The 55,264-nt window shown below is 41.3% G+C and carries 36 protein-coding genes and 1 tRNA gene (1 of these 37 only partly in view); 12 read left to right on the top strand and 25 right to left on the bottom strand.

Annotated features, from left to right (window positions below; translation table 11 throughout):
* Positions 1 to 350: 350 nt before the first annotated feature.
* Together NQ546_RS17320 and NQ546_RS17315 are read right to left on the bottom strand one after the other, a co-directional pair.
* Positions 351 to 1,244, bottom strand: a complete 894-nt coding sequence (locus tag NQ546_RS17320) for an MlaD family protein (RefSeq protein WP_004288467.1) — start codon at positions 1,242 to 1,244, stop codon at positions 351 to 353.
* Between the two features lie 13 nt (positions 1,245 to 1,257).
* Entirely contained in the window at positions 1,258 to 2,478 is a 1,221-nt protein-coding gene (locus NQ546_RS17315; RefSeq protein ID WP_004288468.1) for an N-acetylmuramoyl-L-alanine amidase family protein, read from the bottom strand.
* A 337-nt stretch (positions 2,479 to 2,815) separates the two neighbouring features.
* On the opposite strand from NQ546_RS17315, the gene NQ546_RS17310 reads away from it, so the two are divergent.
* Positions 2,816 to 3,772, top strand: a complete 957-nt coding sequence (locus tag NQ546_RS17310) for a hypothetical protein (protein WP_004288469.1) — start codon at positions 2,816 to 2,818, stop codon at positions 3,770 to 3,772.
* Between the two features lie 467 nt (positions 3,773 to 4,239).
* Here the strand turns inward: NQ546_RS17310 and arsB are convergent, their stop codons facing one another.
* The 10 genes from arsB to NQ546_RS17260 all read right to left on the bottom strand — a co-directional run bounded on the left by arsB (position 4,240) and on the right by NQ546_RS17260 (position 11,501).
* Positions 4,240 to 5,289 carry an ACR3 family arsenite efflux transporter gene (arsB, locus tag NQ546_RS17305; RefSeq protein WP_004288470.1) on the bottom strand — a complete coding sequence of 350 codons (1,050 nt, stop codon included), beginning with the start codon at positions 5,287 to 5,289 and terminating at the stop codon, positions 4,240 to 4,242.
* A gap of 12 nt (positions 5,290 to 5,301) precedes the next feature.
* A complete protein-coding gene (locus NQ546_RS17300; protein ID WP_011107123.1) occupies positions 5,302 to 5,730 on the bottom strand; it encodes an arsenate reductase ArsC in 429 nt (142 codons plus the stop codon).
* 4 nt (positions 5,731 to 5,734) lie between these two features.
* A complete protein-coding gene (gene arsA / locus NQ546_RS17295) occupies positions 5,735 to 7,447 on the bottom strand; it encodes an arsenical pump-driving ATPase (RefSeq protein ID WP_004288472.1) in 1,713 nt (570 codons plus the stop codon).
* A 27-nt stretch (positions 7,448 to 7,474) separates the two neighbouring features.
* Positions 7,475 to 7,801 (bottom strand): arsenite efflux transporter metallochaperone ArsD, encoded by a 327-nt coding sequence (gene arsD, locus NQ546_RS17290; RefSeq protein ID WP_004288473.1) that lies wholly within the window; start codon positions 7,799 to 7,801, stop codon positions 7,475 to 7,477.
* A gap of 29 nt (positions 7,802 to 7,830) precedes the next feature.
* The gene (locus tag NQ546_RS17285) at positions 7,831 to 8,538 is read right to left on the bottom strand and encodes an aromatic aminobenezylarsenical efflux permease ArsG family transporter (protein WP_115615982.1); all 708 of its coding nucleotides are present in this window, start codon (positions 8,536 to 8,538) and stop codon (positions 7,831 to 7,833) included.
* A gap of 1 nt (position 8,539) precedes the next feature.
* Positions 8,540 to 8,983, bottom strand: a complete 444-nt coding sequence (locus tag NQ546_RS17280; RefSeq protein WP_004292399.1) for a nitrophenyl compound nitroreductase subunit ArsF family protein — start codon at positions 8,981 to 8,983, stop codon at positions 8,540 to 8,542.
* A 10-nt stretch (positions 8,984 to 8,993) separates the two neighbouring features.
* Positions 8,994 to 9,227 carry a thioredoxin family protein gene (locus NQ546_RS17275; RefSeq protein ID WP_004292400.1) on the bottom strand — a complete coding sequence of 78 codons (234 nt, stop codon included), beginning with the start codon at positions 9,225 to 9,227 and terminating at the stop codon, positions 8,994 to 8,996.
* A gap of 77 nt (positions 9,228 to 9,304) precedes the next feature.
* Complete coding sequence (locus tag NQ546_RS17270; RefSeq protein ID WP_039953590.1) at positions 9,305 to 9,631, bottom strand: ArsR/SmtB family transcription factor; 327 nt, start codon at positions 9,629 to 9,631, stop codon at positions 9,305 to 9,307.
* 446 nt (positions 9,632 to 10,077) lie between these two features.
* Positions 10,078 to 11,025 (bottom strand): glycosyltransferase family 2 protein, encoded by a 948-nt coding sequence (locus NQ546_RS17265; RefSeq protein WP_004288476.1) that lies wholly within the window; start codon positions 11,023 to 11,025, stop codon positions 10,078 to 10,080.
* Between the two features lie 98 nt (positions 11,026 to 11,123).
* The gene (locus tag NQ546_RS17260; RefSeq protein WP_004288477.1) at positions 11,124 to 11,501 is read right to left on the bottom strand and encodes a GtrA family protein; all 378 of its coding nucleotides are present in this window, start codon (positions 11,499 to 11,501) and stop codon (positions 11,124 to 11,126) included.
* 93 nt (positions 11,502 to 11,594) lie between these two features.
* Here NQ546_RS17260 and NQ546_RS17255 point away from each other — a divergent pair, with 93 nt between their 5' ends.
* The 3 genes from NQ546_RS17255 to NQ546_RS17245 all read left to right on the top strand — a co-directional run bounded on the left by NQ546_RS17255 (position 11,595) and on the right by NQ546_RS17245 (position 16,660).
* The gene (locus tag NQ546_RS17255; protein WP_004288478.1) at positions 11,595 to 13,310 is read left to right on the top strand and encodes an ArnT family glycosyltransferase; all 1,716 of its coding nucleotides are present in this window, start codon (positions 11,595 to 11,597) and stop codon (positions 13,308 to 13,310) included.
* A 1-nt stretch (position 13,311) separates the two neighbouring features.
* Positions 13,312 to 13,848, top strand: a complete 537-nt coding sequence (locus tag NQ546_RS17250; RefSeq protein ID WP_004288479.1) for an HD domain-containing protein — start codon at positions 13,312 to 13,314, stop codon at positions 13,846 to 13,848.
* 79 nt (positions 13,849 to 13,927) lie between these two features.
* Complete coding sequence (locus NQ546_RS17245) at positions 13,928 to 16,660, top strand: putative LPS assembly protein LptD (RefSeq protein WP_004288480.1); 2,733 nt, start codon at positions 13,928 to 13,930, stop codon at positions 16,658 to 16,660.
* Positions 16,661 to 16,669: 9 nt separating this feature from the next.
* On the opposite strand, the gene ung is transcribed toward NQ546_RS17245, so the two are convergent.
* Both ung and asnA read right to left on the bottom strand, forming a co-directional pair.
* The gene (gene ung / locus NQ546_RS17240; RefSeq protein WP_004288481.1) at positions 16,670 to 17,332 is read right to left on the bottom strand and encodes a uracil-DNA glycosylase; all 663 of its coding nucleotides are present in this window, start codon (positions 17,330 to 17,332) and stop codon (positions 16,670 to 16,672) included.
* Between the two features lie 130 nt (positions 17,333 to 17,462).
* A complete protein-coding gene (gene asnA / locus NQ546_RS17235; RefSeq protein ID WP_004288482.1) occupies positions 17,463 to 18,500 on the bottom strand; it encodes an aspartate--ammonia ligase in 1,038 nt (345 codons plus the stop codon).
* A 215-nt stretch (positions 18,501 to 18,715) separates the two neighbouring features.
* Here asnA and NQ546_RS17230 point away from each other — a divergent pair.
* Positions 18,716 to 18,788: transfer RNA gene (locus NQ546_RS17230), tRNA-Arg, on the top strand.
* Between the two features lie 360 nt (positions 18,789 to 19,148).
* Here NQ546_RS17230 and NQ546_RS17225 read toward each other — a convergent pair.
* The 5 genes from NQ546_RS17225 to NQ546_RS17200 all read right to left on the bottom strand — a co-directional run bounded on the left by NQ546_RS17225 (position 19,149) and on the right by NQ546_RS17200 (position 29,134).
* Positions 19,149 to 20,489 (bottom strand): 3-keto-disaccharide hydrolase, encoded by a 1,341-nt coding sequence (locus tag NQ546_RS17225; protein ID WP_004288483.1) that lies wholly within the window; start codon positions 20,487 to 20,489, stop codon positions 19,149 to 19,151.
* Between the two features lie 27 nt (positions 20,490 to 20,516).
* Positions 20,517 to 21,938, bottom strand: a complete 1,422-nt coding sequence (locus NQ546_RS17220) for a Gfo/Idh/MocA family oxidoreductase (protein ID WP_004288484.1) — start codon at positions 21,936 to 21,938, stop codon at positions 20,517 to 20,519.
* A gap of 275 nt (positions 21,939 to 22,213) precedes the next feature.
* Positions 22,214 to 23,506 carry a Gfo/Idh/MocA family protein gene (locus tag NQ546_RS17210; RefSeq protein WP_004288486.1) on the bottom strand — a complete coding sequence of 431 codons (1,293 nt, stop codon included), beginning with the start codon at positions 23,504 to 23,506 and terminating at the stop codon, positions 22,214 to 22,216.
* A 377-nt stretch (positions 23,507 to 23,883) separates the two neighbouring features.
* Positions 23,884 to 25,956: a RagB/SusD family nutrient uptake outer membrane protein gene (locus tag NQ546_RS17205; protein ID WP_004288487.1), complete on the bottom strand. Its 2,073-nt coding sequence runs from the start codon at positions 25,954 to 25,956 to the stop codon at positions 23,884 to 23,886.
* A gap of 16 nt (positions 25,957 to 25,972) precedes the next feature.
* Complete coding sequence (locus NQ546_RS17200) at positions 25,973 to 29,134, bottom strand: SusC/RagA family TonB-linked outer membrane protein (protein ID WP_004288488.1); 3,162 nt, start codon at positions 29,132 to 29,134, stop codon at positions 25,973 to 25,975.
* Positions 29,135 to 29,704: 570 nt separating this feature from the next.
* Between NQ546_RS17200 and NQ546_RS17195 the strand changes: the two genes are divergently transcribed.
* The 3 genes from NQ546_RS17195 (at position 29,705) to NQ546_RS17185 (ending at position 39,179) form a co-directional block, all read left to right on the top strand.
* Positions 29,705 to 33,679, top strand: a complete 3,975-nt coding sequence (locus NQ546_RS17195; RefSeq protein ID WP_004288489.1) for a hybrid sensor histidine kinase/response regulator transcription factor — start codon at positions 29,705 to 29,707, stop codon at positions 33,677 to 33,679.
* Positions 33,680 to 34,020: 341 nt separating this feature from the next.
* On the top strand, positions 34,021 to 35,637 hold the full coding sequence (locus NQ546_RS17190) for an alpha-L-fucosidase (protein WP_004288490.1): 1,617 nt from the start codon (positions 34,021 to 34,023) through the stop codon (positions 35,635 to 35,637).
* A 512-nt stretch (positions 35,638 to 36,149) separates the two neighbouring features.
* Positions 36,150 to 39,179, top strand: a complete 3,030-nt coding sequence (locus tag NQ546_RS17185; RefSeq protein ID WP_004288493.1) for a glycosyl hydrolase 115 family protein — start codon at positions 36,150 to 36,152, stop codon at positions 39,177 to 39,179.
* Positions 39,180 to 39,639: 460 nt separating this feature from the next.
* Here the strand turns inward: NQ546_RS17185 and NQ546_RS17180 are convergent, their stop codons facing one another.
* Entirely contained in the window at positions 39,640 to 40,371 is a 732-nt protein-coding gene (locus NQ546_RS17180) for an HAD-IA family hydrolase (RefSeq protein ID WP_039952905.1), read from the bottom strand.
* Positions 40,372 to 40,530: 159 nt separating this feature from the next.
* Between NQ546_RS17180 and NQ546_RS17175 the strand changes: the two genes are divergently transcribed.
* On the top strand, positions 40,531 to 42,114 hold the full coding sequence (locus NQ546_RS17175) for a PAS domain-containing sensor histidine kinase (RefSeq protein ID WP_004288495.1): 1,584 nt from the start codon (positions 40,531 to 40,533) through the stop codon (positions 42,112 to 42,114).
* Between the two features lie 17 nt (positions 42,115 to 42,131).
* Here the strand turns inward: NQ546_RS17175 and NQ546_RS17170 are convergent, their stop codons facing one another.
* The 4 genes from NQ546_RS17170 to lysS form a co-directional block, all read right to left on the bottom strand.
* On the bottom strand, positions 42,132 to 45,065 hold the full coding sequence (locus tag NQ546_RS17170) for a hybrid sensor histidine kinase/response regulator (RefSeq protein ID WP_239463463.1): 2,934 nt from the start codon (positions 45,063 to 45,065) through the stop codon (positions 42,132 to 42,134).
* Between the two features lie 365 nt (positions 45,066 to 45,430).
* Positions 45,431 to 46,768 carry a glucose-6-phosphate isomerase gene (locus tag NQ546_RS17165; protein WP_004288498.1) on the bottom strand — a complete coding sequence of 446 codons (1,338 nt, stop codon included), beginning with the start codon at positions 46,766 to 46,768 and terminating at the stop codon, positions 45,431 to 45,433.
* Between the two features lie 57 nt (positions 46,769 to 46,825).
* Positions 46,826 to 47,821 (bottom strand): NAD(P)H-dependent glycerol-3-phosphate dehydrogenase, encoded by a 996-nt coding sequence (locus NQ546_RS17160; protein WP_004288499.1) that lies wholly within the window; start codon positions 47,819 to 47,821, stop codon positions 46,826 to 46,828.
* Between the two features lie 3 nt (positions 47,822 to 47,824).
* Positions 47,825 to 49,549 (bottom strand): lysine--tRNA ligase, encoded by a 1,725-nt coding sequence (gene lysS / locus NQ546_RS17155; protein ID WP_004288500.1) that lies wholly within the window; start codon positions 49,547 to 49,549, stop codon positions 47,825 to 47,827.
* A 165-nt stretch (positions 49,550 to 49,714) separates the two neighbouring features.
* Between lysS and NQ546_RS17150 the strand changes: the two genes are divergently transcribed.
* Positions 49,715 to 51,073, top strand: coding sequence for an MATE family efflux transporter (locus tag NQ546_RS17150; protein WP_004288501.1), 1,359 nt, complete (start codon positions 49,715 to 49,717; stop codon positions 51,071 to 51,073).
* Between the two features lie 20 nt (positions 51,074 to 51,093).
* Here NQ546_RS17150 and NQ546_RS17145 read toward each other — a convergent pair whose 3' ends face one another.
* Positions 51,094 to 53,061, bottom strand: coding sequence for a sulfatase family protein (locus tag NQ546_RS17145; RefSeq protein ID WP_004288502.1), 1,968 nt, complete (start codon positions 53,059 to 53,061; stop codon positions 51,094 to 51,096).
* 240 nt (positions 53,062 to 53,301) lie between these two features.
* Here NQ546_RS17145 and NQ546_RS17140 point away from each other — a divergent pair, with 240 nt between their 5' ends.
* Both NQ546_RS17140 and NQ546_RS17135 read left to right on the top strand, forming a co-directional pair.
* Positions 53,302 to 55,203 (top strand): prenyltransferase/squalene oxidase repeat-containing protein, encoded by a 1,902-nt coding sequence (locus NQ546_RS17140; RefSeq protein ID WP_039952907.1) that lies wholly within the window; start codon positions 53,302 to 53,304, stop codon positions 55,201 to 55,203.
* Between the two features lie 50 nt (positions 55,204 to 55,253).
* Positions 55,254 to 55,264: the 5' end (the start) of a hybrid sensor histidine kinase/response regulator transcription factor gene (locus NQ546_RS17135; RefSeq protein ID WP_004288506.1), read on the top strand. The gene runs 4,036 nt beyond the window's last position; 11 of the gene's 4,047 nt are visible here — the first part of the coding sequence; it begins with the start codon at positions 55,254 to 55,256; the stop codon falls past the right edge of the window.

Here is a 55,264-nt window from a genome sequence, read left to right as displayed (position 1 = left end):
AACGGTTACTGATACATTTATTAATTAAGCAAAACTTCTACGTTTGCAAAATTGGTAATCTTATTTGAGAAAAACAAATCTCTTTTTTCTTGTGTTTCTCAATAAAACAATAATCTCTTTACTTTCAGCTACTTATCGGAATATGTGAAAATTCCCCCTTTATATATACTATTGTTTTTGTATAACAGCTTGTAATATAGTAAGATAATGCTGTTTTCGTGGGCTGCTCCTCTCCAAAAGCGGAGTAGATATAAACCCCTTTTTTACTTTGTACATAGACTTATCAAGGGTTTTTCCTTTTTGGATAAATAAGCTTTGCTATTTAGACAAAATCTATATAAGCGTAATTCCTACTTATCTTTCTTACCGAATAAAGAGAAATGAACGTAGCGTTTGGGGTGTGATTTTAAATCTTCTAATAGGCTCGCTGCATTTGCTGTTGTGGCATTCAGGTTATTGTAGAGTGACGGATCGTTCAGCAATAATCCGACAGTATTATCCTTTCGGTTTAATTTATCTGTAATCATTTTTACATTAGCCAATGTGGAGTCTATGCTTTGCATGGCTGTTGCATAATCTATTTCTTTCAAGTTATTTGAAATAAGTACGAAGTTATCCCCAATAGTATTCAGCTTGCCTGTAAGTTGGGGAATGTCCTTGTTCATTAATGTTTGCAGCTGTCCACTGGTCACTGCTAAGTTGGCTGTCAGAGTCTGTACATTATGCAGAGTGGTGGGGATGGCCGGATCTGCCAATACCGTATTTAAAGATCCGAGTATAGAGTCCAGCTTAGGCAGCATCTTTTCCAGTTGCGGCATCATGGCGGCAACTTTTTCCATCATTCCGTTGTTGAGCGTACCGGGAATTGTATCTCCTATCTGGTATTTCTCGCGGGGATTGTTGGCAAGGAGCAGGTTCATTTTGACGCCGCCCAGCATTTCTGCTGCCAGTTCCGCCGTACTGCCTTTGGGAATACGCAAGTCGGTGTTGACATCTATTTCGGCAATTACCTTTCCGGGCTGGCTGTAATCATAGTACAGGTCGCGTACGATGCCTACACGAAAACCGTCGGCAAAGACAGGACTAGACTTGGTAAGTCCGTTGACATTCTGAAATTTGACATAGAAATAACTGGAAGGCTTAAACATATTGATACCTTTCAGGTAATTGATACCATATACTAATATACAGAGAGCAGCTATTCCTGCAATTCCTATTCTGACTTCTTTGGTAATATACTTCATGATGTTATTCTATTTATTTCTTTTTATTTTTAAATTCGTTGATGGCAGCGTTCACATTCACCTTTTTGCCGTTTTTGAAAGCTATGATGAAAGCGTCCTTGAATTGTGCCGTAATTGAGCGTTTGGTGCGTAATACCTTATTGTAATCGGAGGATGCACCATACGTATATTTGTACAGGCCGCCTTCTTTATAATAATCCACGTTCTTCAATCCTTTCAATCGCTTGTCATTTTTTGCCAATGGGCGGGAAGATGTGAGTATTTGTATCTTGAACACCGGGGCGTTGTCTTCTGTTTGCGCAACAGCGTTTTTTTCTGTGCGCCGGGGTGTGGAGTTGCTGTCTTGTCTGACTGTCTTTTCTGTTGCATTCGGCGTTGTGCCGGCAGGAGTCGTATCTTTCTCCTCCGGCAGGTCTTCCGGTAGAATGGTCTGGCTACTTCCGTTCAGACGGATTTCCTGCTCTCGCTTATAGGTAAGGAAAGCGCGAAAAATGCCGTTGGCAAGAGTTGTGGTTCCTGCATCTGTATTCAGGTAACGTTCTTCTTCAGGGGTGGAGATGAAACCCAGTTCAACCAGAATGCTGGGCATGGCGCTGGCTTTCAGTACTAAAAAACCAGCTTGGTGCACGCCTCGGTCCACCCGGCGGCAAGTATTACGGAAATGCTTTTGTACGAGTGAGGCCAGGTGTACGCTTTGCGACATATACTTATCCTGCATGAATTCGAAAATAATATACGATTCGGCAGAATTAGGATTGAACCCCGCATAGCGTGTCTTATAATCGCTTTCGTAGAGAATCACCGAGTTTTCCCGTTTGGCGACTTCGAGGTTGGCATCCGATTTGGCAAGACCTAATGTCCATGTAGAAGCGCCTTTAGCAGTGCGGTTCTTAGCCAATGCATTTGTGTGAATCGAAATGAACAAGTCTGCTTTGGCGTTGTTGGCTATCTCTGCACGACGGTCCAAGGGGATAAAAACATCTCGCGTACGGGTATATACGACTTTTACGTCTGGACAGTTCTTTTGAATTTGTTTGCCGAGTTTGAGTGCAACGTTTAAGTTGATATTCTTTTCTTTGGAGATTTTGCCGACAGCGCCAGGGTCGTGCCCGCCATGTCCGGCATCAATAACGACAACAAAATCTTTTGCTTCGGCACTGCTGCTGCAAAAGGGTGAAATGAGCAGTCCCAAGCAAATATTTATATATAATATGTATCGTCTGTATAGTTTCATATTAAAAATATCGTCGCAAAGATAGCGCAAAGGTCTATTATCGCTCTGCAAAAGTAATGTAATTTTATAGAAAACTCACACTTTGCTTTCAAGTTTTATCTGTAACAGCTTCTTTTTAGGGAGATTTAGTCTTAGTGTTTGCAAAATTTATAGATTTTCTATGTTTGCTTTTAGTTTGCGGTTAGTGGCGAATAGTTCGTTAGACAAATGCCTAACGAACTAAAATTGCTGTATCTCCCGCTTATTCAAATCTTTCTCCTTATTTATTTTCCGCGACGGACATACTTGTTAATAATATCCGTAACTTTGTACGCAAAATTAATAGGTAGACATAGGTATGCTTCTTCGTTTCATAAAGAATTGGACATTGCCTTTAGCAATGCTTGCAGGCACTGCAGGATACTTCTTCTTTGCAAGAGTTCCTTTGTTGGCACCGGTTAAACCCTGTTTGAACGGGCTGATAGCCCTGCTCACTCCAACGTTGATTTTTGCACAATTATTACTTACCTTTTGCAAGGTGGAGGTGCATGAGCTGAAACCGAAGGCATGGCATGGGTGGTTGTTGCTGTTTCAGACAGTTTCGTGCCTGGCTGTTGCCGCCTTGTTGGTATGCTGCCCTATGGAGGAGATGTATCGGGAAGTTTTTGAGGGGGCTATGGTATGCCTTATCTGCCCTACGGCCACTGCCGCTGCGGTTATTACCGGTAAGTTGGGTGGGAGTGCATCAAGCCTTACTACCTATACATTGTTGTCTAATCTTTTGGCAGCGGTGGCTGTTCCGTTGGTGTTTCCTTGGGTTGAACCGCATGCCAATATAACTTTTTTTGCAGCTTTCCTGAAAATATTGAGTAAGGTGTTCCCATTGTTGCTTCTGCCTTTTTTTATTGCATGGTTTCTGCGGGTGTTTGTCAAAAAGGTGCATCGGTATTTGCTTGAATTCCACGATGCCGCTTTCTATTTGTGGGCAGTGGCGCTTGCCATTGTGTCTGGGCAGACTGTGCGTTCTTTGGCGAATAGCGACGCTCCGGTTTTTGTGGAAGTCTTGATTGCTTTGGCCGGTTTGATAACCTGCTGTGTTCAATTCTATCTGGGAAAAAAAATTGGCGGACACTACAATGATCGTATCAGTGGCGGGCAGGCGTTGGGGCAGAAAAACACAGTTCTTGCCATTTGGATGTCTTATACGTATTTGAATCCGCTGTCTTCTGTGGGGCCGGGATCGTATGTACTGTGGCAAAACATTATTAATAGCTGGCAGTTGTGGAAAAAGAGAAAGAAAGAGTTGAAAAATTAAATATAAATAACTGAAATATAGTGATTTGTCTTTTGTTTATCGTGTTCCCTTTGTTTTGCTTGCTTTCCTGTGTTTGCCTATAAATTCCTTTATTTTGTTACCAGTTTGTTACTTAAATGCTATTGGGTAACAAAAAAACATCTATATTTGCCATCGGTAACAAAATAAAAAGATAAGTATGGTGAAGAAGAAACAAGAGGTCAATGTATCAACGGGAAAAATGTTTTTGACTGGTTTAAGGAACAATTCAATAAACTTTATCAAAACCTAAAACCATCAATTCGGCAATCCACCAAAAAAGTAAAAGGAATGAATTTATAAAAACAAAGTGGCAAGAGAGTGTTTAACTTTTGCTTGTTAGACGCTCTCTTAGATGGTTAATTAAAAATTGTATTAAGTTAGTTCCCTTTTAAACAGAATATTACCTAATGGTTTCAGCCACAGTAATCTATTAATTGAATAGAATTTCACGATAACTTTTCAGGAAACCAACTTTTTGTATTATTAGCTATTCTTACCAACATAAGCATTACCGGGACTTCCACTAATACGCCCACTACGGTAGCCAGTGCAGCACCGGACTGTAAGCCGAAAAGAGAAATAGCCACTGCCACCGCCAACTCAAAGAAATTGCTTGCTCCAATCATTCCGGCAGGTGCAGCAACATTGTGGGGCAATTTCCACCACTTCGCCCAACCGTAGGCAACAAAGAATATCAGAACTGTTTGCAGCACAAGCGGAACGGCAATCAGGACGATATGCAGCGGATTGTTCAGTATCGTTTCCCCCTGAAACGAAAACAGGATGATAAGCGTTAATAGCAATCCGCCAACTGTATAGTTATCGAACTTGCGGACAAAGACGGTATTGAAATAGTCTATTCCTTTGCGCCGGATAACCATTATACGGGTTACTATTCCGGCAGAAAGAGGAATGACAACAAATAATACAACCGAGAGTATCAATGTGTCCCACGGGATAGAAACGCCACCGACACCCAATAAAAACGCAACGATAGGAGCGAAAGCAACCAATATGATTAAATCATTGACTGCCACTTGCACCAATGTGTAAGCTGCATCCCCTTTGGTTAAATGACTCCATACAAACACCATCGCCGTACAGGGTGCAGCACCTAACAGAACTGCCCCGGCTAAATATTCTTCGGCTAATCCGGCAGGGATTAATGACTTGAAAATAACGTAGAAGAATAGATAAGCTATTCCAAACATGGTGAAAGGCTTTATCACCCAATTCGTCACACAAGTAATGACAATCCCTTTCGGACGTTTGCCAACATTCTTGACACTCTGAAAATCTACTTTCAACATCATGGGATATATCATTAACCAAATCAGAATAGCCACAGGTATAGATACGTTGGCATATTCAAATTTGCTTAATGTTTGCGGTATTGCCGGAAGATATTGTCCGATGGCTATCCCGATAACGATACACAAGGCTACCCAAATAGTCAGGTATCTTTCAAAAAATCCAATTCCTTGTTTCTTTTCCATAATGACTGCCTTTTATTTTAATTGCGGTTTTAATTCTTGCAGGTAAAAATCATAGAAACGCATTCTTATTTCATCCCGTACCCGAAGAAATTCACTATTTATAAACTCCGGTGTCCCGGTCGCTTCTGATGGGTCATCAAATCCAATGTGTAATCTGTTTTTTACCTTGCCTGTAAACATAGGGCAGCTTTCATTTGCGCCACCACATACCGTTATCACATAGTCCCATTCGTGCCCTAAATACAGGCTTACGTTTTTAGGGGTATGGTTGGTAAGGTCTATTCCTGTTTCAGACATAACTTTTACCGCCATCGGATTAACCTTTTCAGCAGGTTTTGTTCCTGCTGAAAAGACATCCATGTTTTTATCGAATGACTGTAAGAAACCGTGTGCCATTTGGCTACGGCAACTGTTACCAGTGCAAAGGATTAAAATCTTCATATTCTTATAAATTTTTCCATTCAATCAGGGCAGTATTGCCCTTTGACAATTCTTCTACTTTATTAATCCAAGTCAATTCACTTTGCGCTTTTGCTTGCAAAAATGAATTTTTCGTATTTGTCAATGACAAACAGGCATTTACCACCCACCATTTGTTGTTAATCCCGGCACGCTGCAAATCCTTTTGTAGGCGTTCCGCTTCAAATACAGGTGTGGCTTCGGGTAAAGTGACAATTACCACTTCCGTTTCCTTTGGATTGCGCAAACGAGGTAATAAATTGGCTACTGCCCCGGTTACTTCTCCTTGTGTACGTTCCACTTCTTTGTGATAGCTTTGGGTTGCATCCAAAAGCAACAAAGTGTGTCCGGTTGGTGCAGTATCAATCACTACAATTTCATTTTCCGCTTTATCCACAATTTCGGCAAAAGCCTTGAATACGGCGATTTCTTGCGTACATGGTGAACGTAAATCTTCCTCTATATATTCCATATCTTCGGCAGTCATAGTTTCGGCTGCTTTGCTACGAACTTCGTTCTTGTATTTTTCTAATACTTCCGCTTCGTCTATATGGCTTACTGTAATACCTGATTTGATGGCAAAATCATAGTTCAGGTGATTTGCCGGGTCAGTGGTGGTAAGATGAACTTTTGCGCCGAGCTTTGTTAATCTTAGGGCTATTTCAGTAGCTAAAGTTGTTTTCCCTACACCACCTTTTCCCATTGTAAACACTACACGCTTGCCGGAGGTATAGAGGTCATTTACCAATTCGTCTATACTTTTAGCATCGGTGATGGGCTGATAACAGGAATTATCCGTAAGGCTGTCACTATACAGCATACGGCGGATATTAGCAACATTCGATAAGTTGTAAGAACGTAAAGGAACGCTATACATGGGATATTCAGATATTGCAACAGGCATACTTTGTAACGCCTTTTGCTGCCTGTCATGCAGCTGTTGTGATACATTGTCCGCTTCATCTAATTGTTGCAAAATGCCATTTATCACCAATAGCTGATTTTTAATTCCCAACAATTGTAATTCATGCGAAGAACGGGCAGCTTCTTTCAATGGGGCTATTTCAGGACGACTAACTAACACTAACCGTGTTGCGTTTGTATCGGACAATGTTTCAACCGCTTGTTTGTAGATACCCTTTCGTTCTTCCAAGCCTGATAATTGTCCTAAACAAGATGCGCCATGTGTACTTTCGCTAATAAATGTACTCCATGCCGATGGAAGTTGCAACATTCGCAATGTGTGTCCGGTAGGTGCTGTATCGAAAATAATGTGGTCGTATTCCTTTGCTTTATCAGCATCGGTGATAAAGTCTGAAAACTCATTAAAGGCAGCGATTTCTACCGTACAAGAGCCTGAAAGTTGTTCTTCCATATTCTGAATAACGCTTTCAGGTAATTGCCCCCTGAAAGGTGCAATCACACTTTCCCTGTACTCTGCTGCTGCTTGTTCAGGGTCAAGGTTTACGACCGTCAGCTCCGGTACTTCTGAAATAGCTGTACCATGTCCGTTTAAGGTCTGATTGAAAACATCTTGCAGATTAGAAGCCGGGTCTGTACTGATAAGAAGAATTTTCTCCCCTTTATCAGCTAATCCCACTGCCGTAGCGCAAGCGATAGATGTTTTTCCTACTCCACCTTTTCCGGTGAAAAATAAGTATTTAGTTAGTTCTATATCGGATAAATTAAATGCTTTCATTATTCTGTATATTAATTTGTTCAACGATTATTTAATGGGAATCAAGTCTAAATTAATCCCCGTCCATTCACTCATTTGTTTGGTTGTGGGATAATCTTTAGAGACTGCAATTTCACCATCCACCAAAGTAATAGGCAGTGCTTCTGCACCATTCTTTTGAAGATATTGGTTTACAGTCTTGTTACTTACATAAACTTGCGGTTCGTCCCGCAAATTATGACGGGTAACAACAACACCCTGTCTTTTCAATGTTTCGATAACAACGGCTATCCTCATTAATTCAGGATTAATATTTGTTCCACACAAACCCGTAGGGCAACACATTGCCGGGTCAAAAATTTCTATCGTTTTCATACTGTCTTTTATTTTAATTAATACATTGTTTATAGATAAAGAATGACCGCATAATAAATTCCTATCGCAATAAAGAGGATAGCAACAATTTTGCGAAACCATTTTTCAAAGATTTGTACTCTGTTATAAAACTTGCCTAATCCGGCAACACTATACGCCAATATCCAAGCAACGAGGATTACAGGTAGCCCCGTAGCAATAGCATAAATTACAGGTAAAAGATACCCGCCTGTTTCTGCTGCTGACAAAGGCATAAGCATACCGAAATAGAAAACTCCACTTGTAGGACAAAAGGCGAGTGCAAATAAAATTCCTAATAGCAAAGCTCCCCAACTACCTTTAGTTTTTTTCTTTAAACTCTCTCCGCCGATATTGATTTTCGGTATATTCAGTTTTATAATATCAAGCATGAATATTCCGATAATAATTAAAATCGGAGCGATTAACATTTCACCGTATTTACTGACTGCCTTTTGAACCATAAACATACTTGCCCCTTCACGAAGAATAGGAATAAGAATAAATCCAAGTGCTGTATAAGTTACTATTCTGCCGAATGTATAAAGCAATCCGTTTATGAATATACGGTGATGGTTTTCTATATCCTTACTGATAAAGCCTATTGCTGTTATATTGGTAGCCAAAGGGCAGGGGCTAACTGCCGTTAAAATCCCTAAGATAAAGGCTGTAATAGCAGGAATAGAACTATTGTCTAATAGTGATTGAAGAAAGTCCATCTTACAATGTTTTTAGTAATTCGTCAATCTTGTTTTTTATTCCCTCTTTAAATTTATCCGGTTCATTTCTTGCATTGGAGAAACTAAACTCCGTCATGTTATTTACATTCTCTTTACTGTCTTTCCAGCCATTCACAAACAAAGACGACCATGTAACTTCGTATTTATCTGCAATTTGTTCATTTTCCTTTTTGGATATATCTATCACCTTAAAGATGATTTTACCGTCCGCCTGTTCTTTGGAATAAAGGCTATCTAAAAGAGCTACCGTATTGGCTTCTATTGCCCGGCAGGTTATGCAACGTTGCGCACCGTGAAAATATAGAACTTCAACACGGTTAGTTTGATTTTCTTTTGCTATACTGGTTTCTGTTTTATTCTTTGAACCATTACCACAGGAAATTAAAACGATTGTTGCAATCAGTAGATAAAATAACTTCTTCATAGTAAATAATTTATTTAGTTATCAATTCTTTCACTTCTGATAAGGATAATCTTTTTCCAGCAGATATGACTTTGCCATCAATAACCAAAGCCGGGAGACTTAAAATATTATACTCCATGATTTTTAATAAATCTTCTTCCTTAATTAGAGTTGCATCGCAGCCCAGTTCTGAAATAGCTTGTTTTGTGGTTTCGTACAATGCTTTACAGCTTGAACACCCAGTTCCTAATACTTTGATTTCCATTTTCTATTCAATTATAAAGTTAATATGCTAATCGTAATTCGTAGAACTACGAACATGTTTCTCAAAAAAAGGTGCTGTTATCCATAGCACGATGTACCTGTACATTTACAATCGCCCAAAAATGCAGCAAATAATTTACGGGCAAGTTCCCAATTCTCTCGGTTGATACAATACCGAACTTTCGGTGTTTCTATTTCCCCCTGAATTAACCCTGCATCTTTCAGTTCTTTTAAATGCTGCGAAACGGTTGCTTTAGCAATGGGTAGTACTTCGTGAATATCTCCGAAGAAACAACTTTCTTGTTTAGCTAAGAAACTAAGAATTGCCATCCGCGCCGGGTGACCCATAGCTTTAGCAAAACGAGCCATCTGTTCCTGTTCCTCTGTGTACTGCTTAGTTTTCACTTTTATATCTCCTTTCTTGTTTGTTGTTCGCAAAACTACGAACTATATTTTACATGGCAAAATAAATTAAGTTTTTTTTCGGTTAGCTGGAAATCGAGTTTAAGTTTATCTCTTTGTTTATATATCCAAAACGGACTAAACTCATTTGCATCGACAGCAAGATAAGTGCCGGCGAAAAGAAAAAGATTGTTTCTCTTTTCGCCAGTTTTGTTTTTGTGGTTGGCTGTCTTTGTTACCTTTGTCCATGAAGCCCACCACTAAGCGAATTTCTTCGTTTTTTTTGTTACTATTTTGTTACCCACTATTAGTAATTGGTGGGCTTATTTGTTGATAATCAAATTTATACACCGAATAATATATAATATGTGGCAAAATATAATCAATAGTTATCAGTTGTGGAAGAAAAGAAAAAGGGAATCTTGATTTCTTTCGTAAAGAGTTAGTTGTTATTCATCATATCCCAGTTTTTTTTCATTGTAGTCTGATGCGATATAAGCAGGGCGTCCTTTGGTTTCTTTGAAGATGCGTCCTATATACTCCCCGATGACTCCCAATGAAAAGAGTTGGATGCCGCCCAGAAACAAGATAACCACTATCAAAGTGGGGAAACCGGCTGCTTGGTCGCCGTATATGACGGTCTTTATCAGGAAATAGATGGCGTAAATGAAGCTGGAAATGGAACAAATGATACCACATACGGTGGCAATACGCAAGGGGGCGGTGGAGGAAGAGGTAATTCCTTCAATCGCTAGATTGAGCAATTGGAAGAAATTCCAGGAGGAGTGCCCGGCAAGGCGGTCACCGCGGTCGAACTCTATGCTTTTCTTTTGGTAGCCTATCCAGCAGAACAGCCCTTTTGTATATCGCTCTTGCTCGCGTAACTGTCTTAATGTCAGTATGCAACGACGGTCAAGCAGGCGAAAGTCGCCTACATTCGGCAAGATGTCTATCCGGCTCATGTTTTGAAGGAGCTTATAAAAAGCAAGCGATAACCGACGGCGCATCCAACTTTCTTCGCCGCGATTGCGACGCTTGGCGTAAATGTCGTCGTAACCTTCTTCCCAGTATTGCAACATCTGATCTACCAATTCGGGAGGATCCTGCAAGTCGGCATCCATTACCACGCAACAGTCTCCGGTGGCATAGTCGAAGCCTGCCAGCATAGCGATTTCCTTGCCGAAGTTACGTGAGAGGTTTACAAAGTTCACCCTGCTGTCCGTTTGCCTGAGCCGGCGGATCACTTCGAGCGTTCTGTCGCTGCTACCGTCGTTTATAAATAAAATTTCCCATTCATAGGCACTGTTGCGATTGATAAGTTCTATCAGGCGTTGATATAGAGTGGGAAGCATGGCCTCCTCGTTGTAGACGGGAATCAGTAAGGTTACTTTTTTCATTTCACAAATGTGTATGTATAATAAATGCTTCGCAAATATATTATTTTTAAAGAAGTATTGAACAAAATTGCTTTAAAAACATGATCAATTGAAAAATATCAGCCTTTGTGCTTAAAAACAAAGCGTACTAATAAAAAGTTTACCGGAATGGCTATGGCGAACACCGGAGCAGGGGCAGTGGTCTTGGAAAGGCCAAGCCAAAGAAATGTATTCAGTAATCCAATGTGCAAAAGGTAGTTGAACAAATGAGCCCCGCCGAAACCGAACGCTTTTCCCCATGACGGTTTTTTACCGAACGTAAAGTAGGCGGTAAGATAGAAATTGGCGATGAAGCTGAAGGCATAGCCAAGGGTGTAGGCTATATTGACATTGATGAACTTCTGCAGCAAAAAATAGATTCCATAGTGCAAGGCGGTTGCAAAAACGCCTACCAGGACAAAACGTATAAATTCAGGGAGTCTTCTTAATTGCTTCATTTTGGTTTTACGCTATCATTGAGTCGGCAAAGTTAGGTATTGTTATAGAATAATTCGTATTTTTGCAGCGTGAAAATATAAAAACGGAAATATATGTCAGATAAAAAGATAGCGTTCTGGTTCATTGCACTGTTGAGTGTACTCGTGTTGGTCCCTTTTTTAGGAGAAACCATATTCTATTCAAAAGGGGAGCCGCGTGAAGCGATAGTGGCGTACACCATGTTGGAGAGTGGCAACTGGATACTTCCGATGAATTACGGAGTAGAAATAGCCTATAAACCGCCTTTCCTTTATTGGACAATAGCTGTTATATCGTCAATTTTAGGAGGAGTATCGGAGTTTTCGGCACGTATGCCGTCGGCGCTTGCTTTTCTTGCCATGCAATTGGTATTCTTCAGCTTCGTTGCCAAACGGAAAAATGTGAAGACGGCATTCCTGACTTCTATTTTGCTTCTATCTTCTTTTGAGGTACATCGTGCAGCAGTGGCTTGCCGGCTGGATATGTTGCAAGTTTCCCTTATCGTAATCTCGTTGTGTCTGCTTTTCCGCTGGGATGAAAAGAATTGCAAGGGGGGTCCTTGGCTGGCTGTTTTGCTGATGGCGTGCGCTACATTGACAAAAGGGCCGGTTGGATCTATTTTCCCTTGTCTGTGTATCGGTATCTATCAGCTATTGCGCGGACGTTCGTTCGGAAAGGCTTTCTTTTCATTATTGGGCATCGGATTATTATCTCTTATACCTTTGGGTATTTGGTTCTGGGCTGCTTATCAGCAGGGAGGGGAGCCGTTTGTCAATTTGATGTTGGAAGAGAATACCGGTCGCTTTTTCCGGAAAATGTCATATGAGTCACACGAAAATCCTTTATGGTACAACTTTCTCACTCTGATTTGGGGGTGGATTCCTTGGACTTTGGTGCTGCTTGTTTCCTTGTTTGGACTGAAATGGAAAGAAATGCATGTGCTGCCGGAGGGAGATTCGGTTGGTGAACGCTTAAAAAAAGTGTGGGATAAATTCCGCTCTCAATCACCGTTGCAGCTTTTTATATGGGTGGTGATTCTGACTATCTTCATCTTTTATTGTATCCCTAAGAGCAAGCGTAGCGTGTATTTGTTGCCTATCTACCCGTTCATGGGGGTGCTGCTTGCCGAATACTTATTGGCGTTGGTGCAGCGTGGTGCAAAAGTATTTAAAATTTCTGCATGGATTTTTGCTGCATTGGCTGTGTTGCTCACCGTTACTTTCTTCACTGTACGTTTAGGCTTGGTTCCTGAAAGCATTTGGGGAACAGGCCGACATGCTGCCGAAAACATTGCATTTATGAATGCTTTGCAGACGGTGCCGCTTTCGTTTTCGAAATGGCTGATTGTTTTCTTGCCGTTGATGTCTGCCGCCTGCCTGCTCTATACACTCTTGAAGTGTGCGGATGCACGACCGTTGTTATATGGTGTGGCGGGATGTATGTTATGTATTTTTGTGGCATTGGATGGAGTTTATCAGCCCACCGTTTTGGCTGTGAAGTCGGATAAGCATCTGGCGGTCCGCCTGAATGATCTTGAGCCGGAAGAACCGGTATATTCATATGGAGACTGGGTGAAGTTTTATAGCATAAACTATTATTTGGGTGATCGTGTGCGTATCTTTGACATGTTGCACCCTGCAGAAGGGTATGTATTGGTGATAGACGAACTGCAGGAGAAGTTCTTGCAGAATAACCAGAATGCATACCGGCTTGATGAGGTTTATCGTACTCCACTGCGTAGCTGCGATATGCGTAAAAAGGTGATAGTTTATAAATTCAGCAGAAAATAAGATGCCTTCTATAAAATTGATTGATAAATATTATCCGGAAGAGAACGAGCTGAAGCATATTTTGCTGACTCATAGCCGTTCTGTGGCCGACAAAGCTTTGTGGATTGCCGATAATCATCCTGAATTATCTTTGGACAGAGACTTTCTGTATGAAGCAGCTATGTTGCATGATATAGGTATATTCCTGACGAATGCTGAGGGAATTTATTGCTTTGGAGATAAACCTTATATTTGCCATGGCTATTTAGGAGCGGATTTGGTGCGCTCGGAAGGCTATTCTCGTCATGCACTGGTTTGTGAGAGGCATACCGGAGCCGGTCTTTCGTTGGAAGATATCGTTAAGCAGGACCTGCCCGTTCCCCACCGGGATATGCTTCCGGTGAGCATGGAGGAACAAGTAATTTGCTTTGCCGATAAGTTTTACTCTAAGACGCATTTGGAGCAGGAAAAAAGCGTAGAGAAAGCACGAAAAAGTTTACAACGCTATGGCGAAGCCGGTTTACAACGCTTTGATCATTGGTGTGAACTGTTTTTGTAGCAATCTAAATTTCTTTAAAAAGGGAGATTATCCGTATAAATTACGTACTTTTGCCCTTTCAAGCGTAAACTATTAGTTAATGACGCCATTGAAAGCAAATACATTCATATCATTCATACTACTATTTGTCTTACTCCTTCTTTCCGGTGAGGCTGCTTCGCAACGTCGTCGGAGAGGTGTTGTGCCGCCCGAAAGACTGCAAACGGACTCTTTGCGGAGAGATTCTTTGCAAGTAGATACATTGGCTGTTACCGAGAAGAAGAAACAGCCTTTGGACGCACCGGTCACCTATGAGGCAAATGACTCTATCGTGTTTGCCCAAGGCGGGTATGCGCATTTGTACGGACAGGGAAAAGTAAATTATCAACAGATAGAGCTGGCTGCTGATGTTATCACCATGAATATGGACAGCAGTACTGTATATGCTCATGGAGTGGAAGATTCTTTAGGCGTGAAGACGGGAACTCCGGTTTTCAAAGATGGCGAAACTCCGTATGAGACCAATACGATCCGTTATAACTTCAAGAGCAAAAAGGGGGTGATCAGTAATGTGGTCAGTCAGCAAGGAGAAGGATATGTTACCGGAAACAATGCAAAGAAGGGGGCTAATGACGAACTGTATATGAAAAGCGGGCGGTACACAACCTGCGACCACCATGAGCACCCTCACTTCTATATGCAGATGACTTATGCGAAAGTACGTCCTAAAAAGAATGTTGTAACGGGACCTGCCTATCTGGTGGTGGAGGATGTTCCTTTGCCGCTTGCTGTGCCGTTCTTCTTTTTCCCGTTTTCGAGCAGTTATTCATCCGGTTTCCTTATGCCTACATACATGGATGACTCCAGTCGTGGTTTCGGTCTGACGGACGGCGGATATTATTTTGCTATCAGTGATAAGATGGACTTAAAGTTGAGGGCCGACATTTTTACGAAAGGCTCATGGGCATTGAATGCTGAATCCAATTATATTAAACGGTATAAATACTCCGGTTTGTTCCAGGCGAGTTATCAGGTGACCAAGACCGGTGATAAGGGGCTGCCGGACTACTCTGTCGCCAAAGATTTCAAGATTGTCTGGTCTCACAGGCAGGATGCGAAGGCCAATCCGAATCAAACATTTTCTGCCAGTGTGAATTTTGCGACCAGCAGTTACGAGCGTACTAATATTGGAAACATGTACAACTCGAATGCTATGTCGCAGAATACGAAAACTTCAAGTATCAGTTATTCCCGTTATTTTTTTGATAGAAAGCTGACGGTAGCGGCAACTACTAATATCGCTCAGACTATGAGGGACTCTTCGGTTAATGTTACTTTGCCTGATTTGAATATTTCTTTATCTACGATCTATCCCTTCAAGCGTAAAAAAGCGGCAGGCGAGGAGAGATGGTATGAGAAGATTTCAGTACGGTATACGGGCCGTTTGACTAATAGCATCCAGACAAAAGATAATCTGCTGTTTAAATCCAACCTGATAAAGGACTGGAAGAATGGTATGAAGCATGAAATACCGGTCAGCGCTACCTTTACTTTGTTCAAGTATTTTAATGTAACTCCCTCCGTCAGCTATACAGAACGTTGGTACACGCGTAAGGTGATGAAAGACTGGGACCCGAACTATGGTACGAACGGTAGGGAAGTGGCTACTGATACGATTTACGGTTTTCATCGTGTGTATAATTATAATGCTAGTCTGGGTATCAATACGAAGATATACGGTATGTATAATCCGATTTTCTTTCCTAAAAAGAAGATACAGATCCGTCATGTCATAACTCCATCGGTAAGCATAAGCGCCGCTCCGGATTTTGGTTCTTCACGTTACGGCTATTATGATTCTTACATTAAGAATTATGCGGACGGCAGACGCGATACGGTCATTTATTCTCCGTATTCGGGACAAGCATTTGATGTTCCGGGAAGAGGTAAGCAAGGAAACATAACCTTCAGCATCTCCAATAATCTGGAGATGAAATATTATAGCAGTAAGAAGGATACGGTAAAGAAGGTTAGTCTGATTGATGAACTGGGGGCCAATATCAGTTATAATATGGCTGCTGCAACGCGCCCCTGGAGTGATCTTGGATTGAATCTTCGTCTGAAACTGAGTAAGAACTATACATTCAGCATGAGTTCTTCGTTCAAGACATACGGTTATAAATTCGATGAGAATGGTAACGTTGTTGATAATGACCGTACGGAATGGTCTTACGGGCGTTTCGGTATATTCCAAGGTTATGGCTCTTCTTTCAGTTATACGTTTAATAATGATACGTGGAAAAAATGGAAAGAGAAGTTAAGCGGTACTAGAGACTCCGATAAGAAGAAAGAAGAGGAAGCTGCTTCGGATGAGGAGGGTGCGGAAACTGATACTGATGGAAACGGTATTCCTAAAAAGAAAGTGGAAAAGGCGGCCGTTGATGCCGACGGGTATCAAGTATTCAAGATGCCATGGTCTCTGAACTTCAATTACAGCTTTAATATCTCTGAAGATCGTAGTAAGCCTATCAACCGTAAGAAAATGCGCTATCCCTATCGTTATACTCACAACTTGAGTGCTTCCGGTAATATAAAACTGTCTAATAAATGGGCGGTAAGTTTTAATTCCGGTTATGATTTTGAAGCTAAGAAGATTGTGCAGACCACCTTTAATATAACGCGCGATCTTCACTGTTTCAGCATGTCGGCCAGCCTTTCTCCTTTTGGGCAGTGGAAATACTACAATTTTACCATTCGTGCCAATGCAAGTATTTTGCAAGACTTAAAATGGGAACAAAGAAGCCAGACCCAGAGTAATATTCAGTGGTACTGATTTATTATTTTACCATTTGATCTCTTCTTCGCCATGTGCCCTCAAATAGTCATTGGCCTTACTGAAATGTTTGTTGCCGAAAAAACCGTTGTAAGCGGAAAGCGGAGAAGGATGTGCTGATGTCAATACCAGATGCTTGTTGCGGTCGATAAACGCGCCTTTCCGTTGTGCATAAGCTCCCCATAGAATGAATACCAAGTGCTCCCGCTCTTCGGCAAGGATACGGATGGCGGCATCTGTGAATGTTTCCCAACCATGATTTTGGTGAGAACCGGCTTGATGGGCGCGTACAGTGAGGGTGGCATTGAGCAATAGCACACCTTGTTCCGCCCAACGTGTCAGATTACCGGTAGGTGGCGCGTCTGCTCCGGTATCAGCTTTGATTTCTTTAAAGATATTTACTAAAGAGGGAGGGAAAGGAACACCGTCATTTACGGAAAAACAAAGTCCATGCGCCTGTCCGGGGCCATGATACGGGTCCTGGCCTATAATCACTACTTTTACCTTATCGAAAGGACATAGATTGAATGCGTTGAATATTAATTTACCCGGTGGGTATATAGTATTCTTGCCGTATTCTTCGCGGACAAAATTCGTTAACTTATAAAAGTAATCCTTATCAAATTCAGGCTGCAAATGTGTTTTCCAGCTATCTTCTATTTGAACATTCATAATTGGAAGTGTTGGTGATTTAGGGTGCTAAGATACAAATATTTCACCACAGAGTATACAAAGTACCGCAGAGTTTTGTCAAGTGTATTAAAAAACTCTGCGGTACTTTGTATACTCTGTGGTGAAATATTTAAATGAGATGTATGTTGTGTGCCTTACATTCCCGGCGCATGTCTTCGGGCCAGATGCTGGCTTGTATTTCTCCGATGTGTGCTTTACGTAAGTAGAACATACATAACCGGGACTGTCCTATGCCTCCACCGATGGAAAGTGGCAGTGCGTCTTCCATTAAGCGCTTGTGGAAATAAAGCCCCATACGCTTCTCTTCACCTTCCTGTTTGAGCTGGCGTAGAAGTACTTCCTTGTCTACGCGAATACCCATTGATGATAATTCAACGCTGCGTTGCAGGACATCGTCCCATAACAGTAGATCGCCGTTTAGTCCGGGGAGTCCGTTCAGTCCAGAGGTTGTGTAATCATCGTAATCCGGAGCACGCCCGTCGTGCTTTTTGCCGTCGCCCAGTTTGCAGCCGATGCCGATGATAAATACAGCACCAAACTTCTTGGCAATGGCGTGCTCACGACATTTCGGCTCTAAGTTGGGGTACATCTGGCGGAGTTCTTCCGCATGGATGAAATGTAATTTCTGTGGCAGACAGGGCTTGATTTGTGGGTACATTTCGTATACCATGTATTCTGTACGGACCATTGCAGCATAAATGCGGGTGACAATCTCTTTTAGGAAATCAACGTTACGGTCTTGGTCGGTAATTACACGTTCCCAGTCCCATTGATCTACATATAGAGAGTGCAAATTGCCTAATTCTTCGTCTGCGCGGATGGCATTCATGTCGGTATAGATTCCGTATCCTGATTCTATATGGTATTCGGCAAGCGTCAGGCGTTTCCATTTGGCAAGTGAATGCACTACTTCGGCTTGTGCATCGCCTAAGTCTTTGATAGGAAAGGAAACGGCACGCTCTACTCCGTTCAGATCGTCGTTGATACCCATGCCTTTCAGTACAAAGAGAGGGGCGGTGACGCGACGCAGACGAAGTTCGGATGAAAGGTTCAACTGGAAGAACTCCTTAATCTGTTTGATGCCTAATTCAGTTTGTTTTAAGTCTAATAAAGGTTTATATCCTTCGGGTTTTATCAGGTAACTCATAGGTTTTATTTATATGTCATTTGTTAATTTGTTCGGCAAAGATAGAAATAATATTGATGATTGATGCTATTTTGAACGAAAAAATAACAAAATGTATATATGTGCTCGTGTAGTGCTCTCAAAATAATAATATAGAAAGTGAATGTTGCTAGATAGAAAAAGTGATGAACATTAGGAATATGCCGAGATTTTTTCTACTTTTGCACTCGAATTAAGGCTCCGTAGCTTAGTGAATAGAGCGTCAGATTCCGGTTCTGAAGGTCGTGCGTTTGAATCGCACCGGGGTCACAAAAAATCCTTGATAATCAGTAGATTATTAGGGATTTTTTATATCTGTATTATTTTTTAATACGGGTAGTAAAAGGATTTTTAGCTTCTGTTTCTGTATTTGCTGGCTAGTTAGAGTAGTTGTAATGTGTTGATAATTAGGTTGGAATAGCTTATGATGAACGAGCCGTAGTTCACTATCCGTAACTGCCGCGATAGATCACTTCCTTTCAACTAATTTACCAAAATAAGGGTTAGTAATGCGCTTTTGTTCTAAAGAGTTATTACTTGAAACAGTCAGACATTCTTATTCTATATAAATAGTGAAAAGGTAAGTTACCCAAATTAATAACTTACCTTTTTCTATGTATATAAAATTAACTACAACACTTTAATTTTAATATTTTTAAACCATACTTCATCTCCATGGTCTTGCAGCAAAATATTCCCATATTCCGAATTACCAAAATTCTCCCAGTTTTTATACTTACTGTATGCTACCAAAGCATTCCACATTTCATTCTGACGGGTATATTCTATTAGCTTCACTCCATTCAGCCAATGCTCCACATGATTATCTCTCACAATAATCATAGCTGTATTAAAATCTTTCTTATTGAAAGGCTTATTTGCCGGAGCTGGAATCAGATCATAAAGTGAACCTAATTGTCGATTTCCTTTCACTCCCAATTTTGCATCAGGGTGTTTGTCATCGTCCAATATCTGAAATTCGCATCCGATAGCCGATCCGGCTCCCCTATTCATGCCCGGATTAACAAAATACTTTATACCGCTGTTAGCTCCTTCAGTGATCTTAAAATCTACTTTAAGAATAAAGTTCTTATATTCTTGCTCTGTCACTATATCACCACCATTTGCTGATTCCGCACCGCCACTTTTTAGGACTTTCAGAATACCATTTTCCATGACCCAACCTTTCTTAGGGAAGGCATCAATTCTTGCACCCCGCCAACCTTCCGAGGTTTTACCATCCCAAAGAAGTGTCCAACCATTTTTTACTTCATCTGGAGAAAGAGTGTTAGAAATCACATTAATCTCCGGTGCTTTGACTGGAGTCAAATAGCGTTCTACATTGGTAGTACAAATACGTATATTCTTCCAACGGACAGTTTTCCCTTCATCAGCTGCACTGGCAATAGCATGTACCTGCAAGGCTATGAAGCCTGAAAGAGTCATGTCATCCCAAATATTGGCACATGGAACTCCGTTTATCCACGTGGCAATGGAGTTGCCAAACGCTTCAACACGTGCTTTGTTCCATTCCTTACTTTTAAAGGCTGTTTTGGCCTGCGGATTCCAAGTCAGCGGATAAAGCCAATTACGACGGGCCTCATCGTAAATACCTCCCGACCAGGCGCGTTCGGAAGGATCAATCTCAAATTGATAGCCATGCACTCGGCCTTTTTGATAATCCTTCTTGCTTTCACTACGCAATTGTACACCGGAGTTCAACCCTTCATCAATCTTAAAATCAAATTCCAAGATAAAATCACCATACTGCTCCTGAGTAGCCAAGAAAGTGTTAGGCGTGCCCAGCTTTGAGATCCCCACAATCGTACCATCCATAACTTTATATTCAGCTTTCCCATTCAGTTTTTTCCAACCTTTCAGGTTCTTGCCATTAAAAATATATTCCCAGTTTTGAGCCTGTATAACCAAAACAGAAAACAAGCACAAAAGCAATAAGTAAACTCTTTTCATACCAGTATATTTATTAAATAAGTAACATTATAATTTATAAAATTCATCCCAACCCTTACGAGGAGGTGTTCCAATCAGCATCGCATTGGCAAATTCATTATTTGTAATCTGTTTCATACGTGAATCAAAGAACAGTCTGGTGTTCAAACGCTGTGCTATTACTCCCAATGAGAAGACCTGGCTCAGCACTCCGTTAATTTCAAATGGAGAACGAGTTTTTTCCTGTCCCATGCAAGCCAATAAAAAGTTTTCGAAATGATTTGATGGACTTTTTGGTATTTCAGGAAGTATGCCTGCCATTTCTTTTGCTTTTTCTTCCGGTATAATAGAAAGAGTACTGCCATGGCTTCCTCCTTTAAAAACCAGGTCTTTTGTATAAATAATCTTTCCCGGGTTTAATTTGGCAGCCGGTGTGTCTCCCTGATTTGTTTTGGGAATATTGGGATCAAGGCCTGACACCCCATAGCCTTCCGGAATGGGAGGTAAATTATCCAAACCATCATACCAGGTGATATCTACCGGCGGCATTCCTTTACGCTGTGGAAAACGGAAGAGAATGGTAGAAGAGTAAGGGAAAAAATAGTCGTTATGCCCGTTAGCATATTGCATTGATACTTCATATGGCAGGCCCAGCTCTAAGAACTCATGAACCGTATCTAGAATATGCGCTCCCCAGTCACCTAAGCATCCCATGCCAAAATCATACCAGCAACGCCACTGTCCCAAATGATAATCCTTATTATATTCGTGGTATGGGACAACTCCCAACCATGTGTCCCAGTCCATATCATTGGGTAGCTGCTGCCCTGATGGAAGTTTATAAATACCGGAATCCCAGCCATGCCAACGGCGCGGGTTATTCATGTGTGCAGTCACAGCAGTCACATCTTTGATTATACCCGCATCCATCCAAGCCTTAAACTGGAAATAATTGGCTTCCGAATGCCCTTGATTTCCTACCTGAGTTACCAGATTAGGACGTTTCAATGCAGCCTGCATAAGCAGTTCCGCCTCATAGAATGTACGCGCCAGAGGCTTTTCCACATAGACATGCTTACCGGATGCCAAAGCCAGCATGGTGATAGGAAAGTGGGAGTGGTCGGGGGTGGCTATAGCCACAGCGTCAAAGTCATTGCCAGCCTTATCAAACATCTGACGAAAATCGCGGAAACGCTTCGCCTTCGGATACATGTTCATCACTTTTTGAGTATGGGGGGCACCCATATCAACATCACATAAAGCTACTACTTCTACCATACCCGTACGGGCAAAGTCACCAATAATTTGCTCACCGCGATTTCCAATACCCACATAAGCGATCTTCACCTTATCTGCTGCAGCTTTTCTTTGCGATACAGAAATAGGAGCTCCCAACAGATCTCCCGTTCCCAGTGCCAGTCCTGCAGAAGCCATTGTCATTGTTTTTAGAAAGTCTCTTCGTGTTGTCATATTTTTCCAGTATTTATTAAGTTATTTATTGTATGTTCTATTTTTGAGGAATACAAGAAAGGTTCGCACTCCGTAAATGACGAGACGTAATACACTCCATATTACATAAAGCACGCACGAAAACATAATGACGTAAAAAAAGGATGTTAGCACCTCCAGAAAAGAAGTCTTATAAGCAATAATTGCATACAGATTCAATAAGTTGGCCATAACGAAACATACCAACCAAGTCAGCAGTTCCACCTTTTTCCGGTGTGCAGTGATGAGTGTGTCTTTCATATTTGTTTATCTGCTTTAGAATGATGATTTAAGTAATCTATTTTATATTCATCAGGAAAGCTAAGGGTGCGTTGTTCTTGCAAGGCCCGGTCACCCAGTAAACAGAGCATACTTGCATAGTAGCCTTCTTCGGCTATACGCTTGGGTTGTTTTCGGGTAATAACTGCCTCTACAAAAGCTTCCAGCAGCAAGGATGTACCATCCGACTTAGGCCTTTCACCTAAGATGAATTCCCCATTGTTCCCATTTGCTGTTTCGGGAGCCCAGCTAGTTCCGGCAAAAGACAGGGAATCAAACACCTTATTTTCCCATTCATTGATCATCTGCAAAAAACCGGGTGCAGGTGGGACATTCTCGAAATAGTATTTACCCTTTTCAAGCTCTATTGTTCCCAGGCTGCCCATGATTTGTTCCTCCAAACCATAAAACTTATTAGAGATAACAGAGTCGAATGTCATTTTTTTTCCATTCTCAAACACATATATGCAACTTACATTATCATATACTTCCCGGCCGTCCTTCCAATAAGTTATTGCCCCATGTCCCATTACCTTAACCGGTAACTCTTGCAACGCCCAGCTCCCGATCTGCAGCTGATGACAGGCCAGTTCTGTCATCAGTCCTTTAGAATATTCACGATATAAACGCCAATTGATCAGACGCTCCAGATCTGATGAAGGTACTTCTCTTCGCCAATCTCCATTCCGGTACCAGAATGTACGGATCGCATTTATCTCACCGAAAGTGCCTGCATGAATCATCTCCATTGCTTTGATATAGCGTGGATCGAACAGCCGCTGTTGTCCTGTGAAAAACACTTTGCCTGTACTGATATGCTTCTTATAGATGCGAAAACATTCCTCCATAGTAAAGCCTATCGATTTCTCACAAAAAACATGCTTCCCCGCATCGAAAGCATCCAGCACTATCTGACAGTGGAGATTAAGAGGAGTGGCCACCAATACCGCATCAACAGTCTTATTTTCCAAGACTTTCCGATAATCTGTATATACCTTGGCTTCCCGAACCAGATTCAATGCTTTTTCCATAGAAGGTTGATATATGTCGCACAATGCAACAATCTCCACCTTAGGATTCTGCAACAAAAAACTCATCAGGAAACGTCCCCTTGACCCCGTACCTATAATCGCCAGACGGCATTTTTCACCCGATGTCTCTACAACTTCTGAAAAAACAGAAAGCCATGGACTCATGGACAATAAGGCGCCCGCACCTATAACTCCTAAGTTTCTCAAAAACTCCCGCCTGTTAATCAATGCATCTTTCATAATCTAGGTATCTGTAAAAATTAATAAGGTCGTTTATTTGAATAGTAATTATGTTAAAAAATATTATGCTATGATAAATATGCAAAAGACTCCTATAATGCATAATTCCATATTTCTTGATGGTATTTTTCTTTACCTCTAATTTAAGACTATCCTATCCATCATTCTGATGGGTACTTTAATATTAGAGCTTTTCTTCAAGAGCTTTTGAATATATATTATGAATAGGTGTCATTTGCTTTTACCTTTTTATGGCCATAATTGGAGCGTTTGTAAATTACTATATGTCATTTAAAAACTTCAAGATGCCGTTCTCAGAATACGAGAACGGCATGTCGAAGTGTTACCCCTGAGATATGATCTTTATACCTGTACTGTTAATAACCATAGTTTTGTGGATTTGGATCAGCTGGTTCCAAACGATCTATATGTTTTTGTGGAATAGGGCGGAAACGGTGGAAAGGTTTTATGTTTTCTCTAGCAAGTTCATTACGTTCTTTTATTCTTTTCACAAAGAAATCTGCGCCATTACGAACTAATTGTTCAAAACGATGCAATTCGCCTTCCATTTCACGTCCATATTCATCTAAGAAAAATATAAGTTTTTCTTCTTCATCCATTTGGCTTATAAAATCAGCCGATACTTTCATATCCTCAATAGTAGATTTGCTAATGTCTGCAGGATCTCCACCATCATATTTATAAAAATTAGGCGTTTTCATTTCACCCTCTTTCCATGCTGCACGTTCACGTACTATATTCAAAGCAGCAGCTGAATTGGCATAATCTCCTTTCAAGGCAAACGCCTCCGCCAATATGATATATGTTTCAGCTAAACGATAACAGAAATAATCGCGATAACCACTTTGATCATTAGCCGATGTGCGTCGACTATCTAAATATTTAATCAATGAAGGATAAGTATTTCTAATACCATCACGATCCCCTCTTTCATTCAATCCTGGCCTATTAATTGATTGCATCGGTATATACCAATATGGTTCTATAGCGCGTGCATAAGCTAATTTTTCAGATCTTGTTCCTGTTGAAAAACGCTTATTTACGTCTTCCATAGAAAATACAATTGCAGTATCCCCTATAGTATAACGATTTTCACCTTTTATTTTTCCAATATTAATAGGATCAAAATTACCAACTGCATTAGAAAAACTCTCCCAAGGAACATTCGGTTCAGAATTACAATAATATACCCAAATATGTGATTTATATAAGCGTGCATCTATTAGTTTTCCATGTTTATTACTCTTATAATATTGAGGACCATACAATCCATTATCCTCGTATAGAAAGGGAGTAGGTGAAGCTCTTCTCCAAGGACGTCCTGTTATAAGATCTCGTCCAATACCATTGCTTATGCCCCATTTTACTGTTTCAGAGCCATTTCCGTTTACAGTGTTCAGAGGCATACCTTCTGCCTGGCTAGTAAACATCATATGAAGCCAGTTTCCTCCTGTATTCACATCCGTAGCTAATTGATTATTATAAAAATGATCAGTAGAGAATTGAATATTGAATAATACTTCAGAACCTGCATAGTCATCAGGAGTAGGACCACCTGTCTTAGGGTCAAAACGCCATAAGTCAGAATAATCTGGAGCTAAGTTATGTAAACTTCCACTTCCAGCTTCAGCACCGAAATGGCATACAGCACTTGCATATTCAATCGCCTTGTCAAGATCTGTATTCTCGCCCCCTCGTTCTTCATTCATATGAGTATCGGACTGGCTACCTGCCCATTTCTGACTATAACGAAACATATAAGCTTTTGCTAACAGATGACCAGCTGCACCCTTACTTGCACGTCCATAATCTCCGGTTACCTTACCTTCGGCATCTGCCCAAGGTAACAAATTATAAGCATCAGTAGCATCGTCTATAATTTGCTTCCAAACATCTTTTTGAGGTGCACGTGTAAAATTAAATGTCGGTTGATCTACTGGTTCTAACACTAGTGGGCAATCGCCATAATGAATCGCTAATACTGAATAGTAATATGCACGTAAAAATTTTAATTCTCCTTCACGAATATTTTTTATATCTTCTTTCATTTCTGTATTTGAAGCAAGATATTGTAATCCTAAATTGACACGTGCTACCCCATTATAACAACTGGTCCAAAAAGCTGAGAAAGTTTCATTCGAGGGATTCATCGTAGAGGTATAGAGAGCAAAATCTGTACCTCCATCACCACCAATAGTATACATATCCGTACCTATCTCTTGGAAAATGATACCTGAAGGGGTGTTAGATGTAGAGAACATACTACGTCCATTCTGATAACATGATGCAACAAGAGACTCTACACCTGCCGCTGTCTCATAATGACTGTAGTCTGCATTATAACCTTTCTCATCTAGGAAATCCGAACACGAAGTTAGGCTAAATCCTAACAGGCCTACAATGAGTATATGCTTGAAATGAGTTTTCATATTTATTATTTATTGATTAAAAAGTTAGATTAATACCAAATATATAATTTCTCATCGTTATTGGATCACTATATGCTTCTTGTTTACGATCCCATGTGCGTCCTGCCTTAACAGAACCTTCCGGGTCATTATTAGGATAACCTGTTATAGTAAAAGGATTTTGTAACTGTACATAGAAACGTGCCCTTTCCAATCCTGCATATTTAATGATACTTTTCGGAAGACTATAACCCAAAGTTATGTCTGAAATACGAACAAAATCTCCTTTATTATACCAATAAGCCTCTCTATTAGGTTGATCAGCATCCCCCTTAGAAGGTTTCCTGAATTGGGTTTGAGTATTCTCTGGCGTCCAATAATCTGCATAACGAGTATTCATACGACCGTCGTGACCTACTCCCGGATCACAATAAATAGTATGCCCAAACATACCGTACATGAAGATATAGAGGTCAAAGTCTTTATAACGGAATGTGTTTCCCATACCAGCTGTCCATTTAGGCATTTTCTGTCCACGAAAAGTTCGGTCATAAGCATCAATTTTATAATTACCATCTAAATCAACAAAACGTAAATCACCAGGTTTATACGAATGTCCATTAGCATTGAATTTTGCCATCTCTGTCATATCCTCTTTAGAATATCCCCACACGTATTTCGTATTTACATAATCATAAAAAGTATCTACAGGATGACCAACAAACCACATATTGGCAACATCTTCTTTTAATCCACTAGCTAATTTTACAATCTTTTCTTTATTGGTCGCAAATTGCAGTGAAGTAGTCCAAGCAAAATCTTTTGTTTGGAAATTTACTGTTTCTAATGTAACTTCAAGACCTTTATTTTCAGTCTCTCCAACATTTTCTGTAATACTGCCAAAGCCTGAGACTTCTGGAAGAGCACGTGGCATCAACAAGTCATACGTATTTTGTTTATACCACTCAATGCTACCAGAAATACGCCCATTGAAAAATCCAAAATCTAGACCTACATTATACTGTCCGGTTGTTTCCCAACCTAATACTTTATTAGAAAGCGAACTTGGTGCATAACCTAAAGCTCCTATGTTCCCCCACGTATAACGACTGCTACTGATTTTTCCAACTGTTTCATAAGGATTAACAGCAGAGTTACCAGTCTTACCATAACCAAAACGAAGTTTTAAATTGCTAATATTACTAATATTATCTTTAATAAATGATTCATCAGAAATACGCCATGCAACGGCTACTGATGGAAAAGCTACCCATTTATGCCCATCGGCTAACCGAGAAGAACCATCATAACGTAAAGAAGCCGTTACCATATATCTATTATCTTTAAAACCATAAATTGCACGCCCCATCCATGACATCAAGGTCCATTGGGTAAAATTACTGGTAACGCCTTGTGTCGTAGCGCTACCTAGATTATAATATAACTGTGATTCCAAAGGAATACCTACACCACTGGCGGTAAGAGGTTCCTGTGTAAATTTTTGGGCTGATTGTACTGCTGTTAGATTCAGACTATGTTGTCCAAAGGTTTTGGCATATGAAAGAATATGTTCCAAAGTCCAACCTCTATCAAAAACTGCTTTTTGCTCGGCCTTAGCATTACCAAATCCTTGTGAAGTTGATGCTTTAGCATAGAACATTTGTTCTTGTCCACTATAATAATCAGTACCAAAATTAACACGATAAGATAAACCATTATTCAGTTTAATCATGGCATAAAGAGTAGCATCAATACGGTTTCTTTTAGTCTTACCTTCTGTTCCCGTAAAATCATAAAAAGGATTCCATAGCATTCCTTCACCAGTTGGATGAGGTACTAATCCCAATGCAGGGTCACCATCTTGAGTAATATCACCCCCTACACCATAATCACCACTACCACCTGGAGAATAGTACGGGGTGCCAAGAGGATTCCAATTACCTCCAACTCCGGTACCATTGAAATATTCCCAATAAGCAAAATTGGTTGTAGCTCCCATGGTAATATATTTGCCTAAATTTTGGTCCAAATTCATACGTAGCGTATAGCGCTTACGATAAGAGCGCGGCGTGATACCCTTATTGTCCATAAAGGAACCTGAAATGAAGACTTTGGTGTTTTCGTTTCCACCACGAATACTAATATTATGGTTCTGCGAAATTGTTTCATCACGCATACCAGCACCTTGCCAGTCAAAAGTACGTAGTTTTGACGGATCATATGTTCCACCTTCCCATGCACGTTTTACAGACTCCAAAACATACCCAGAAATATCGCGTGAACCTACATATTCCAATCTTTGATCATATTCCCAATTAGGAGTCATAGAAGGATAAGTGCAACTAGGATCTATAGAATAACCGCCTTCGCCATCATATATATAATTACGGTCTGCTTCACGTAAATATTCCAAATATTCTGCTCCATTGCGTACACGACGATACTCGTCCACCTTACCTATGGAAAGGTATCCATTGTACTCAACATTAACTTTTCCAACTTCACCTTTTTTAGTAGTGACCAAAATAACACCATTGGCACCGCGTGCTCCATAAATTGCTGTAGCTGAAGCATCTTTTAAAATTTCAATGGATGCAACATCTGAGGGATTTAATACATCAGAGCCCCCATTTACAGGTACACCATCTATAACAAACAAAGGTTCATTGCTGGCTGAAATAGAACGGTTTCCACGAATTCGAATCATAGGTGTATCATTCAGTCCTCCACCAGCTACCATAACACCCGCAGCCTTACCTCGTAAAGCTTCTTGTATATTAGTAGGTGCAGTAGCCATCAAATTTTCGGCTTTCACTTGAGTGATAGCTCCTGTAAGATCACGTTTTTTGGCAGTACCATAACCTACCACTACCACTTCATCCAAAGTTTCAGTATCTTCTTTTAATACTATTTCCAAACTTTTTCGTCCGGCAACATCTACGGTTTGTACTTGATAACCAATGAAAGAAATTCGAAGTTTTCCTTTGGGAGAAACATTCAAAGAAAAATCACCGTTAATGTCTGTAATAGTACCATTAGTAGTACCAACTTCAGTTACGTTGGCACCAATCACAGCTTCTCCTAAAACATCTTTTACTGTACCTTTTACAACTTGATTTTGCGCATTTGCCCATATTGCTACAAAACAAAGCAAAAATGACAATATCAATTGTTTAAAATAAAAAATAGTGTTTTTCATCGTTAATTAAAAAAACTTAGTTAATATAAAAATATATATTATGTAACATTTTTGTCACTATAAAATGTTACATAATTTCCATGATAAAATATGCTTCATCAAGGAAATAGAGGAAATAATATTGTTAAACTTTTTATAGGTGAATTTTGGTGTAAATATAAATAAATTAACAATATTGTTAAAGAACAAACAAAATCTCGTATGGCAGAGATTCTGTATCACGTAATCATCTAATGAATGTGTGAAAATTATGTCTGTCTCATGTTTAAAATGTTATAGTTGATTAATTAACTCGTTATTTTTATTCTCACTAAGAAATACTTACATCTTTAATTTCTGTTTGCTTGGTGTTTTATTGTATTACAAAGATAGAGAACGTGAAATTAAAATGGATTAACAGATATGTCTAATTCGTCAGCTTTTATAACTATGCATACATCTATGTACTATATTCATTCATTTTTGTCACATTATTCAAAAAAAATAGCAATTTATCCTTTTTTTTAGGTGTAGGAAGGCAGTTTGTTTTTTAAAAGACATAACTTTGTCGTGAGAAAAAATCTATAAACTATGATAAAAAAGCAACTGATATTTTTATTGCTTTGTATTACACAATCAGTATTTGCACAAAATGCAATCTTTTACGATAAAGCAACAATAGGCAGCCAATGTATAAATGTATTATGTCAGGATCAAAACAATTATTTATGGATTGGTACAAGAAACGGACTTCGCAGATTTGACGGTTCGCAGTTTGTGTCTTATTATCATGCAAAACAAGATTCCACTTCATTGGCCGATAATGAAATTCACTCCTTATATATTGATGATGAAAATAATCTTTGGATAGGCACAGCCAACGGCTTGCAACGTTACCTTCCGGAAAAAGACAGTTTCCAGACAGTCACTCTCCATACTATAAAGGCAAAAGGGCGAATTACCGGTATCTTTCAACGGAATACGGGTGAAATTTTATGTAATGTATCTGATGTGGGCATTTTTTCCGTGGACATTCAAACAATGGTGGCACATCCTGTTATAACTGAAAGTAAACTTTTTCATCCGCCTTTTGTAACTTGCCTCTTTGAAGACAGCCGGCGACAACTCTGGCTGGGAACTGACCGGCAAGGCATAGTCCGTATCGATTCCACCGGTCAGGAAGAAAAAATATATCCGCTAAATAATATGGCTGTGCGTAATATACTCGAAGATTATGACCGGAGGGTTTTTATGGTTACCGCACAAACTGTTTTCTTGTGGGATCAAGAAAACGACAAGCTTGTGCCGTTTCCTTATTCCGGAAAAAAGAAGAATATCCGTTTCCATTCTGTTGTAATCACTGCTAATGGAGACATTATGCTGGGTACTTATGGACAGGGAATCACTTGCATAAAGCGTGGAGACAAGAAAATTACAGATGCAGATGGCATTCAAAGCTCATTTATAAATATCAATCAGGCTAAGGTTAGTAGCCTTTTCGAAGATAAACAGCAGAACTTATGGATTGGATGTTTATACCAGGGCTTTCTGATGCTGCCTCATAAACCATTGCTTTTTTCTTTTTGGAACCAGCCCATCATGCTTTCCGATATGCCGGGATGGCTCAATGCGCTCTATTGCGATAAAACAGATACTATGTGGTGTTCTGTTGAAGATAATGGTATTTATCAACTGGATTGTAATGGTAATATCTCCCGCCATATTTATACGGATGGGGTTGTCTTTTCAATGTTTGAAGATAGTGACGGTGTGTTTTGGGTGGGAATCAATGGAAAAGGACTGTATTCGTTTAATCGAAAAAAAGGAAAGTTGGAATTGAAATATCCATTACAGGGGGATTTCAGCATAAGATGTATTACAGAAGATAAGCATAAAAATTTGTATGCAGCTATTTTAGGAGAGGGTATTTTGCAATATCATTTGCCTACGGGAAAGTATCAACTACTTTCAAGGAAGAATCCTATTAAAGGAGAAAATAATATTACAAATTATTGGATCATTTCTATTTTATGCGATTCTGAAGATAGAATCTGGTTCGGACATTTTGGAAATATAAGCTGTTATGATACCCGGAACGAAAGATTTCTAGACTTACCTTTTGAACCAGAAATAAAGTCCAGTTCTTTCTATACAATTATTGAAGGAAAGGACCATACGATTTGGATGGGTACTAAGAATGGGCTAGTTCATTATAATCCCCAAAACAATCAATATTCGGTTATCACTACTGAACAGGGACTCCCAGATAATGTTATCTGTGGACTAGTGCAGGATAAACATGGTAATTTATGGTGTAGCACCATACAGGGAATTTGCCATATCCTTGTAGACGGAAAACAAGTTGTTAACTATTATACAGGGAATGGACTGCAAGAAAAGGTATATTTAGAAGGACGTTATACTCAAAGTAAAAAAGGAAAAATTTATTTCGGAGGAAATAGGGGAATTACCGGCTTTAATCCTGATGATATTCAGTTAATAAAACCGGACACTCCACCTTTCATTACCGATATGTATATTCGGGATCAGAAAGTGACTATGGAGACATGCTCGGGAAATAAACGGGTCGTTGATACAGAATTGGTCCATGCTGATTGTTTCAATCTTTCTTATATGGATAATACATTCGTATTCATGGTCTCAACAATGGACTTTCGTGATGCTGGAAATGTCCTTTATGAATATCGGCTTGAGGAATTCAATGAAAACTGGAATAAGACACAGCCTGGCGAAAACCGGATACAATACCACCATTTGGCTCCTGGGAATTATACCCTCCAAATACGTGCTTGCGAAAATGGATTTCATTCACCGATAAGATCCGTACGGATTCATGTTATCCCGCCTTGGTATCTGAGTACTGGTGCCAAAATTGTTTATATTTTGTTGGTTATCTGTGCCGGCTATTTGTTATATACAGTTTACAGACGGAAAAAACAGGAGGAAATTAGTGAAATGAAGTTGCAGTTTTTTATCAATATTGCACACGAGATACGTTCACCGCTTACTCTTATCCTCGGTCCGCTGGAGAAATTGCAGAGAATGCAGTGTGAGCCGGATATTAATAAAATGCTGTTAACAATCAAGTATAATACCGGCCGTATTTTAAACCTTATTAATCAGTTGCTTGATGTACGGAAGATTGATAAAGGCCAGATGCCTATTCTTTGTGAGGAGGTTGATATCCGGTCGTTTGTCAATGAACTGCTTCTTGTATTTGCAGAGCAGGCACGCCTGAAAAAAATCAGTTTGGAAACAAAATTTCCGGAAAAACTTCCAACGGTGTGGATTGATCCGAATAATTTTGATAAGGTGCTGGTCAACCTGCTTTCAAATGCTTTTAAATATACGCCTGAAAATGGTGTCATCTGCATAGAAGTAAAAACCGGCAGTAATCCGAAAAGCTCCGGCCTTTTGCAAAAGTATATGGAGATTTCTATCTCAGATACGGGCAAGGGAGTGAATGAAAAAGAACTGAAAAAAATCTTCAATCGTTTTTATCAAGGCGATGGTAGCCATACTATGCACTCCTTGGGTTTCGGCATCGGATTAAACCTATGCCAACTGCTTGTGAAATTGCATCATGGTATCATTTTTGCTGAAAATAGGACGGATACTCAAGGTTGCCGTTTTGTGGTACACCTCCCTTTGGGGTGCAAACATTTGAAAAAGGAAGAAATGGTAAAGGTGGAAACCGGTTTGGTTCCACATGGCGTAATGGCAGACCAATATATTCCTTACCATCCATCCCGGGAAAAAGTAAAATATAGAAAGACTAATTATAGTGTTCTTGTAATTGATGATGATGATGAACTACGGAGCTTTTTAAAAGACAACCTGGCTGCATATTATCATGTAGATGTGGCTATAGATGGAGTAGAAGGACGGAAAAAAGCGATTACTCAACAACCGGACATAATCATTTCAGATGTTATCATGCCCAATATGGATGGCATCCAACTGCTGAAAGAATTGAAAAAGAATGCTAATACTAGTCATATCCCCATTATTTTGCTGACTTCTCAAGTTGAATTTTCCAACCGGATTGAAGGCTTGGTACAAGGAGCGGACGGGTATTTATGCAAGCCTTTTAATACGGAAGAATTGATGGTGCTTATAACCAATCTGATAGCTAATCGTGTGCGGCTAAAAGGAAAGTATTCGGGTAGTCAGACTCAGGAAGGGAAAATAGCCCCGGTCGAATTGCAAGGAAACGATGAGGCATTGATGGAACGTATTATGAACATTATAAATGAGAACTTGAGCAACCCTAATCTTAATGTAGAGATGCTTACGCAAGAAATCGGGATCAGTCGTACTCATTTGCACCGACGTATGAAGGAAATGACAGGAACCGCTCCTAGCGATTTTATTCGCAATCTGCGCCTTCAACAAGCTACCGTGTTATTAGAAAATAAAGATCTTTCAATAACCCAAATAGCTTATGCGGTAGGATTTACCAGTCAGACACATTTTTCAAGCGCCTTTAAGAAAGTGTATGGCCTTTCTCCTATGGAATATGCACAATCAAATAGAAACAGGTAACATTATTTAAAACACACACACTTTCTAATATTACTCATTTTTCTTTTAGAACACAAACTACTCTTCCTATCTTAAAAAAAAGGGGATAGTTTGCTGTTGGTATTGAGTAATGTGACAAAAATGAATGAATATAGTACATAAATATAGGCGTGGTTATAAAAAATGATGAATTAAGTATATCTGTTAATCTAATCTAATTTTACGTATTCTATCTTTGTTAGCAGCAAGACAATATAAAATGACCGAGAATAAATCCCAATAAAACATTTAAATTATGCCGACTTCGACTGGTTTGGATACAAAGAAAATGGATCGTAAAAAGAATCTTTATATATAAAAAAATGAAGACTTATTTGATTGTTTTGTTTTTTGCTGTTTGCGCAGCAGGAGCATGGGCACAGGAATACAAGGTACCTGTAACTAATGAGAAAGAGCAGATGGTTGAGGGACAGTATAAGCCGCAGTGGGAATCACTCAGAAAACACAAGACTCCGGAATGGTTCCGCGATGCCAAATTCGGCATCTGGGCTCATTGGGGACCGCAGTGCGTGGAAGGTTCGGGCGACTGGATGGCACGCAATATGTATAAAGAAGGCACATACGCTTACAATTATCATAAAGAACATTATGGCCATCCATCAGAGGTGGGATTCAAGGATATTCTTCCACTCTTCAAAGCAGAAAAATGGGATCCTGACAAACTCGTGGAAAGATACAAACGCCTCGGAGCACAATATATCTTTGTCCTCGGTAACCACCACGACAACTTCGACCTTTGGGATTCGAAATATCAGCCATGGAATTCTGTGAATATGGGGCCGAAGAAGGATTTGATTGCCGGATGGGCAAAAGCGTCAAAGAAGTATGGTTTGCCTCTTGGCATTAGTTTCCACGCTGACCACGCATGGTTGTGGTATGAGCCTGCACAGCGTTACGACATAAACGGACCTAAAGCGGGTATACATTACGACGGCAAACTGACCAAAGCCGATGGAAAGGGCAAATGGTGGGAAGGTTACGATCCGCAGGATCTCTATGCGCAAAACCATCCCATGAGTGAGAAGTCTTGGGCAAACAATCGTGTGCACGTACAGTGGGCATGGAGTGGCGGAGCCTGTCTACCTACACTTGAATATGTCACCAACTTTTATGACCGTACTCTCGACGCTATCAACCGCTACAATCCCGACCTCATCTACTTTGACGTCACCGTTGCGCCCTTTCATGACATCAGTGACTGCGGATTGAAGATTGCATCGCATTTCTACAATAAGAATCCGCGTGCTGTGATGTTTGGTAAGATGCTCAACGACGAACAGCGCGAAGCCCTCACATGGGATGTGGAGCGTGGTGCGCCCAATGAGATTGTCGAAGAGCCTTGGCAGACATGCAACTGCCTTGGAAACTGGCACTATAATACCAGCATCTATGAGCGTGGTAGCTACAAGAGTGCAACGGAGGTTATAAAACAACTCATTGATATAGTTAGTAAAAACGGCAACCTTTTACTTAGCATTCCTCTGCGTGCCGATGGTACGTATGACGAGAAAGAGGCTGCTATACTTGATGGCATAGAGGCTTGGATGACAGTAAATAAGGAAAGCATCTTCAATACCCGTCCGTGGGTGAGGTTCGGCGAAGGTCCAGTTGCCGAGTCTGACATCAAGCTTAAGGCTCAGGGATTCAACGACGGTATGTACAGCAATATGACATCAGCTGACATCCGTTTCAACCAGACGAAGAAATATCTCTACGTCACCCCTCTCGGATGGCCTGAAGACGGCAAAGTAGTCGTGAGGTCTCTCGCCAAAGGTAATCCCCATTTCAAGAAAAACATCACCACAGTGGAACTGCTCGGTTATGGTTGTCTGAAAGTCGTGCAGACAGACAATGGGCTTGAAATACAGTTGCCAATAGTCACAAATGCCATTGCTCCTGTTTTGAAAATATCAAAGTAGCTCATCTTTTATACAAACGATAATATGAAAATAATATTGTCAGTTATTCCTATGGTTATATTAATAATAACCAATGATCAAGAGAAAATGAAATATGTACTTGACATGGTACATAACACTTCTGGCGAGAAACCGTATGTTACAAAATATAATGATCCGGAATTTTTAGAAAGCTAGAAATTCAGCGGAGCGGTGACACACTGGCACGTCAATTTCACTATTACATACGACAATGTAAAAAGGAACTTATAAAAGATAGGCAGGAAAGGCAGTGGATAGAGCAGCGGGCGAAATACATAGACAAACAGCTCGCTAAGTTTCACAAGGTGGGAGTAAAGGTATATCCTTTTACCAACTTTGTCGTGTTTCTCAAGTCCCTGTGTACGGCATACGGCGATGAGATATGCGCTGAGAAGAACAAACTGAAATCTCACTTTGCTAATTACTAAATTTATAGATAGTTGCAATTTGTTGAGTTTGTATTAATTTACCAATAAATAAAAAATAATTTTATGAAAAAAAAGATGTTTTGTTTAGGGATACTATTCTTGTTTGCATGTGACTTGTCGCTCAATGCACAACAAACAATGAGTGTCATCCCTCCTATTGTTCATGACTATGCTACTGCTATTAAAGATTTTCCTGTGGTAGACGTCCACCGGGAATGTGCAACCATCCGTTACGATTCACATGATTATAAAGGAGTAATTCGTGCTATCAACGATTTACACAAAGACATCGAACGCGTGACCGGTGCAAAAACCAATGTATCTGCCGATACCGTTTCCGGGAAGTACGAAATCATAATCGGAACGTTAGGAAAAAGCAAGGTTATAGATGCTCTCGCCGCTTCCGGCAAGATAAAGCTTCGGAACTTGCAAGGGAAATGGGAAAGCTTTGTAATAGCAACTGTTGAAAATCCGAGTCCCGGCATCCGACAAGGGCTGGTCATTGCCGGCAGTGATAAACGAGGCACCATATATGGTATTTATGAACTTTCACAGCAATTAGGTGTCTCCCCATGGTACTGGTGGGCAGATGCTCCTGTGCAAAAGCGCAAGTCTGCCTATATCAAATCCGGCTATTACGAATCAGGCGAACCTAAGGTGAAATACCGGGGCATCTTTATTAATGACGAGTGGCCTTCCTTCGGCAACTGGGCTACCGAAAAATTTGGTGGCGTCAACTCCAAGATGTATGTACATCTTTTTGAGCTGTTGTTACGTTTGAAGGCTAACTACCTCTGGCCCGCCATGTGGGCAAGTGCATTTAACGAAGATGATCCGATGAATCCGATTTTGGCCGATGAGTACGGAATTGTCATGGGAACCTCCCACCATGAACCAATGATGCGCGCCCATAAAGAATACACCCGAAGAAAAGAAGAAGTAGGTCCTTGGGACTATAAGACAAACAAAGAACGGCTTGATAACTTTTTCCGTAAGGGTATGGAACGGAATAAAAACTTCGAAAATGTCGTAACTATCGGTATGAGAGGTGATGGAGACGTGGCGATGAGCAAGGAAGGCGATGAGGCTAATATGCAGGTACTGAAAAAAGTTATAGAAGGTCAGCGGCAGGTATTAAAAGAGGTGTATGGAAAAGAACCGTCTGAGATCCCCCAGCTATGGGCTATATTCACCGAAGTGCAACGGTATTATGATGCTGGTTTTACAGTACCCGATGATGTAATGCTGCTTTTCTGCGATAACAACTGGGGGTATATTCGGCGTACAGGTCCCGACAAAGAAAAGAAACGCAAGGGAGGGATGGGATTGTATTACCACATAGACATGAACGGTGGTCCATGGAATGACCGGTGGGTTACCACGACTACCATACCTAAATTACGCGAACAGCTCCATCTGGCATATCAATCGGGCATCGATGACCTTTGGGTGGTCAATGTAGGTGATATCAAGCCTAAAGAACTTCCAATCGATTTCATTATGCGTTATGCGTGGAATCCCGACGCTATACCGGCGGATAAAACAAAAGATTATATGATAGATTGGGCACGACACATTTTTGGGAAAGAATATGCCGGAGAAATAGCCGATATCGTATCTAAGTACACCAAATATAACTTGTTACGCAAAGCGGAAGTGCAACTTCCCGATGTGTTCAGCATTGTCAATTACCATGAAGCCGACCGTATGTTGGCCGCATGGAAGGAACTTACAGTAAAAGCCGAGGAACTGGAACACAAACTATCACCAGAAGCCAAAGATGCTTATTATCAATTGGTACTCTATCCGGTGAAAGCCTCTGCCGGAGTGGCTGAGATCTATCTTTCAGTCGGCAAAAATCGTTTATATGCAAAACAAGGGCGTGTCAGTGCCAATGATTATGCAGACCGCGCAAAAGAATTATTCAATCTCGACTGGCATTTAAGTCATCGCTACAATAATGAAACAGCCAACGGAAAATGGAAACATATGATGTCTGACAAACATATTGGCTATACGAAATGGTATATGCCCAAGGACAATGAATTACCTGAACTGTCAATGGTGAATCCGCTGGGTTCTCCAAGTCTCGGTGTTGCGGTGGAAGGCAGCGAAGCAGCCTGGCCACTTATGGCAAAACAGCTTTCATTGCCAGTGTTCGATGCCCTGAACAATCAGACTCATTATATAGAGGTTTTCAATCGTGGAGTAGGAGAAATTGAATATACAGTTCTCACCTCCCAACCGTGGATAAAGGTAGATGAGTCCGAGGGCAAAGCAGCTAAGGACAATCGCCTGCATGTTTCCATTGACTGGTCCAAAGCACCACAAGGTACGGTAGAAGGAAATGTAGAAATAGTATGCGGCAAGAGTAAAGCAGAAGTAAAAGTAACGATTGTCAACACAGCACTCCCCCATAGCAAAGAGACGTTCTTTGGAACACTGGCCCATTCCGAATTCTCCATACCGGCACACGCTTATAATGCCAACATTTCAGGGAAACAGGCAGCTTGGGTCTTTATTCCGGATTTGGGTAGAGGCAAAGGCTGCATGGGAATAACGCCAGTGACGGCGTCCAGCACATTGACACACAAGAAAGCTGCCCGTCTGGAATATAAGATATACCTTCCTTCGGCAGGAAAAACAACAGTAGCTTTAGGTATTTTACCTACCCAAGATGTCAATCCGGCACGCGGACTCCGCATAGCGGTAGGCATAGATGAAAAAAAGCCCATAGTACTGGATGCTCGAAAAGGTTTTGTCGATACTTTTGAAGAATACAATTCCCAAAACCTTGCTCTATCAAAAGTATTGAAAGCACTCCCCACTAAAAGTACTTTGGGCCTAAGCGGTAAAGGCATGTATTTAAGAAATGAAGTATTTGATAATATACGCTGGTTGGATGTAGAAATAGATGTGGAGAAACCGGGATTCCATACACTGAAAGTTTATATGGTTGACCCTGAAATTGTATTGGAAAAGATTGTGGTGAATCCGGATAACAGTCGGCCGAGTTATTTAGGAGCACCATCCAAGCAACACAGCATTACAACTATAGAAGAAAAGCCACTATCTACTATTTTGTATAAATAGAAAATTATAGGATTCGAGTTTTATACTTGAATCCTATTTTTTAATATAATTATATTAGTGACTGATCTATGTTTATATAAATGTTTATTTATGGGGGGCTGAATAAGCAACATCTGACTTAGTGTGCCAATATTCATTATTTATATATAGAACCTGAAAGGAAGCAGGTAATTTAGAAATGCAGGACCTATAAAGGAGGTGTTGCCTTTATGCGTAGATGCCTCTTTTAAAAATTATAATAGATCCTTCTCCGAAGGGAGCATTATAAAAGTCTTTCGTAGAGAGCGTTTGATATCATTGTATACTATAGGTTTGCTCGGATCGCAATGGCATTACTGAAAGAAAAGCCTGTAATTATCTTGCAAATAGATAACTATGGGCTTTATTATTTGCTCCTTGTTTGTTTGTGGGCTACAGAAAGTTGATCAGCAAATCATTTACGATTGTTGGATTGCTACTTTTATGGGATTAATGCTTGCTGTAATTTTTCCCAATTTTCGTTGAGTGCCTGCATTGATGGAAATAATAAATTGGCTCCTGCATCTAATAGCACTTGTGCATCCAATGGACCGGTATTGACGGCAATCGTGAATATCCCCGCCGCTACTCCGGCTTGTACACCGATAGGAGCATTTTCAACGACGATGGCTTCATTGGCCTTTATCCCGGCCTTTTCCAGTCCCATGAGATAGGGCTCAGGGTTGGGCTTTCCATATCTTACGTCAAAGGCGGTCACCATATGTTCACGTTGGAACATGCCGGGAAAATTGTGGGCAAGGCGATCCAGTAAAGAGTGTTGACCAGAACCGGTTACCAGTATGGGAGTTAATCCTTCTGCTTTTATTTTCTGTAATATTTCCCAGGAACCGGGCATGCGTCCAGGCTCGGGATGCTTGTTGAATTCTGCGCTTTTTTCTGCATAGATACTTTCTATCAGTTCGGGAGTGGCATCCTGTCCGTACTGGCGTTGATAGACGATATTGATTGTTGCTGCTCCGGTACGTCCTTCGTGCATGTAGGCTTCTTCACGACTTAGATGCAGGCCGCGACGTTCCATGACCTTGTGCCAAGCGTCGGCATGATAGGGCATGGAGTTAAAAAGTACACCGTCCATATCGAAAAGTACGGCTTTCAACCGAATGTCAGAGTGCCCATGGTGTTTCAGATAACGGGAAATAGCGACTTCAAACATAATTTGTTGTTGTATAGGGCACAAAATTACACAAAATCTGTATTCAAACTTTGAAAAAAATAGGAATATTGTCATTTATGTATTGAAATTACAGATTTATTGATTTTATTTCATAACTTTACTATTTATTAGGTATATCATTGTTCTAATACATCCACTATGAACATACAGGAAAGACTGAATTTAGAGAGAGAAAATGTGCAATTGAAAAAAGAACTAAGCGTGCTGAAAAGAAAAATGGAACTACTGGAGTCCAATCGCTCTTTGAATTCTTTTTCTCAGCATCTGATAGATAAGATGCAGGCAATAATCTTTATAAAGGATGTAACAAATGGTTTTCGCTATTACAGAGTTAATGATGCTTTCTGCTCCATACAACATTTATCGCGCCAAGAGGTTATAGGGAAAACAGATTATGACTTGTTCTCACTTGAAGAGGCAGAGAAATATCGCAGGGACGATGAAGCGACAGTGAGCATGAGAGGAGATTTTACATTGCGTGAAATGGTGCATTTTCAGGGAGAGGAGAAGATTATATTGCAAACGACTAAATCGTATGTAGAAACTTCTGAAGGAAATCAGTTGTTGGTATGCGTCTCTTACGATATAACGGAGCATATTCAAAAAGAAAGAATGATGGAAAGTCTCATGAAAGATGAGCAGGAAGCGCATCAGATGATGAAAGCCATTTTTCATAAGTTACCATCCGCTATTCTTATTAAGGATATAGAGGATGATTATCGTTTTTATATTATCAATCAAAAGTTTGAGCAGATGTGTAATATGCCCAAAGAACTGTTGATAGGCAAGACTGATTACGATATTTTTCCGAAAGAAGAGGCTGACAAATACAGGCAAGATGATGTAGCGGCTACTTCCTGTGAAGAGAGTGACCCTATGTTGATTCATGAAATTGTTACTTCTCCCGACCGGGGTACACATACTCATTTGCAAACCATAAAATTTTCCTTCACTTTCAAAAGGAAGAAATTGTTGGTGTGTGTGGGAAACGATGTAACTTTGCAATACCAGATGATGGAGCAATTGCGTGATGCTTTGAGCAAGGCGGAGCAGGCAGATACGTTGAAGGCGCAATTTATAGCTAATATGAGTCATGAGATCAGGACGCCGCTGAATTCGATTATTGGTTTTTCACAGCTCATGGCAGAGGCTGAAAATCAAACGGACCGGGATGAATATAACCGTATTATCAGTCTTAATAATAACTTGTTGCTGAATCTTTTTGAAGACGTGCTGAACCTATCGATGCTGGATTCGGATAATATGTCTTTTAAAAACGATGAATTTGATTTCTCGGCAATGTTCGATGAGCTTGCTGTCTTGATGAGGGAAAAAGTGAGTAATCCGGAAGTAGAGTTTATTTGTGAAAACCCTCTTCAAACTTTAATGGTCAAAACCGACCGGGAACGTTTGACGCAGGTTATCGGTAATCTGATAACCAATGCTGCTAAGTTTACCGGACAGGGATATATTAAAATGGGATATGCCCGTAAAAATGACGGCGTGCAGATTTATGTGGAAGATACTGGGTTGGGTATTGAAGAGAAAAATCTGGTGGAAGTGTTTGACAGGTTCAAGAAGTTAAATGTTTTCATTCAGGGCACAGGCTTGGGACTACCTATATGCAAGTCCATCGTCAATCAGATGGGAGGTGAGATTTGGGTGGAGTCCGAATATGGGAAAGGAAGCACATTCTATGTATGGCTTCCTTGTTTATGCTGAATTTATGGTGATCGGACCTATGTAAAAATGAAGCATTTCTTGAGGGTGGCTGATACTTCATCTTGCAGCTTTCGGGCGTTGAGTGGTTTGGACATATAACCTGTGAATCCGCTTTCCATTATTTTTTGTTTGTCCGAAGCATAGGCGTATGCCGTAACTGCGATGATTGGTATGCTTTTCGATAACTCTCGTATCTGGTGAGTAGCTTCATATCCGTTCATATTGGGCATATTGATATCCATTAGGATGAGGTTTGGATGATGAAGGGAATATAGCTCGACTGCTTCTTTTCCGTCGCGTGCATGAATTAGTTGAAAATCTTTTTGCAAAATGGAATGAAAGAGCCGGTAATTGCTTTCGTCATCTTCAGCTATAAGTATGGTTATTTGTTTGTCTTTGGAGAGTTCAGATAGTTCAACGGGCTTGTCTGTACTTTCATTTGCGGTGCCTGTATGGTAGGGAAGTGTAAACCAGAAAGTACTTCCATTTCCTACTTTGGAGTCTACTCCTATTTCCCCGCCCATGGCATCTACTATGCTTTTGCATATAGAAAGGCCCAATCCGGTTCCCTGCGCAAAGTTATTCAGCTTAATGAAACGTTCAAAAATTTTATCTTGTTTTTCTGCCGGAATACCGCATCCTGTATCGGTTACATAAAAATAGATTTTCTCTTTTTGCAGTTTGTAACCGAAGGTGATTTTACCTTTTTGTGTGAACTTAATGGCATTGTTCAGTAAGTTGATGATGATTTGAGACAGGCGGTTACGTTCGGTAATCACCCAACAGTTGTCACTGTCCGGGATCATTTCAAGGCATACATCCGGAGAGGTAATGCGCATAAGGGCGGTGCTTTCCAACTCATTCATTAAAACATTCAGATCAAGGCTGGAATAGTTGAAGTCCAGTGAACTGGCTTCAATTTTGGCAATGTCCAATACGTCGCTGATAAGTTGCAGAAGTAGTTGGTTGTTGTTCTCTATAATATTGATATATTCACTTTTTTCTTCCTCTTCTTCCGCTGTGGCTAGTATGGAGGAGAAGCCTACGATTGCGTTGAGTGGCGTACGTATTTCGTGGCTCATGTTTGCAAGGAAAGCTGACTTCAGCCGGTCTGATTCTTCGGCGCGGTTTTTGGCATTTATGAGTTCCTGTTCGTTCCGCTTGCGGTCGGTAATGATAAGTAGGGATCCGATGAGTGAGATAGGATGTCCCTGTTCATTCCTCTGTTCCACTACGGCGCGCGCCTCTACCCAGTTGATGTATTCTTTGCCATTTTTTTTGATGACGGTGCGGAACTCTTCTTTCAGTGCCTTTACTCTGCCTAAGATGAGTGCTTGGTAGTCGTCTCTTATCCGTTCTGCATCATCAGGGTGTATGTTGTTGAAGTAGTCGGCTTCGTGGATAATCCGTACTCCTCGTTCATCCTTTACACCGGTGGCAAGTTCGAAAGGAGAACGGTTGGCATCACAGGTGATGGCATGCTTCTGCAGGTCCCAATGCCAAGGGATGATATGTGCGATGTCTAGTGCCAATGCCAGTTTATTGTTGGCGGCTCGTAACAATTCCTGTGTCTGGTGTAGGGTAGTGGTATTTACGCCAAAAATGTCTATTAGATTTTCCTCAGCGGCTTGACGTATTATTACCTCATAGAAGGCGTTCTGCTCTTCAAAATAGTAGGTGAATACAATCGACCTTCTTTCTTGAAAAACAATTCTGGCAAATTGCATAAAATACTCTTCCGTCTGGTGAGGAAACATGCTTGAATTGACTTGTTCCTGCTTTTGCTTGGAGCAAAATAACTCTTTGAACAAGATGTTGGCATTGATGTAGCGCATGCTTTCGGGAATACCATTTTCATTGAACATTACCTGTTCCTGCACGTAGAATACGGGCATGTTCTCAAGAAGCTTGTTATGGCTTCTTAACAACATGATTTCTTTCTGCTGAAATTTATGTTTTATGTATGAGACGATGCCCAGTACTGAAAGAATCAACAGGCAGATGCTAATTTGTAACTTATATCGTTGCCATAGCGTGGGCGGTTTGTTGATAAATAGGGTGTTGGGTGGGCAAAGCTTTTCTGACATCCCCCGTTGTTTCAGTGCATTATAATCAATAACGGGATAGCTCTTTTCGGGAGTATAGAATGGGATGTCTCGCGCTTCTCTTCCGTTGATGATACTACGAAGGCATTGCAACAAGTGCTTTATGGTGGCATCATTGTCGTAGAAGTATCCTCCGATGAAACCGCCTTCTGCGAGGAAGGACTCTCTTAGTGTAAAAACTCCTTTATTGGCCGACATAATGAAACGATAATCTTCCGTTGACATTGTGATGAGATGTCCCAACAGATTCTCCCTTACGCAGAACCAGGAACCGAATAACATTCCTACGGTAGGGTCTTCATTGGTCAGCAGATACTTTCTCAAGTTTGGTACTGCAGGGTTGGAATTGGGATAGATGCGTTTATACTCAATGTTCGGGTAGCTGGATGATAGGTAACTTTTAATCTCTTTTTCGTGTATCCTGTTGATGAAAAGTTTGTCAGCGGCAAAAATAAATGTTTTTATGCCGGGCTGTATCTTCATCATCATGTCAATGGTTTCCTTGCAATAAGTAGGGCATAGTATGAAAGTGAAATTATATTTGTCTTTGAGCCCTGAGATGGAAAAGATGGAGTCTTTCGGTATTTCTGCCGATTCATACTCCGGATAGTTATACCGGGGCGAGGTGTAGCTATCCCGTCCGGCACACAAAATGATGGGGATATCTCCCCATTCTTCCTTGATTCTGTCACGTAAAGTAAACGCCATGTTGCCTATCAGTACGACAGAGTGGGGTTTGGTGTTTTCATAGCGTTGGAATAACGTGTTTACGGAATGCTGGTAAAGGGAGTCGTTTTTAATAAGAATGGAGTGCAAGTGGCTCACATAGGCACTGGTGTTCGACATTTTCCCCACTTCTTGCATAATGGGCACGATAATACTGTTACTCCATGCGGCTTGTTCGTTATATGAATTGATGATCAGAAGGTTATGGGAACTTTTATTCGATAGGGCGAATATAGGTTGAATGAAAAGTAAGCATAAGCAGAGGCTATGGATTTTTTTGAGTATCGGTGTGCTCATAGTATGTAGGTTTGTTGTTATTGTCGGTGATGTGTGTATCTTCTCTGAAGCACCTCTGTTGGTGTTGAAAGCCGGATTGCGGAATATGGATCCTATTTCCGAGCAATGTGTTTTGAAAAAGGTGTCAAGACTAAAACTTGCTATTAATAGCCTGGTTTAGTTTTGACACCTTGGATATAGTTGGTTATTTACAGTCTTGCCCGAATAGCTTTGGATTCTTCTTCGTAACCCGGTTTGTTCAATAGGGCGAACATGTTTTTCTTGTAAGCCTCGACACCCGGTTGGTTGAATGGATTGACACCCAAAAGATAGCCACTGATACCGCATGCTTTTTCAAAGAAATACAGCAGTCCGCCGATACTTTCTTCATTCAATGCAGGGATGACGATGCGTATGTTGGGTACGCCACCGTCTACGTGGGCCAACTGTGTTCCTAATTCTGCCATTTTGTTGACTTCATCCACACGTTTGCCGGCGAGGAAATTCAGTCCGTCCAAATTCTGGGCATCACTTGGAACTTCCAGTTTATGGTTGGTTTTTTCCACTGAAATTACAGTTTCGTAAATGGTGCGTTCGCCTTCCTGAATCCATTGCCCCATAGAATGTAGGTCGGTGGAGAAATCTACGGCTGCCGGGAAAATACCCTTGTTTTCTTTACCTTCGGATTCTCCATAAAGCTGTTTCCACCATTCGCTTACATAATGCAGTTTGGGGTTGAAGTTTACGAGAATTTCAATTTTCTTGTCATGCTTATAAAGCTCGTTGCGGGTGGCTGCATAAATAGCTGCCGGATTTTCAGCAAATGGAACGTCCTTTCCGCAAAGCTTTTCCATGGCCGTTGCGCCGGCTACCAGCTTTTCAATATCGAAACCTGCTACTGCGATGGGTAACAGGCCTACCGGGGTAAGTACAGAGAAACGTCCGCCTACATTATCGGGAATGATGAAAGATTTGTAACCTTCATTGTCTGCCGTAACACGAGCAGCGCCTTTCTTGGCATCTGTAATGGCAACGATGACTTTTTTTGCCATGTCTTTACCGCGTTGGTCTTCGCATTGCTTTTTCAGTAGGCGGAAAGCCAAAGCCGTTTCAGTTGTGGTTCCTGATTTGGAGATATTGATAACACCGAATTTCTTATCTTGCAAGTATTCGGTAAGTTCATACAAATAATCTTCACCGATGTTGTGTCCTGCATACAGAATAACCGGAGTGGATTTCTTGTCTTGCAACCAAGTGAAACTGTTTGACAAAGCCTCGATAACGGCACGTGCACCGAGGTAGCTCCCGCCAATTCCGGCAACGACCACTACTTCACAGTTATCACGCAATACTTGTGCGGTAGCTTTCAAGTCAGCCAGATGTTCTTGTGTGATGGAAGAGGGGAGATGTAACCAGCCTAAAAAGTCATTACCCTTACCAGTACCATTTTCCAATGCATCCTGTGCGGCTTTTACTTGAGATTCGTAGGCGAAAACGTTTTCTTTGGAAATGAATCCAAGAGTCTTTTCAATGTTCAAACTAATCATAATATTATAGATTTTAAATACTGTATTTCGTCTGCCCTGTCTCTTCCCGCATTATTATTAGCGGAAAGAGTCGGTCAGTAACTTAATTTCAATCATTGGTGAGATACGCTCATATAAAATGTTATACACAGCATCCAATATCGGCATATTCACGTGATAGTGCTTATTGATCTCCTTGATACACTTGGTTCCGTAGTAACCTTCGGCTATCATTTCCATCTCAATTTGAGCGCTTTTTACGGAATATCCTTTTCCTATCATCGTACCGAACGTGCGGTTGCGGCTGAAATTGGAATATCCTGTCACCAGCATATCACCCAAATAAACAGAATCACTGATACTTCTGTTCAATGGATGGACGGTTTGGAGAAAACGGTTCATTTCCTGTATGGCGTTGGACATGAGTACAGCCTGGAAGTTATCGCCGTATTTCAAGCCGCTGCATATACCGGCGGCAATGGCATATACATTTTTGAGTACAGAGCCATACTCAATACCGGCTACATCATTACTGACGGAGGTCTTGATGAATGAACTGGCCAAACGGCGGGCAAATTTGTCCGCTTTGTCTATGTCGGGACAGGCTATCGTCAGATAGGAGAGACGTTCAAGTGCAACTTCTTCTGCGTGGCAGGGACCCGCCAGCACAGCAATGTTTTCGGTCGGCACACCGTATTCCTTCGTGAAGTATTCCGACACGATCATGTTGTCGTCAGGTACGATACCTTTAATAGCTGTGATGATGAATTTGTCTTTGATTTTTGTCTTCAGCTTCTTCAAATGAGCTTTCAGATAAGGAGAAGGAGTGACAAAGATTAGTGTATCTGACTCCTTGACTACATCGTTGATGTTTGAATTGAAATTGATACGTTTTGTATCGAACTTGACGCCCGTCAAATAGGCAGGGTTGTGACCAAGCCGCTTAAAATCGGCAATGCGGTCATCACGCCGCATATACCAATTTATAGTGTCCTCTTGAGCCAATACCATTTTGGCAATGGCAGTGGCCCAACTTCCTCCGCCCATAATGGCTATTTTACCGGGTAGCTTCATTTCTTAGATTTTCTCAACCCAACCTTCTACATCTTTCACAGTCGGATTTGCCAGTTCTAATTTATATTTTTTATTGATGCCGCAAATGTCCATGTGCAACTTCTGCGGATTTACGTCTTTCATGTCACCAACCATGTTGTAGCCTGCCTTCTGAATGACTGCAACCCATTCTTCAGGGATACCCAGTTCCATAAATTTGGCAGGCGCGTCTTTCGGAGTTACCTTTTCAGGGCGCATCTGCGGGAAGAACAACACTTCCTGAATAAACGGCTGACCAGTCATCAACATAGTCAGACGGTCTATACCGATACCGATACCCGATGTCGGAGGCATACCGTATTGCAATGCTTTCAAGAAATCCTGGTCGATGAACATAGCTTCGTCATCGCCCTTTTCACTTAGTTTCAGTTGTTCTTTGAAGCGTTCTTCCTGATCGATAGGATCGTTCAGCTCGCTGTATGCGTTTGCCAGTTCTTTGCCGTTCACCATCAGCTCGAAGCGTTCGGTCAGTCCCGGTTTGCTGCGGTGCATTTTGGTCAGCGGACTCATTTCCACCGGGTAATCGGTGATGAATGTAGGCTGTATGAATGTACCTTCACAGAATTCACCGAAGATTTCGTCTATCAGCTTGCCTTTGCCCATGGTATCGTCAATTTCCATTTTCAGTTCGCGGCATATCTGACGGATTTCCTCTTCGCTCTTGCCGTTGAGGTCATAGCCGGTCTTTTCCTTGATGGCATCCAAGATAGGCAAGCGGCGGTAAGGAGCCTTGAAACTGATGGTCTTGCCGTCAATCGTTGTTTCCGTTCCTCCGTTTACAGCAATGCAAATACGCTCAAGCAGCTTCTCGGTGAAGCCCATCATCCAATTGTAATCTTTATATTGCACATACAATTCCACGCAAGTGAATTCCGGGTTATGGTTCTTGTCCATACCTTCGTTGCGGAAGTTTTTTCCGATTTCGTACACACCTTCAAAACCGCCTACGATTAGTCTTTTCAGGTAAAGCTCGGTGGCGATACGCAGGTAGAGATCCATATCTAGTGAGTTATGGTGTGTAGTGAAAGGACGAGCACTTGCTCCGCCGGGAATGGATTGGAGAATCGGTGTTTCCACTTCCGTATAGCCGGCTTCATCCAGTGCGGCGCGCATAGTCCTGATAATTGTGGCACGCTTTTGAAATGTTTCTTTAACACCGTCGTTTACAATGAGGTCAACGTAACGTTGGCGGTAACGCAATTCCGGATCGTCAAAAGAGTCGTAAGCTACACCGTCCTTATATTTTACGATAGGTAGCGGTTTGATGCTCTTGGCAAGTACGGTTAGCTTCTGGGCATGGATGCTGATTTCACCCATTTGGGTGCGGAATACAAAGCCTTCAATGCCGATGAAGTCACCTAAATCAAGCAAGCGTTTGAATACGGTATTATACATTTCCTTATCTTCGTCCGGGCAGATGTCATCGCGGGTAATATATACTTGGATACGTCCTTTTGAGTCCTGTAATTCAATAAAAGAGGCTTTTCCCATAACACGACGGCTCATGATGCGTCCGGCTACAGATACGTGGCGCGGTTCGGCGTCGTCTTTAAATTCATCTTTGATATCGGTAGAGAAAGCGTTGGTTACATACTCTGCTGCGGGATAGGGCTCGATGCCCATCGCGCGAAGTTCATTCATGCTGTTGCGACGAATGATTTCTTGTTCACTTAGTTCTAATACGTTCATTTCGCTATAATTCACTCAATTTGGGGACAAAAATACGAAACATTTTTCAGAAAGCGAATCTTTAGAGGAATTTATTCGTCGCATAGCTTGTGTACTCTGTGGAACGTTTTTTGCTCACCTGCCGAATTTTGAGTACATTTGCGCCCTCAAAAAAAGGTAAAAAGTATGGTAGGACAAAAAACTCCCACAGCGTTGGGTACAGAGAATATCGGAAAATTATTGATGCAGTATGCTGTACCGGCAATCATTGCTATGACAGCATCTTCCTTATATAACATGGTAGACAGTATCTTCATCGGGCATGGTGTGGGCACAATGGCTATTTCGGGATTGGCATTGACCTTTCCTTTAATGAACCTTGCGGCGGCTTTCGGGTCGTTGGTGGGCGTGGGAGCTGCTACATTGATCTCTGTCAAGCTTGGGCAGAAAGACTACGATACTGCGCAGCGCGTCTTGGGCAATGTGTTTGTATTGAATATTCTGCTTGGAGTGGCTTTTACGGTGATAGTCATGGATTTTCTTGATCCTATCCTTTACTTTTTCGGTGGCAGTGACGAGACGGTGGGGTATGCACGTGACTATATGTATATTATCCTTCTTGGGAATACTATTACGCATCTCTATCTGGGATTGAACGCGGTACTGCGTTCTTCGGGGCATCCACAGAAGGCCATGTATGCCACTATCGCTACGGTGATTATTAATACGATACTTGACCCCGTATTTATTTACGGTTTTGGCTGGGGTATTCGCGGAGCAGCGATCGCAACGATTGTGGCGCAGATTATATCGTTGATGTGGCAGCTTTGGATATTCAGCAGTAAAGAAGAACTGTTACATTTTCATCGTGGTATTTTCCGGTTGAAACGTAAAATTGTTTTTGATTCGTTGGCCATTGGCATGTCTCCGTTTTTGATGAACATGGCGGCATGCTTCATCGTGATTCTTATTAATCAAGGATTGAAGAAGTATGGCGGTGACTTGGCTATCGGTGCTTTTGGTATCGTCAATCGGCTGGTCTTCATTATCGTGATGATTGTAATGGGATTAAACCAGGGAATGCAACCTATTGCAGGCTATAATTTTGGAGCCAAACAATATGAACGTGTTACCAAGACATTGAAACTGACGATTATCTATGCTACCGGGGTGACGACTTTCGGCTTTATTATAGGAATGTTGTTTTCGGATACGGTAGTCGGTATTTTTACATCGGATGCCGAACTTATAGAGCTCTCGGCAAAGGGGTTGCGCATTGTGGTGATGTTCTTCCCTATTATCGGCTTTCAAATGGTTACGGCTAATTTCTTCCAAAGTATAGGAATGGCGAGTAAGGCGATATTTCTTTCCCTTACCCGCCAAATGGTAGTGTTGCTCCCTTGTCTGTTGATTTTACCTCGCTTTTTCGGTGCAGCAGGAGTTTGGTATAGCATGCCTATCTCCGATCTGCTGGCCAGTCTGATAGCGGGGACAATGCTGGTGTGGCAATTTCGAAAATTTAGGGTACAGGCTCAAGGGAGATGACAACGTTGTTGCCCAGCTTATCAGTTTGGAAGCGGAACCATGGGTCTGCGTCCATGATTCAGTTTCAATCCTAATTTATAGGATTCGGGGCCATGCAGGTCCTTTATATTCATCTCACCGAGGTTGACCAAAATGCCGCGTGCCATTAGCCCGGCATCTTCATTTGCTTTGCGAGGAAGAATTTCGGCCTTCTCTTTCAGGTCTGCCAGATGAGTGCGGATGGCAGGTTGCATAGTTTTGTCCAAGGACAAACATTCCAGTAAAGAGTAACCGACTTTTCTGTCAGCTTCTTTTGCCGGATGATTTAGACGCTCGATGCCTTTGGATGTTTCTCCCAAATAGGCTGCAGCATAGGCTGCTTCGCAGGCTATATATGGGTCGGCATCGTTCATCAGGGTAAGCAAGGTTGGAGGACAAACTTGTAACTCTCCTTTGATTCCAAGTTGCGCTAAACCTACGGATGCCCAATAACGCATTTCCGGGTATTGGCTGGATAATGCTTTCTCGAATACAGAGGCATCGCTTGCTTTAGCTGTACCGGCTAACTCTACAAGGTTATATAGTTCATTCAAGGGATATTTTTCTTTGCGCACTTTGTCGTATAATGTTGTATTTACGCGGGAAGTGGGCATGAAAAATCCTAAATCTTTTGTAGAACGGATATGGTCAGAAAGGGCTTTACGCATTTTTGCCAGGACTTCCGCATATTCGGGAGAGTCGGATAAATTATGTAGTTCGCCTGGATCTTTTTCAAGGTCGAACAACATTTCGGCCGGGTGGGCGTTGAAAGTTTGTGCCCAGTCGGGATTGGTATTGTGACCGCCTAATACCAACGTGTCCCATGCCTTATTGGACGGCATACCCCATTGATAATAATTGCGCAGGGCAAATTGACGATAGGGGATATAGCTACGGATGTATTTGAAACGTCCGTCGGTGGCGGCACGTACAGGCATAAAATGATGTAGTTGGTTGGCAGCCAGAGCAAACTGAATTTCCCGTTTTTCATCGGATGCATATTTCCCGTATAAAGCTTTGCCTTGCATGTGCTTAGGCGGTTTTACTCCCGCAAGACTAAGTACGGTAGGGCCTAAATCGGTGAAGTTCACCAAAGAATATTCTTTACCGGATGCTTTCTTTCCAGCCAGATGTTGCCATTTGGGTGGAAAGTAGGCTATCATGGGGACTCTCAAACCGCTTTCATATAAATATCCTTTGCCGCGCGGGACGCAACCGCCATGATCGCTGAAGAAGAAGATAATCGTATTGTCGTCCAATCCCTTTTCTTTCAGATCTTTCAGAAAAAATCCCAACCAAGTGTCTACATCCTGTACGGCTTCCAGGTGGCCGGCATAGTCGGAACGCACTTCGGGCAAGTCGGGTACGTAGGAAGGCAGGGTGAGAAGCTCAGGATAAATACCTTCCGTTGTATAATCTCTTCGTCCATCAGTGTGGAAAGTACGGATACGTCCCATGTGTGAGGTCACTGTGTTATACACAGCGAAGAATGGTTGGTCTTTACCGCGTTTAGTACTGTTGTAGGATGCTTTAGGGGTACATTCGTCCCAACAACTTTTATTGTCTGTGGTGGAGTTGTAATGCGTTTTGCTGTTGTTAGTGCAATAATATCCGGCTTCCCGTAGCCATTGAGGGAAGAATATGTTTTCCGGAGTGTCGTATGGAACCGGATGGACATCCATTCCGTAGCTTGAGGAGTAGCAGCCGGTGATAAGTGACGAGCGTGCAGCAGAACTTTGCGGAGCCACTGACCATGCGTTCATAAATTGTATGCCATGAACGGCTAGACTATCCGCATTTGGGGTGTGTACGCCTTTATTACCATAACAACCGAATTCGTAAGCGCTGGTATCTTCAAAAGTAAGCCAAAGAATATTGGGCCTTTCATCCTTTTTGTTGTCTGCAGCATCAGCCTGGACGGCATTCAGCCCGCAAAAAGCAGTACACATGAGTAAAGGTAAGTTTTTCATGTTATATTTAGTTTTTTAGTAACGGTTGCTAAGATAGGGCATTTGCTCTGATAAGCATGCCTGATGTGTTTAAAAAACTGCCAATATTGTTTTGGCATACAAATATTCAACAAAATTGATGAAGATTCAACAAAATTATGGAATCGGTAAACGTATGTTGTGGTGTATTGGAGAAAATAACGGCAATATGTTGCCGGAATGTTCTATTTTTGAAAAATGAATCTGATAATACTAAATAATATGAGAAACATTTTTTTTGTGGCGTTTGTGTTTGCGCTCTCTTTCTCGGGACGAGTATGTGCCGGAAATCCTGTTTATTCTGATAAATCCCTGCGTAATGATGCGGAAAAACTGTTGATGGAGTGGGTAGATACTCTGCTGACTTACCAATGTGAAGGATTGCATCCTGCGCTTGACGGAGGTTTTCTTTGTCCTGCCTGCGCTCGTATTCATGGGCGGATAGGAGATACGGTTCTCCCTCTGATGTATTTAGCGCACAAAACCGGCGATGATAAATATTTGCTTGCCGCCAAGAAGCTTATGAAATGGATGGAGAATGTGCATCGTCCGGATGGTTCATGGATGAACGATGTACATGTGTCAGACTGGAGTGGAACGACTGTATTTGCGGCTATCGCTTTATATGAGGCAGTGCATTATCATGGGCATTTGCTGGATGATTCTACCTGTAATCATTGGAAAAAACAATTGTTGGAAGCTGGCGAATTTATGATGAAGAATCCTCAGATGTACAGTCGCCGTATGCAGGGGAACATGAAGCGCTTGAATAATGTGAACTATTCAGCCTCGGTGACATATGCCTTGCAGGCTCTTGGCGAGATGTTTAACCGTCCGGATTTCAAGGAAGAAGCCCGGATTGTGGCTTCGGATTTGAAGAAATTTTTTACAGTAAACGACTTTTTTTTATACGGTGAAGGACCTAAGATATGGACACCTACTAAGAATGGCTGTCTTCCTGTGGATTTAGGCTATAATATAGAAGAGTCTTTGCCTAATCTGGCCTATTATGCGCTTATGGTGAACGACCGGGAACTGCTCTCTATTGTGGAACGTTCCATGAATACTCACTTGGAATTTATGTTGCCTGATGGTGCGTGGGATAATAGTTGGGGGACACGCAGTTTTAAGTGGACATATTGGGGCGGACGTACGAGCGATGGTTTCATGGGTGGTTATTATGCTATGGCAGAACAACACCCGGAGTATCTGGAAGCTATTCGGCGCAATATACGATTACTGAAGAAATCGACAAATAACGGATTGCTTCATGCCGGACGTGATTATCAGGCTTCGGGAATTCCGGCTTGTATTCATCATACTTTTGGTCATGCCAAGGCTCTGACCGCTTTTCTTGAGCTTCCACCTGTCAAAGCACCACAATACAAGTCACTGCCACGCGATAATGCTTATGGAGTGAAGTATTTCCAAGATATTCGTACTTGGCTGGTTGCAGAAGGATCATGGCGTTCCACGTGTACCGGTTTTGATGCTGAATATAAGGTAAAGGGCACTCACCCGATGGGAGGAGCTGTTTCTCTGTTGTGGCACGAACAGGCCGGTCCGGTCTTTGCCGCTACAACAAACCGGTATGCTCTGATAGAAGCGCCTAATATGCAGAGTAATAGCAGAAAGTATATAATGAGTGGAACACCGCGGGTTGAAATGGTACAGTATGGAACTATTTATAGTAATTTGGATGACTTGGATACGGATATTGTTTATACTCAAGAGAAAGATAAGCATCGTTTCCATATCAATACTCATTTGGTGGACGCTGACCAGCAGACACCGGTTCAGGGGGCGTTTCCTGTGACTTTGGATTATGTGTACTCCAAACAGGGCATGTCGATAGTAGTGGATTATTGTCCTTTGACAGCCTGCCTTGTTTTGCCGGTCATTGCCGCACCTTCAGAGGTAGTGGATATTACCTCGAAAGGCATGCTTCTTCAGAAAAAAGAGGGCGTATTGGAAATAATCTGCGTGAATGGCATGTTGAAGGTAGCTCCGACAGATGAAGATGGTCGAATATTTAATCCTGTACCCGGTTTCTCTTTTGTTCCTTTACAGATATTTCCTGAGGGGGAGAATAAGAAAATTCAAATTGAAATCACATATAATTAATATATTTTTGTTTCTTTGTTTTTATGTTATAATATTATATATCTAATTATATGAAAACGTT

It is taken from the genome of Bacteroides eggerthii (assembly GCF_025146565.1).
Classification (GTDB): domain Bacteria; phylum Bacteroidota; class Bacteroidia; order Bacteroidales; family Bacteroidaceae; genus Bacteroides; species Bacteroides eggerthii.
This window is presented reverse-complemented; position numbering and strand designations above follow the sequence as displayed.

Excerpts from the sequence above, each read along its gene's own strand:
- NQ546_RS17320 (WP_004288467.1), bottom strand. The coding sequence starts at position 1,244 with ATGAAGTATATTACCAAAGAAGTCAGAATAGGAATTGCAGGAATAGCT.
- NQ546_RS17315 (WP_004288468.1), bottom strand. The coding sequence starts at position 2,478 with ATGAAACTATACAGACGATACATATTATATATAAATATTTGCTTGGGA.
- NQ546_RS17310 (WP_004288469.1), top strand. The coding sequence starts at position 2,816 with ATGCTTCTTCGTTTCATAAAGAATTGGACATTGCCTTTAGCAATGCTT.
- arsB (WP_004288470.1), bottom strand. The coding sequence starts at position 5,289 with ATGGAAAAGAAACAAGGAATTGGATTTTTTGAAAGATACCTGACTATT.
- NQ546_RS17300 (WP_011107123.1), bottom strand. The coding sequence starts at position 5,730 with ATGAAGATTTTAATCCTTTGCACTGGTAACAGTTGCCGTAGCCAAATG.
- arsA (WP_004288472.1), bottom strand. The coding sequence starts at position 7,447 with ATGAAAGCATTTAATTTATCCGATATAGAACTAACTAAATACTTATTT.
- arsD (WP_004288473.1), bottom strand. The coding sequence starts at position 7,801 with ATGAAAACGATAGAAATTTTTGACCCGGCAATGTGTTGCCCTACGGGT.
- NQ546_RS17285 (WP_115615982.1), bottom strand. The coding sequence starts at position 8,538 with ATGGACTTTCTTCAATCACTATTAGACAATAGTTCTATTCCTGCTATT.
- NQ546_RS17280 (WP_004292399.1), bottom strand. The coding sequence starts at position 8,983 with ATGAAGAAGTTATTTTATCTACTGATTGCAACAATCGTTTTAATTTCC.
- NQ546_RS17275 (WP_004292400.1), bottom strand. The coding sequence starts at position 9,227 with ATGGAAATCAAAGTATTAGGAACTGGGTGTTCAAGCTGTAAAGCATTG.
- NQ546_RS17265 (WP_004288476.1), bottom strand. The coding sequence starts at position 11,025 with ATGAAAAAAGTAACCTTACTGATTCCCGTCTACAACGAGGAGGCCATG.
- NQ546_RS17260 (WP_004288477.1), bottom strand. The coding sequence starts at position 11,501 with ATGAAGCAATTAAGAAGACTCCCTGAATTTATACGTTTTGTCCTGGTA.
- NQ546_RS17255 (WP_004288478.1), top strand. The coding sequence starts at position 11,595 with ATGTCAGATAAAAAGATAGCGTTCTGGTTCATTGCACTGTTGAGTGTA.
- NQ546_RS17250 (WP_004288479.1), top strand. The coding sequence starts at position 13,312 with ATGCCTTCTATAAAATTGATTGATAAATATTATCCGGAAGAGAACGAG.
- NQ546_RS17245 (WP_004288480.1), top strand. The coding sequence starts at position 13,928 with ATGACGCCATTGAAAGCAAATACATTCATATCATTCATACTACTATTT.
- ung (WP_004288481.1), bottom strand. The coding sequence starts at position 17,332 with ATGAATGTTCAAATAGAAGATAGCTGGAAAACACATTTGCAGCCTGAA.
- asnA (WP_004288482.1), bottom strand. The coding sequence starts at position 18,500 with ATGAGTTACCTGATAAAACCCGAAGGATATAAACCTTTATTAGACTTA.
- NQ546_RS17225 (WP_004288483.1), bottom strand. The coding sequence starts at position 20,489 with ATGAAAAGAGTTTACTTATTGCTTTTGTGCTTGTTTTCTGTTTTGGTT.
- NQ546_RS17220 (WP_004288484.1), bottom strand. The coding sequence starts at position 21,938 with ATGACAACACGAAGAGACTTTCTAAAAACAATGACAATGGCTTCTGCA.
- NQ546_RS17210 (WP_004288486.1), bottom strand. The coding sequence starts at position 23,506 with ATGAAAGATGCATTGATTAACAGGCGGGAGTTTTTGAGAAACTTAGGA.
- NQ546_RS17205 (WP_004288487.1), bottom strand. The coding sequence starts at position 25,956 with ATGAAAACTCATTTCAAGCATATACTCATTGTAGGCCTGTTAGGATTT.
- NQ546_RS17200 (WP_004288488.1), bottom strand. The coding sequence starts at position 29,134 with ATGAAAAACACTATTTTTTATTTTAAACAATTGATATTGTCATTTTTG.
- NQ546_RS17195 (WP_004288489.1), top strand. The coding sequence starts at position 29,705 with ATGATAAAAAAGCAACTGATATTTTTATTGCTTTGTATTACACAATCA.
- NQ546_RS17190 (WP_004288490.1), top strand. The coding sequence starts at position 34,021 with ATGAAGACTTATTTGATTGTTTTGTTTTTTGCTGTTTGCGCAGCAGGA.
- NQ546_RS17185 (WP_004288493.1), top strand. The coding sequence starts at position 36,150 with ATGAAAAAAAAGATGTTTTGTTTAGGGATACTATTCTTGTTTGCATGT.
- NQ546_RS17180 (WP_039952905.1), bottom strand. The coding sequence starts at position 40,371 with ATGTTTGAAGTCGCTATTTCCCGTTATCTGAAACACCATGGGCACTCT.
- NQ546_RS17175 (WP_004288495.1), top strand. The coding sequence starts at position 40,531 with ATGAACATACAGGAAAGACTGAATTTAGAGAGAGAAAATGTGCAATTG.
- NQ546_RS17170 (WP_239463463.1), bottom strand. The coding sequence starts at position 45,065 with ATGTCGAACACCAGTGCCTATGTGAGCCACTTGCACTCCATTCTTATT.
- NQ546_RS17165 (WP_004288498.1), bottom strand. The coding sequence starts at position 46,768 with ATGATTAGTTTGAACATTGAAAAGACTCTTGGATTCATTTCCAAAGAA.
- NQ546_RS17160 (WP_004288499.1), bottom strand. The coding sequence starts at position 47,821 with ATGAAGCTACCCGGTAAAATAGCCATTATGGGCGGAGGAAGTTGGGCC.
- lysS (WP_004288500.1), bottom strand. The coding sequence starts at position 49,549 with ATGAACGTATTAGAACTAAGTGAACAAGAAATCATTCGTCGCAACAGC.
- NQ546_RS17150 (WP_004288501.1), top strand. The coding sequence starts at position 49,715 with ATGGTAGGACAAAAAACTCCCACAGCGTTGGGTACAGAGAATATCGGA.
- NQ546_RS17145 (WP_004288502.1), bottom strand. The coding sequence starts at position 53,061 with ATGAAAAACTTACCTTTACTCATGTGTACTGCTTTTTGCGGGCTGAAT.
- NQ546_RS17140 (WP_039952907.1), top strand. The coding sequence starts at position 53,302 with ATGAGAAACATTTTTTTTGTGGCGTTTGTGTTTGCGCTCTCTTTCTCG.